The sequence below is a fragment of the Staphylococcus americanisciuri genome (genome assembly GCF_024814435.1).
GTDB lineage: Bacteria > Bacillota > Bacilli > Staphylococcales > Staphylococcaceae > Staphylococcus > Staphylococcus americanisciuri.
Genome location: NZ_JANUXY010000004.1, coordinates 57,672 through 115,342 on the forward strand (window position 1 = coordinate 57,672; position 57,671 = coordinate 115,342).

General features: G+C 36.7%; 54 protein-coding genes (2 of these 54 cut by a window edge). 47 read left to right on the plus strand and 7 right to left on the minus strand.

The features are described from left to right. The 5 genes in view from fmt to pknB are tightly spaced (at most 6 nt apart) and all read left to right on the plus strand, a layout consistent with a single transcriptional unit that may run on beyond the window. Positions 1 to 888, plus strand: partial view of a methionyl-tRNA formyltransferase gene (fmt, locus tag NXS11_RS04805; protein WP_259199430.1) — the 3' portion only. It extends 48 nt beyond the left edge of the window; the window shows 888 of its 936 coding nt (coding positions 49–936); its start codon lies off the left edge, out of view; the stop codon is at positions 886 to 888. After that, complete coding sequence (gene rsmB, locus NXS11_RS04810) at positions 885 to 2,189, plus strand: 16S rRNA (cytosine(967)-C(5))-methyltransferase RsmB (protein WP_259199432.1); 1,305 nt, start codon at positions 885 to 887, stop codon at positions 2,187 to 2,189. The genes fmt and rsmB overlap by 4 nt, the downstream gene beginning before the upstream one ends. Before the next feature lies 1 nt (position 2,190). Then, positions 2,191 to 3,285, plus strand: a complete 1,095-nt coding sequence (gene rlmN, locus NXS11_RS04815) for a dual-specificity RNA methyltransferase RlmN (protein ID WP_259199434.1) — start codon at positions 2,191 to 2,193, stop codon at positions 3,283 to 3,285. A gap of 6 nt (positions 3,286 to 3,291) precedes the next feature. Next, positions 3,292 to 4,035 carry a Stp1/IreP family PP2C-type Ser/Thr phosphatase gene (locus NXS11_RS04820; protein ID WP_259199435.1) on the plus strand — a complete coding sequence of 248 codons (744 nt, stop codon included), beginning with the start codon at positions 3,292 to 3,294 and terminating at the stop codon, positions 4,033 to 4,035. Then, entirely contained in the window at positions 4,032 to 6,080 is a 2,049-nt protein-coding gene (gene pknB, locus NXS11_RS04825) for a Stk1 family PASTA domain-containing Ser/Thr kinase (RefSeq protein ID WP_259199436.1), read from the plus strand. The genes NXS11_RS04820 and pknB overlap by 4 nt, the downstream gene beginning before the upstream one ends. A 96-nt stretch (positions 6,081 to 6,176) precedes the next feature. Here pknB and NXS11_RS04830 read toward each other — a convergent pair whose 3' ends face one another. The 3 genes from NXS11_RS04830 to NXS11_RS04840 form a co-directional block, all read right to left on the minus strand. Next, the gene (locus NXS11_RS04830) at positions 6,177 to 7,091 is read right to left on the minus strand and encodes a trypsin-like serine peptidase (RefSeq protein WP_259199437.1); all 915 of its coding nucleotides are present in this window, start codon (positions 7,089 to 7,091) and stop codon (positions 6,177 to 6,179) included. Between the two features lie 131 nt (positions 7,092 to 7,222). Further along, positions 7,223 to 9,274 (minus strand): Mur ligase family protein, encoded by a 2,052-nt coding sequence (locus NXS11_RS04835; RefSeq protein ID WP_259199438.1) that lies wholly within the window; start codon positions 9,272 to 9,274, stop codon positions 7,223 to 7,225. A 36-nt stretch (positions 9,275 to 9,310) separates the two neighbouring features. Continuing rightward, entirely contained in the window at positions 9,311 to 10,186 is an 876-nt protein-coding gene (locus NXS11_RS04840; RefSeq protein WP_259199439.1) for a trypsin-like serine peptidase, read from the minus strand. 355 nt (positions 10,187 to 10,541) lie between these two features. Between NXS11_RS04840 and rsgA the strand changes: the two genes are divergently transcribed. The 9 genes from rsgA (at position 10,542) to NXS11_RS04885 (ending at position 19,814) form a co-directional block, all read left to right on the plus strand. Continuing rightward, positions 10,542 to 11,417 carry a ribosome small subunit-dependent GTPase A gene (gene rsgA / locus NXS11_RS04845; protein WP_259199440.1) on the plus strand — a complete coding sequence of 292 codons (876 nt, stop codon included), beginning with the start codon at positions 10,542 to 10,544 and terminating at the stop codon, positions 11,415 to 11,417. Further along, positions 11,417 to 12,067, plus strand: coding sequence for a ribulose-phosphate 3-epimerase (rpe, locus tag NXS11_RS04850; RefSeq protein WP_259199441.1), 651 nt, complete (start codon positions 11,417 to 11,419; stop codon positions 12,065 to 12,067). The genes rsgA and rpe overlap by 1 nt, the downstream gene beginning before the upstream one ends. 5 nt (positions 12,068 to 12,072) lie before the next feature. Further along, positions 12,073 to 12,723 (plus strand): thiamine diphosphokinase, encoded by a 651-nt coding sequence (locus NXS11_RS04855; RefSeq protein WP_259199443.1) that lies wholly within the window; start codon positions 12,073 to 12,075, stop codon positions 12,721 to 12,723. A 272-nt stretch (positions 12,724 to 12,995) separates the two neighbouring features. Continuing rightward, positions 12,996 to 13,217, plus strand: coding sequence for a hypothetical protein (locus tag NXS11_RS04860; RefSeq protein WP_259199445.1), 222 nt, complete (start codon positions 12,996 to 12,998; stop codon positions 13,215 to 13,217). 291 nt (positions 13,218 to 13,508) lie between these two features. Next, positions 13,509 to 14,087, plus strand: coding sequence for an MptD family putative ECF transporter S component (locus tag NXS11_RS04865; protein ID WP_259199447.1), 579 nt, complete (start codon positions 13,509 to 13,511; stop codon positions 14,085 to 14,087). After that, a complete protein-coding gene (locus NXS11_RS04870; RefSeq protein ID WP_259199448.1) occupies positions 14,084 to 14,815 on the plus strand; it encodes an energy-coupling factor transporter transmembrane component T in 732 nt (243 codons plus the stop codon). Before NXS11_RS04865 ends, NXS11_RS04870 begins: the two co-directional genes overlap by 4 nt. Next, entirely contained in the window at positions 14,808 to 16,262 is a 1,455-nt protein-coding gene (locus tag NXS11_RS04875) for an ABC transporter ATP-binding protein (RefSeq protein WP_259199451.1), read from the plus strand. Before NXS11_RS04870 ends, NXS11_RS04875 begins: the two co-directional genes overlap by 8 nt. A 29-nt stretch (positions 16,263 to 16,291) precedes the next feature. Next, positions 16,292 to 18,046, plus strand: a complete 1,755-nt coding sequence (locus NXS11_RS04880; RefSeq protein WP_259199453.1) for an ABC transporter ATP-binding protein — start codon at positions 16,292 to 16,294, stop codon at positions 18,044 to 18,046. A 34-nt stretch (positions 18,047 to 18,080) separates the two neighbouring features. Beyond that, on the plus strand, positions 18,081 to 19,814 hold the full coding sequence (locus tag NXS11_RS04885) for an ABC transporter ATP-binding protein (RefSeq protein WP_259199455.1): 1,734 nt from the start codon (positions 18,081 to 18,083) through the stop codon (positions 19,812 to 19,814). A gap of 139 nt (positions 19,815 to 19,953) precedes the next feature. Here the strand turns inward: NXS11_RS04885 and rpmB are convergent, their stop codons facing one another. Beyond that, positions 19,954 to 20,142 carry a 50S ribosomal protein L28 gene (gene rpmB, locus NXS11_RS04890; protein ID WP_014614133.1) on the minus strand — a complete coding sequence of 63 codons (189 nt, stop codon included), beginning with the start codon at positions 20,140 to 20,142 and terminating at the stop codon, positions 19,954 to 19,956. Between the two features lie 385 nt (positions 20,143 to 20,527). Between rpmB and NXS11_RS04895 the strand changes: the two genes are divergently transcribed. The 24 genes from NXS11_RS04895 (at position 20,528) to NXS11_RS05010 (ending at position 44,670) form a co-directional block, all read left to right on the plus strand. Beyond that, positions 20,528 to 20,902 carry an Asp23/Gls24 family envelope stress response protein gene (locus NXS11_RS04895; RefSeq protein ID WP_044360802.1) on the plus strand — a complete coding sequence of 125 codons (375 nt, stop codon included), beginning with the start codon at positions 20,528 to 20,530 and terminating at the stop codon, positions 20,900 to 20,902. Between the two features lie 12 nt (positions 20,903 to 20,914). After that, a complete protein-coding gene (fakA, locus tag NXS11_RS04900; RefSeq protein WP_259199491.1) occupies positions 20,915 to 22,582 on the plus strand; it encodes a fatty acid kinase catalytic subunit FakA in 1,668 nt (555 codons plus the stop codon). 152 nt (positions 22,583 to 22,734) lie between these two features. After that, on the plus strand, positions 22,735 to 23,400 hold the full coding sequence (gene sdaAB / locus NXS11_RS04905) for an L-serine ammonia-lyase, iron-sulfur-dependent subunit beta (RefSeq protein WP_259199492.1): 666 nt from the start codon (positions 22,735 to 22,737) through the stop codon (positions 23,398 to 23,400). Between the two features lie 13 nt (positions 23,401 to 23,413). Continuing rightward, the gene (gene sdaAA / locus NXS11_RS04910) at positions 23,414 to 24,283 is read left to right on the plus strand and encodes an L-serine ammonia-lyase, iron-sulfur-dependent, subunit alpha (protein ID WP_259199493.1); all 870 of its coding nucleotides are present in this window, start codon (positions 23,414 to 23,416) and stop codon (positions 24,281 to 24,283) included. A 2-nt stretch (positions 24,284 to 24,285) separates the two neighbouring features. Continuing rightward, a complete protein-coding gene (recG, locus tag NXS11_RS04915) occupies positions 24,286 to 26,331 on the plus strand; it encodes an ATP-dependent DNA helicase RecG (protein ID WP_259199494.1) in 2,046 nt (681 codons plus the stop codon). Positions 26,332 to 26,484: 153 nt separating this feature from the next. Then, complete coding sequence (gene fapR, locus NXS11_RS04920) at positions 26,485 to 27,045, plus strand: transcription factor FapR (protein WP_259199495.1); 561 nt, start codon at positions 26,485 to 26,487, stop codon at positions 27,043 to 27,045. Position 27,046: 1 nt separating this feature from the next. Then, positions 27,047 to 28,033, plus strand: coding sequence for a phosphate acyltransferase PlsX (gene plsX, locus NXS11_RS04925; protein ID WP_259199496.1), 987 nt, complete (start codon positions 27,047 to 27,049; stop codon positions 28,031 to 28,033). Further along, complete coding sequence (gene fabD, locus NXS11_RS04930) at positions 28,026 to 28,952, plus strand: ACP S-malonyltransferase (RefSeq protein WP_259199497.1); 927 nt, start codon at positions 28,026 to 28,028, stop codon at positions 28,950 to 28,952. The genes plsX and fabD overlap by 8 nt, the downstream gene beginning before the upstream one ends. After that, on the plus strand, positions 28,945 to 29,682 hold the full coding sequence (gene fabG, locus NXS11_RS04935; RefSeq protein ID WP_259199498.1) for a 3-oxoacyl-[acyl-carrier-protein] reductase: 738 nt from the start codon (positions 28,945 to 28,947) through the stop codon (positions 29,680 to 29,682). Before fabD ends, fabG begins: the two co-directional genes overlap by 8 nt. Before the next feature lie 183 nt (positions 29,683 to 29,865). Beyond that, positions 29,866 to 30,099, plus strand: coding sequence for an acyl carrier protein (locus NXS11_RS04940; protein ID WP_044361001.1), 234 nt, complete (start codon positions 29,866 to 29,868; stop codon positions 30,097 to 30,099). 220 nt (positions 30,100 to 30,319) lie between these two features. Continuing rightward, the gene (rnc, locus tag NXS11_RS04945) at positions 30,320 to 30,991 is read left to right on the plus strand and encodes a ribonuclease III (protein ID WP_259199713.1); all 672 of its coding nucleotides are present in this window, start codon (positions 30,320 to 30,322) and stop codon (positions 30,989 to 30,991) included. 3 nt (positions 30,992 to 30,994) lie between these two features. Further along, complete coding sequence (gene smc, locus NXS11_RS04950; protein ID WP_259199503.1) at positions 30,995 to 34,564, plus strand: chromosome segregation protein SMC; 3,570 nt, start codon at positions 30,995 to 30,997, stop codon at positions 34,562 to 34,564. A 1-nt stretch (position 34,565) separates the two neighbouring features. Continuing rightward, positions 34,566 to 35,774 carry a signal recognition particle-docking protein FtsY gene (gene ftsY / locus NXS11_RS04955; protein WP_259199504.1) on the plus strand — a complete coding sequence of 403 codons (1,209 nt, stop codon included), beginning with the start codon at positions 34,566 to 34,568 and terminating at the stop codon, positions 35,772 to 35,774. Then, entirely contained in the window at positions 35,761 to 36,093 is a 333-nt protein-coding gene (locus NXS11_RS04960; RefSeq protein ID WP_259199506.1) for a putative DNA-binding protein, read from the plus strand. Before ftsY ends, NXS11_RS04960 begins: the two co-directional genes overlap by 14 nt. A 13-nt stretch (positions 36,094 to 36,106) precedes the next feature. Further along, complete coding sequence (gene ffh / locus NXS11_RS04965) at positions 36,107 to 37,474, plus strand: signal recognition particle protein (protein WP_259199508.1); 1,368 nt, start codon at positions 36,107 to 36,109, stop codon at positions 37,472 to 37,474. Positions 37,475 to 37,605: 131 nt separating this feature from the next. Further along, complete coding sequence (rpsP, locus tag NXS11_RS04970) at positions 37,606 to 37,881, plus strand: 30S ribosomal protein S16 (RefSeq protein WP_044360994.1); 276 nt, start codon at positions 37,606 to 37,608, stop codon at positions 37,879 to 37,881. Positions 37,882 to 37,978: 97 nt separating this feature from the next. Further along, on the plus strand, positions 37,979 to 38,482 hold the full coding sequence (gene rimM, locus NXS11_RS04975) for a ribosome maturation factor RimM (protein ID WP_259199510.1): 504 nt from the start codon (positions 37,979 to 37,981) through the stop codon (positions 38,480 to 38,482). Then, positions 38,479 to 39,201 carry a tRNA (guanosine(37)-N1)-methyltransferase TrmD gene (gene trmD, locus NXS11_RS04980; RefSeq protein WP_259199511.1) on the plus strand — a complete coding sequence of 241 codons (723 nt, stop codon included), beginning with the start codon at positions 38,479 to 38,481 and terminating at the stop codon, positions 39,199 to 39,201. The genes rimM and trmD overlap by 4 nt, the downstream gene beginning before the upstream one ends. A 117-nt stretch (positions 39,202 to 39,318) precedes the next feature. After that, positions 39,319 to 39,669 carry a 50S ribosomal protein L19 gene (gene rplS / locus NXS11_RS04985; protein ID WP_259199512.1) on the plus strand — a complete coding sequence of 117 codons (351 nt, stop codon included), beginning with the start codon at positions 39,319 to 39,321 and terminating at the stop codon, positions 39,667 to 39,669. A 209-nt stretch (positions 39,670 to 39,878) separates the two neighbouring features. Then, the gene (locus NXS11_RS04990; RefSeq protein WP_259199513.1) at positions 39,879 to 40,637 is read left to right on the plus strand and encodes a spr1630 family ClpXP-sensitive toxin; all 759 of its coding nucleotides are present in this window, start codon (positions 39,879 to 39,881) and stop codon (positions 40,635 to 40,637) included. Positions 40,638 to 40,660: 23 nt separating this feature from the next. Then, positions 40,661 to 41,860 (plus strand): spr1629 family repressor/antitoxin, encoded by a 1,200-nt coding sequence (locus tag NXS11_RS04995; protein ID WP_259199514.1) that lies wholly within the window; start codon positions 40,661 to 40,663, stop codon positions 41,858 to 41,860. A 381-nt stretch (positions 41,861 to 42,241) separates the two neighbouring features. Continuing rightward, entirely contained in the window at positions 42,242 to 42,922 is a 681-nt protein-coding gene (locus NXS11_RS05000) for an ABC transporter ATP-binding protein (RefSeq protein ID WP_259199515.1), read from the plus strand. Beyond that, entirely contained in the window at positions 42,912 to 44,066 is a 1,155-nt protein-coding gene (locus tag NXS11_RS05005; protein ID WP_259199516.1) for an ABC transporter permease, read from the plus strand. Before NXS11_RS05000 ends, NXS11_RS05005 begins: the two co-directional genes overlap by 11 nt. A 187-nt stretch (positions 44,067 to 44,253) precedes the next feature. After that, positions 44,254 to 44,670 (plus strand): hypothetical protein, encoded by a 417-nt coding sequence (locus NXS11_RS05010; protein WP_259199517.1) that lies wholly within the window; start codon positions 44,254 to 44,256, stop codon positions 44,668 to 44,670. Between the two features lie 203 nt (positions 44,671 to 44,873). Here the strand turns inward: NXS11_RS05010 and NXS11_RS05015 are convergent, their stop codons facing one another. The 3 genes from NXS11_RS05015 to NXS11_RS05025 form a co-directional block, all read right to left on the minus strand. After that, entirely contained in the window at positions 44,874 to 47,453 is a 2,580-nt protein-coding gene (locus tag NXS11_RS05015; protein ID WP_259199518.1) for a YfhO family protein, read from the minus strand. A gap of 26 nt (positions 47,454 to 47,479) precedes the next feature. Continuing rightward, positions 47,480 to 47,866 (minus strand): GtrA family protein, encoded by a 387-nt coding sequence (locus NXS11_RS05020; RefSeq protein ID WP_259199519.1) that lies wholly within the window; start codon positions 47,864 to 47,866, stop codon positions 47,480 to 47,482. A 336-nt stretch (positions 47,867 to 48,202) separates the two neighbouring features. After that, positions 48,203 to 49,102: a LysR family transcriptional regulator gene (locus NXS11_RS05025; RefSeq protein ID WP_259199520.1), complete on the minus strand. Its 900-nt coding sequence runs from the start codon at positions 49,100 to 49,102 to the stop codon at positions 48,203 to 48,205. Between the two features lie 124 nt (positions 49,103 to 49,226). Between NXS11_RS05025 and NXS11_RS05030 the strand changes: the two genes are divergently transcribed. The 9 genes from NXS11_RS05030 to topA all read left to right on the plus strand — a co-directional run. Next, on the plus strand, positions 49,227 to 49,826 hold the full coding sequence (locus NXS11_RS05030; protein ID WP_259199522.1) for an NAD(P)H-binding protein: 600 nt from the start codon (positions 49,227 to 49,229) through the stop codon (positions 49,824 to 49,826). Between the two features lie 18 nt (positions 49,827 to 49,844). Further along, on the plus strand, positions 49,845 to 50,213 hold the full coding sequence (locus NXS11_RS05035) for a nuclear transport factor 2 family protein (RefSeq protein ID WP_259199524.1): 369 nt from the start codon (positions 49,845 to 49,847) through the stop codon (positions 50,211 to 50,213). Between the two features lie 306 nt (positions 50,214 to 50,519). Next, positions 50,520 to 51,401, plus strand: a complete 882-nt coding sequence (gene ylqF / locus NXS11_RS05040) for a ribosome biogenesis GTPase YlqF (RefSeq protein ID WP_259199525.1) — start codon at positions 50,520 to 50,522, stop codon at positions 51,399 to 51,401. Then, positions 51,394 to 52,170: a ribonuclease HII gene (gene rnhB, locus NXS11_RS05045; protein WP_373319381.1), complete on the plus strand. Its 777-nt coding sequence runs from the start codon at positions 51,394 to 51,396 to the stop codon at positions 52,168 to 52,170. The genes ylqF and rnhB overlap by 8 nt, the downstream gene beginning before the upstream one ends. Positions 52,171 to 52,392: 222 nt before the next feature. Continuing rightward, a complete protein-coding gene (locus tag NXS11_RS05050) occupies positions 52,393 to 52,662 on the plus strand; it encodes a hypothetical protein (RefSeq protein ID WP_259199530.1) in 270 nt (89 codons plus the stop codon). A 233-nt stretch (positions 52,663 to 52,895) separates the two neighbouring features. Next, complete coding sequence (sucC, locus tag NXS11_RS05055) at positions 52,896 to 54,062, plus strand: ADP-forming succinate--CoA ligase subunit beta (protein WP_259199532.1); 1,167 nt, start codon at positions 52,896 to 52,898, stop codon at positions 54,060 to 54,062. 20 nt (positions 54,063 to 54,082) lie between these two features. Then, positions 54,083 to 54,991 carry a succinate--CoA ligase subunit alpha gene (gene sucD, locus NXS11_RS05060; protein ID WP_259199533.1) on the plus strand — a complete coding sequence of 303 codons (909 nt, stop codon included), beginning with the start codon at positions 54,083 to 54,085 and terminating at the stop codon, positions 54,989 to 54,991. Between the two features lie 249 nt (positions 54,992 to 55,240). After that, the gene (gene dprA / locus NXS11_RS05065; protein ID WP_259199534.1) at positions 55,241 to 56,122 is read left to right on the plus strand and encodes a DNA-processing protein DprA; all 882 of its coding nucleotides are present in this window, start codon (positions 55,241 to 55,243) and stop codon (positions 56,120 to 56,122) included. Between the two features lie 105 nt (positions 56,123 to 56,227). After that, positions 56,228 to 57,671, plus strand: partial view of a type I DNA topoisomerase gene (gene topA / locus NXS11_RS05070; protein ID WP_259199536.1) — the 5' portion only. 626 nt of this gene lie beyond the right edge of the window; only the first 1,444 of its 2,070 coding nucleotides appear in the window; its start codon is at positions 56,228 to 56,230; the stop codon falls past the right edge of the window.

Consider the following 57,671-nt stretch of genomic DNA (forward strand, 5'->3'; position numbering starts at 1 on the left):
TTAGAGATGTTAATTGACACAGAAGAAGTCGTTGCTGTTGTAACACAACCTGACAGACCTGTGGGACGCAAGCGCATATTGACACCTCCTCCGGTTAAAAAGGTGGCATTAGCACATAATATACCCGTCTATCAACCGGAAAAGTTATCAGGCTCAGAGGAACTAGCAACATTGATGACGCTCCCGTGTGACCTCATCGTTACAGCGGCATTTGGTCAATTGTTACCTGATAAATTATTAAATTATCCAACATACGGTGCTGTGAATGTGCATGCATCTTTATTGCCAAAATATCGTGGCGGTGCACCAATTCACCAAGCAATCATTGATGGTGAGGAAGAAACAGGTGTAACAATTATGTATATGGTCAAACAATTAGATGCTGGAGATATTATTTCACAACGGGCGATTCCAATTACGGATAGTGATAACGTTGGTACGATGCATGACAAATTGAGTGATCTTGGCACGACGTTATTGCGTGAGACACTCCCAAGTATTTTAGATGGTTCGAATACCCGTACACCGCAAGATGCCACTCAAGCGACATTTGCGTCTAACATTCAGCGTGAAGATGAATGCATTGATTGGACACAAGATGCACGTTCAATATTCAATCATATTCGTGGATTGGCACCATGGCCTGTAGCGTATACTAAGTTAGATAATAAAGTCATGAAACTTTATAGTGCACAAATCATACCTGATAAACAGGGGACGCCGGGGACGATTATTGAAACAACTAAAAAGCAGATGATTGTGGCAACTGGCTCAAATGATGCGATTGCCTTAACTGAGATTCAACTCGCAGGTAAGAAGCGCATGCCTGTAGCGAATTTCTTAAGTGGTGTACAAGAAACGCTTGTTGGGAAGGAATTACACACATGACATCAGTACGTGAATTAAGCTTTCAGACATTAGAAGCAGTGTTGAAAGACGGTGCATATAGCAATCTTAAAATGAATGAAGTACTACAAGAACATCCATTAAGTGTAGCCGATCGTGGTCTTTACACAGCGCTTGTCTATGGAACGTTAAAACGCAAGTTAACGTTGGATTTCTACTTGAAGCCTTTCATTAAGACGAAAATTAAAGGCTGGGTTCGACGTCTACTATGGATGAGTATGTATCAATATATTTATATGAATAAAATTCCAAAACATGCATTGATTAATGAAGCGGTGAATATTGCCAAAAAAAGAGGCGGTAAGCAAACGGGGAATACGGTGAATGCTATTCTGCGTCAAGTCACGACACACCCATTGCGAGATATTGAAGCGATTAAAAATAAAGAAGAGCGTTTGTCGATATGTTACAGCTTACCAACATGGATTATTCATCATTGGATAACGCATTTCGGTGAAGAAACTACAGAAGCTATGGCGGCACAGATGTTACAGCCAGCAGTTCAAACGGTACGTGTAAATCGAACGAAGATAACAGTTGATGAGGCGATTGTACAGCTGACACAAGAAGGGTACCATGTCGTACAAGATGATGATATCGCACATTGTTTAATGGTAGAAGGACAGGGTGTTATGCAGTCGCAATTGTTTCAAAACGGTCTGATTAGCATACAAGATAAGAGTTCAATGTTTGTTGCTGAGATGATGGATTTGCAAGCAGGTGCACAGGTTCTGGATTGTTGTAGCGCACCAGGTGGTAAGGCTTGTCATATAGCGGAAATATTAAATGGTTCGGGCGAAATACAAGCAACTGATGTACATGAGCATAAGATTGGTCTTATCCAACATAATATTGATAAGTTAGGATTGACTAATATACAAACTTATCGACATGATGCAACAGAACCATATGAAGGTCAATACGATCGCATACTCGTTGATGCACCATGTAGTGGACTCGGTGTACTGCGTCACAAACCGGAAATTCGCTACACAATGACACCTGAGATTGTTGCTGAATTAGTCGATATTCAATTGCAAATCTTGGAGAATGTTGCGCAAAATGTAAAAAGTGGTGGCGAGCTCGTTTATTCTACATGTACAATAGAACAAATGGAAAACGAGAATGTGATATATACATTTTTGAAAAAGCATCCAGAGTTTGAATTTGCTATGATACGCGATCCAAGAAATGGAGAACAAGTGAAAACCTTACAATTATTGCCACAAGATTTTAATGCAGATGGCTTTTTTATAACAAAAATCAGAAGAAAGGATCAGTGAGATGATTACAGCAGAAAAGAAGAAAAAGAACAAATTCTTACCTGATTTTGAGAAACAATCGATTTATTCTATGCGTTTTGATGAGATGAAAGATTGGTTGACAGCGCATGGACAGCAAAGTTTTAGAGCTAAACAAATTTTCGAATGGCTGTATGATAAGCGTGTAAATCTGTTTGATGAAATGACGAACTTATCAAAGGACTTACGTCAATTATTAGCAGATAACTTTACAATGACCACTTTAACAACTGTTGTACGTCAAGAAAGCCGTGATGGCACGATTAAGTTTCTATTTGAATTGCAAGATGGCTATACGATAGAAACGGTACTGATGCGTCATGAATATGGAAACTCTGTTTGCGTGACGACACAAGTAGGTTGCCGTATTGGATGTACGTTCTGTGCGTCTACATTAGGTGGTTTGAAACGTAACTTAGAAGCTGGCGAGATTGTGTCACAAGTGTTGACAGTACAAAAAGCATTAGATGAAACTGATGAACGTGTATCTTCCATCGTCATCATGGGGATTGGTGAACCATTTGAAAACTACGATGAAATGATGGACTTCTTAAAAATTATCAATGATGATAATGGCTTGAATATCGGTGCACGTCACATTACAGTATCAACATCAGGTATTATTCCACGTATTTATGATTTTGCTGATGAAGCACTGCAGATTAATTTTGCGATTAGTCTGCATGCAGCGAATAATGATATTCGCTCACAATTAATGCCTATTAATCGCGCATATGATGTTAACAAGTTGATTGAGGCAATCGAATATTATCAACAAAAAACGAAGCGTCGCATTACATTTGAGTATGGTCTGTTCGGTGGTGTGAACGATCAGTTAGTGCATGCCCGTGAATTGGCAGCATTGATTAAACACTTGAATTGTCATGTGAACTTGATTCCAGTCAATCATGTACCAGAACGTAACTATGTTAAAACACCGAAAGAAGATATATTCAAGTTTGAGAAAGAATTGAAAAGACTTGGTATTAATGCAACCATTCGACGCGAACAAGGCGCAGATATTGATGCTGCTTGTGGTCAGTTAAGAGCGAAGGAACGAGAAGCAGAAACGAGGTAGAGAGCGATGTTAAACGCAGAACTTTATTCTATTACAGGGCATTATAGAGATCAGAACGAAGATGCCGCCGGTGTTTTTTACAATCAAACAGACCAACAACTCCTAGTCATGTGTGATGGTATGGGAGGTCATTTAGCAGGTGAGGTTGCTTCCCAATATGTCTTAGAAGCTTTACAACAACGTTTTGAGCATGAAAATTTAATTGAAGCACATCAAGCAGAGTCTTGGCTCAAAACCACATTACAGGACATTAACAGAGAACTGTATGCATTCGCACAGGACAATGAAGCATATGCAGGAATGGGGACGACATGTGTATGTGCGCTTGTCTTTGAGCATCATATTGTTGTTGCTAATATTGGTGATTCTCGCGCATATTTGATTAACAATCGTGAAGTAGATCAAGTGACGATGGATCATACATTTGTTAACCAGCTTGTTATGTTAGGTCAGATTACTGAAGATGAGGCTTTTCAACACCCCAAACGTCATTTCATCACGAAAGTCATGGGTACGGATAAACATGTCAAGCCGGATATCTATACGAGACGCACGAACTTTTATCAATATTTATTGCTGAATACAGATGGCTTGACGGACTATGTCACGAAGCAAGAGTTGCATGATTTGTTATGCCAACCGCAAGATCTTAAACAAGCAGGCGATGCATTGTTAGCGCGTGCAGAACAGAATGAAGCCAAGGATAATGTCTCGTTTATCCTTGTTGAGATTGCAGGTGATCCGGTATGATTGGGCGCAAGATTGGCGAACGTTATGAGATACAACAAGTTCTAGGCGGCGGAGGAATGTCCAAAGTCTATGGTGCGATGGATACGATTTTGAATCGTAAAGTTGCGATTAAACTGATTCATATTTCACCAAGTGAGAAACAAGCAACTATTGATCGGTTTGAACGTGAAGTACAGAATACAACACAATTGTCACATCCAAATATTGTTAGCGTACTAGACGTAGGGGAAGAAGACGATTGTTTTTATCTAGTCATGGAATATATTGAAGGTCCAACATTATCAGAATATATCAAAACGCATGGCGCACTTGAACCACAGAAAGCAATTGACTTTATTGAACAAGTGTTACAAGGGATTCAGCATGCACATGAACAAGGCATTGTGCATCGTGATATCAAGCCACAAAATATTATGATAGATGGACAAGATACTGTGAAAATAGTAGATTTCGGTATTGCGAAAGCGTTAAGTGAGACAACGATGACGCAAACGAATCATGTGATAGGAACTGTGCAATATCTATCACCTGAACAGGCTAAAGGTGAAAAAACAGGCGAACGGACAGATATTTACTCTATCGGTATCGTTTTGTATGAGATGTTAACTGGAGAGGCGCCGTTCAAAGGTGAAACAGCGGTAAGTATTGCAATTAAGCAAATTCAGGAACCTGTGCCGAACGCAACGGAAGCACATCCGAACATTCCACAAGCACTCAGTAATGTCGTATTGAAAGCGACTGAGAAAGAACAAGGCAATCGCTATAAGACAGTGTCTGAAATGGCATATGATGTAGCAACAACATTAGCACCGAGTCGAGCAAATGAAGCGGTATATGAGAAAGATGAAGCGATGACCAAAACCGTCGCACTAGATAAGACAGCATTGAAGCATCAACAAGAGCCCGCTAGAGCTAATGAAACAGCGAATATACCAAATAATGCGACAGCGGATATCCAACAATCTAAAGCGGCACCACGTACGCAACGAGCAGTTTATGCACAAGGAGTCCCAGCTAAAAAACGTTCACGCAAGAAGAAAGTTGTGATAGGGCTTGTGCTTTTATTCCTTTTTGTTGGACTTTTCTTTTTTGTTACTGCTGCATTGATGGGGAACAAATATAGCCAAGTGCCAGAAATTATTGGGCAAACAGAAGCAAAGGCGACACAATTATTAGCTGAGGAAAATCTAGAGGTAGGTAAGACTATAAGAGCGTATAGTGATAGATATGCTGAAGGACAAGTCATAAGTGTTAGCCCAGAACAAGGCACAAAAGTGAAACAAAAAAGTGCGGTAGATATGGTTATTTCCAAAGGTGAACACATCGAGAAAATGCCAGATTTAGTAGGACGACCTAAAGATGAGGCAGCAAAGATTTTAGCTGATTTTGGTTTTGAGAAAGTGACTTACACAACTGCTTATACACAAAATGAAATTGCGAAAGGGAATATTGAAGCACAGAGTATCGCACCTGGTACTGAAGTGTCTGTGAAAAAAGAAGAAGTTGTTATTACAGAATCACTCGGTAAGCGCAAAGTGTACGTAGATGACTATACGAACAAAGACATACGTACAGTTAAATCAGAACTTGAAGAAAAAGGATTAACAGTAACAGTGACAGAAGAACGTGAAGATGAGAAAGTGAAAAAGAATCATATTATTCAACAGACACCTAAGAAAAAAGAAGTTGAAGAGGGTACTGAAGTGAAGTTTGTGGTATCGACTGGTTCTGATGACCAAGATAAAGAAGATGATAAAGATACATCATCTGATACTTCAAAAGATAAAGAACAGCCGAAATATGATAAAACATACACGCAATCTGTTGTTATTCCATATTCAGGTAAAGATAATAAAGCACAAAAAGTTGAAATTTATGTAAAAGATAAAAATAATAGTGGCACAAAAGCACGAACATTTAATATCAAAGAAACGACATCACAAGTATTAAACTTTACGATTGCAGATGGTGGTACGGCAAGTTATCGAATCTTGGTAGATGGTAAAGAAATTGACAGTAATGAAATTAATTATGATGATTTCTAAAAAATAAAAAGTAAAACTATGTAGAAAACGTACTAAGATTAATAGTGAAATAATCTTAGTACGTTTTTTCAACGTTGTATGGTGTATTTTTTGTCATCATTCCATATTTTTTAAGATTTCTTGTCTGACATGTTTGGTAATCGCAACGCCATATCCCATTTCTTCAGCGTTGTATTCAAAAGAGGAGTTACCTGAGTTATTGAAAGCATTCGGAAAGATACCAATCAATTCATTATGATCATTCATAATCGGGCTACCGGAATTGCCTTTTCTCGTCACTGCGTTAAAGTAAAACTGTGGTTCTACTGTGGTCGCTTCATTCAAGTAATAGCCTTGTGTGACAAACATTTGATGTTCAGGTGTGTTAGCGAGTTTTGGGAAACGCGATGCAAAATACTTCGGTTGTGGATAGCCTACAATTTTGATGCGATCTTTGTAAGACATTGCTTCAATACTTTTTTCGCTAGCTATAGGCATAGGTGTGAGCACATGGCTTAAATCTTCTTTTGTATGTACGACTGCAAGGTCAACACCTTTAATCATATGTACAGATTTAATGGTATATGTGTAGGGTGTTTGCGTTGGTGACTGCATAGGTATGAACCGTAAGAGACGTGGATGCGCAGGACGATAGTTTCGTTTACCCTGATGTGTTTTTGTACTTTCAACTACATGATTATTAGTTAAAAGCGTATGCTTATCAATGGCGACAGCAGTTCCAGATGAATGTTTTGAATGATTGATAAAACGTCCTACAGAGCGATAGGCTTTAGGAATAGGTTGTTTCACAGCATTAATAGAAATAGCATCGTCGTTGATGCGCTGCGCAAGTTCGAAAGCTGTTTTACTTCCTGACTTTTTTTGATAAGCATTATTGGTTACGTATGCATCTCTAGGGTCTTTTGTGTTGTGAACTTGTACATCAGGTTCATGTGGTCGATTGAGAAAATATATCATTGTAACTATCGTGATTAATAAAGCCATAAAGATTAAAAAGATACGTTTTTTCACGGTATATAACTCCTTATTGATAGGTTATAAATTTGCATGAGATAATTTGTTAATATAGTATAATGCATAGATGTTTTATGTCAAAAAGCACCCCGATTAATTTTAAATCAATCGAGGTGCTGTTATTGATTTTAGAATGTAATCAACGACTTCAAATCTTCTGGGTTGTCATAAGATGTAAAGATAATTGTTTGGTTACGACCACGGATATAGCCACTTTTAGAGTCGTCTCCGATAATGAATGTGTTATTGAAACGGAAAAGTTCATATTGGTAATCTTTAAAAATTTTGTATAAGTCATGAACAGAATAACATTGACGTTCACGCATCATAAAACGTCCTGTAAGGTTCACCGCAACTGAAGGATCTAAATCATATTTTTCAATGAATGCACGTATATATTTATTTCTATTCGCAGCTTTTTCAAATAAGCGGTCTGCTAATTCATAGATGACGGATGGATGTGGACTGTCCGAAATATGTTTCAACAGCTCGTAATTCGTCATTTCTCTACCTGTATAAAAAATATTATTATTTGTTCGCCACTCTTTGATAGCACGAGTTGTATTTGGAACATGTTCATTAGCTGCATACGTATAATAGATAAGAGGTCCCAAGCCATCAATGGTCATCGAATGTTCAGCATTGACAGCTGTCTCAATCTTATGTGTTGTATTGTCAACAATGAGATAGCTTCGACCTAGTCGGCGCATTTCATCGAATAAATTTGTATCTTCGTATTGTATATTATTAGAAGCTAAGACATTTGGCAGTTGCTTCGCTAGTTCAGGGAAAGCCGTGCCGCCACTTGATGATTTCAATAAGGTGAGAGAATCTTCATTACATAAAAACTTCAAATCATTTAACATCATGTCTGTGCTGGCATACCAAGTAACATGTTTCTTTCTCACATTACCCATAGCATGACGTAAATCATCATCTAGACAAAGAATATAATCTGCATTAGACGCTGCGAGAACAGGTGCCAATTCTTGATGGATTTCACGTGAGTTTTTACCCAAGTCATTAATCTTACCAAGTGCAATAATTTTATTGCCTTTGAAAAAGCGTGTTTGTGTATCAAAAGCTTGTATGGCATTAATCATTGCAGGTAATGATGCATTGTGTGTGTCGTCAAGTAATGTCAACTGATGATGTGGTGTTTTAACGGTTTTCATCTTCAGCACTTTAGAAAATGGTTGGAAGTCTTTTAAATAGTCAGCGTGAATATCAATATTTAACTGTTTTAAGACAAGTAAAGCTGCAAGGGTATTAGAAACCATACCAGAGCTAATAGTGTTAATTTGATACATATCAAACTTAGGACCATTTAATATACCAAAACGCACAAAGCCTTTTTGATATTGAATAAATTCAGGTGTAAGGTCTGCACTAGATGAAGTGAGAGTTGAATAAGTATAAACGTTTTTAGTATGTGTTGAAGCCTGTTCAACCAAATAATCAGCAAACAGCGTATCACCATTGATTATGGCAATGCCATCCTTAGACAGACCATTAAACACACGGGATTTAATTTTTGCAATTTCTTCCATACTTTTGAATGAAGAAAAGTGAGCAGCACCAATTCCAGTTATTATGGAAATATCTGGGCGTAAGTTAAGCATAGTATCTTCAATATAATTGATAGCATTTAAAGACGTTTCAATAACTGCAAAATCTGGATTTTTAATGAGTTTGAGCATATTAATATAAGTAGCTGCACGTACATTGTTGTTACCTCTATTTTCTAAGACTTCATAGTCTTGCAACAATGAAGAAATCAACATGCGTGTAGAACTTTTGCCCATTGAACCCGTGACTGCGATAATAGGGTTTGTATACTGATTGCGGATATGAATTGCTAAAGTCTTTAATGCTTTTACAGAGTCTTCAACAATGATTTGTGGAATTGGATGATGTAATCCTTTCGCTTCTTCTTCGCTAATAATGAGGCCAATTTCTTCATGAGCAGGATCGATTAATTCATTTCCTTCAGGAGACCCTTTACTTCTCCCTAAAAATCTAGACCATGTGTTTTTATTAGGTGAAAAATAGGCTGTTTGTTTAGATTTTATAAGACCAAAAAACATCTCAAAATCATCAATAACATTGTTTTCGTTTTGTGTGTTAACATCAATCATCTTACCGTTTATAATGTTAGCGATTTCTTTAATAGTTAACATGAATTTTGTAACTCCTTCATAAATTATAGTTGTGATTTACTTTTTATATGCCAGTACTTCTTTTCTTACTTCTTTTGTTAAAGCAACTCCGTAACCCATTTCCTCAACATTATATTTGAAAGATGACGTCCCAGAGTTGTTAAAGCCACTTACGTATATACCAATTAATTCGGAATTGGAGTTCATAATTGCACTTCCAGAGTTACCTTTTCTAGCTATCGCATTGATGTAAAATTGAGGTTCAGATGTTTTGGCTACATTTAGAAAAAATCCATTAGTTTCAAATAATTGTCGATATTTAATTTTAGCCAATTCTGGATACCGTGATTCAAAGTATTTTGTTTTTGGATAACCGACTAAGCTAATAGGATCTTTGAACGTCATATTATCTATACTTTGTTCTGACGCAATTGGCATAGGTTTGATTTTGTCACTCAATTTTTCCTTAGTTTGAACTACAGCTAAATCAACGCCCTTGATCATATGAACAGATGCGACTCTAAAGGTATATGGTGTCTGATTAGGTGTTTGCATAGGATAGAAAAAAAGTTTATCAGGTGAGGCTGGACGATAGTTACGTGCACCTTTATTAGTGATTGTATCTTCAACTAAATGGTTATTTGTAAGTAATGTATAGTCTCCTATTACTACGGCAGTCCCTGCTGAAATAGCATCACCATTTGCAAAACGTCCTATAGCCTGTAAATTTGTAGGTATAGGGTTTTGAACAGGTCCTATTGAAATAGCATCATCATCAATAGTCTGAGCGAGATTAAAAGCTTTTTCACTTCCGTTCGTTCTATCGTAGGCACTATTTGAATTATATGCATCAGCTTGAACAGATGGTGCTATTGGCGGAATGAGAAAAATAAAAATAAGGCAAGACAAAATGTTAATACAAAATTTTTTCATTTAATGCACCCCTTGATTTTAAACAATCAGATTAAATGATTATTCTTATGCTCTGTCGATATGCTTGCGTCAATCACTTTATAAATATAATATACAGAAATAGTTTCAGTAGAGCAACAAACTGTTCGACCAATTAATTTTTATGATTTTAAATAATATCTGATATCTAACTTTACTGTTTTCAAATATATAAGGTTCTAATAATTTGGTTGGTTATGAGCACCATATAGTGTGTCACTATCCACTTGTGAAATAATTATATTTTTAAATAGTGAGCAGTCACCAACTGTATCCGTGAGTAGTAATTTGGTATAATGAACGTAATTTGAAAAAGAGAATTGGATGAGGTGTGAATTTGAAAACAGGACAAATTATTAAGTCTTTAAGCGGTGTCTATCGTGTGGAAGTTGATGGTGAACAATTTGATGCGAAACCACGCGGACTGTTTAGAAAGAAGCAAATAACACCAGTTGTTGGTGATTTTGTAGACATAGATTTTGAAACACACGCGGAGGGATACATTCAGCATGTGCATACGCGTAAAAATGAATTGAAACGACCACCAGTTAGTAATATTGATGTACTTGTAATTGTGATGAGTGCAGTGGAACCCGATTTTTCTACGCAGTTACTGGATCGCTTTCTCGTCATTGCACATTCCTATAATCTATCACCACGCATTGTCATCACCAAGAAAGACTTAACGACTGAAACACAGCGTGCAGAGATTGAACGTTTGTTAGCAATTTATCAACACATTGGTTATGACACGCAGTTTGTTGGTAAGGAAGATGATGTACAGGCAATCTTCAATGAATGGCAACCGGGTATTGCGGTGCTAAGTGGTCAATCAGGTGTCGGCAAGTCAACATTATTGAACAGCTATTGCCCAGAGTTGGCGTTGGAAACGAATAGTATTTCGCAGTCTCTCAATCGTGGGCGCCATACAACACGCCACGTTGAGTTATATCCGCGATCAAATGGTTATATTGCGGACACGCCAGGTTTTAGTGCGTTGGATTTCGATCATATTGATAAGCAAGATTTGGGTGACTATTTTATTGAAATGAGTGAAGCAAGTGAACAATGTAAGTTTCGTGATTGTTCGCATACGAATGAGCCGAAGTGTCACGTCAAATCAATGGTCGAAACGGGTGAGATTGCAGAATTCAGATACCAACACTACGAACAACTATTACAAGAAATTTCTAATCGAAAGGTACGATATTAATGACTAAAATATTTCCTTCTTTATTATCTGCTGATTTTTTAACATTACAAGATGAGATTTTGGCACTTGAAAAAGCAGATGTTGACGGTTTGCATTTTGATGTAATGGACGGACAATTTGTGCCGAATATTTCTATCGGTTTTCCAATTTTAGAAGCGGTCAGACGTGGAACAACATTGCCAATTGATGTTCATTTAATGGTGGCAAATCCCGAAACATATATCGATGCATTCTGTGAAAAAGGAGCCGATAAAGTATCTGTGCACGTTGAAGCAACGCCGCATATTCATCGTGCGCTTCAAAAAATACACGCTCACGGCAAGGAAGCAGGTGTTGTATTAAACCCAGGTACATCGATTGAAGCAATTCGGCCAGTACTTGCAGATGTTGATTTTGTATTAATCATGTCCGTGAACCCAGGCTTTGGTGGTCAAGCGTTTATTCCATCAAGTCTCGATAAAATTCGTGCGCTTAATGCGTTACGCGAAGAACAAGACCTAGCATTTCGCATTGAAGTAGACGGTGGTGTCAATGCAGAAACTGCACAACAAGTCGTTGAGGCAGGCGCAGATTGGCTTGTTGCGGGGTCATACTTTTTCAATCAATCTGACTATACACAAGCAGTTACAACGCTAAAAGGTGAGGCGTAAACACTATGTCAAAGCGCATTCAGTTGTTATGTAGTCATCGTAATTTACCTGATGATATTTTTGAACACTCAAAAGATACTGCGTGGGCGGGTGTTGATCGTGGCACTAAAATACTTTTGGAGCAAGCGATTCGTCCGGTCTTTACGGTAGGTGATTTTGATTCTGTTTCGGATGAAGAGTACAAATGGATTGCCGAACATATTTCGATTGCGCCCGTACCAGCTGAAAAGGCAGATACTGACTTGGCACTGGGTGTTGCACAAGCGGTTGAACGAGGCTATGATGAAATTGCTATTTATGGTGCAACAGGCGGTCGACTGGATCATTTTATGGGGGCGATGCAATTGTTGAAAGCACCTGCCTATCAGAAATATCTTGTACAGTTGGTTGATCAGCAAAATGAGATTACTTTGTTAACAACAGGAGAACACGTGCTTCAAAATGATACACGCTACTATTATATTTCATTTGTGCCAGCTTCTGATGATGTCACATTATCATTACGAGGTTTTAAGTATGATTTGGATAAAGTAACATTGAAAGAGGGAACAACCTTGACCATTTCTAATGAATTTGATACATCAAAAGCGTATGTCAATGTTCATCAAGGTATGGTTTATCAAATGCGTAGTCGTGATAAGAAAGATAATGAATAGATACTTGATAGTCGTTTCAGTTCAGTTGAAATAGTTGTCTAGCGTACAGTCCATGGTGATTGTGCGCTTTTATATTCTAAAATAGGTAGAATAGCTTTGAGTAGGCTCTCTCATCATAATTAAAACAAATAATTTTGATGATATACATAATAATTAAATATATTATGTGATAATAAAATGTTTGTTATTTTGAATTTTTTACATAGATGTCCATTGATAATGATTATCAGTTGATGTATCATAATCCTGTAAGATTATAAAAATGGTAACAAATGATACGAGTAGTGTATGTTTTGTTGAACGAATATTTGATTGACAATCATAATGAATTTGATAAATCTATTATTTTATTTCCATTTGCAGGCGGTGAATTCAATATTTATAAGAATTGGACACCTTCTTTTAAGGAATTTAATGTGTTACGTATTCTTTATCCAGGAAGAGAAAGTGGATTTGGAGAACGATCTTTAAATAAATATAGATATGTTTATTAATGATAATCCAGACGAAGTTATTTTTAAGGCATACTTAAGTGATCTATAAAATGAATGAACTTTCTAATATTGAATCATTTAATCCAGATAAAATATTACAAGACTTATTAAAAGGATAGTCTTGGCAATACCAATGAATATAAAAAATTTTATACAACAAAACGTAATGATTTCGTTTATCATTTGTATTTTAAACAGCACATAATCATTATATTGTGTTGAAGACAGTGAACATGCATCATATGTTGCAAAATTATTAATATAAAATTTTAACAGACGGGGAGTTAGATTATGAATAAATTATCAGTTAAAGATTTAATTACAGTAGGTATTTTTACAGCGATATATTTAGTAGTGTGCTTTGTTACGTTTATGATTGGTTACTTACCATTTTTAATACCGTTTCTAGGGTTCATTTGTCCGATTGTATGCGGTATTCCGTTTATTTTATATGTTATGAAGATTGATAAATTTGGCATGGTGACATTGACTGGAACGATTTTAGGTATTGCTTTTACAGTGATGGGCAGTGGCTTAATTATGATACCGTTTGGCATTATCTTTGGTTTGATTGGTGACTTCATTATGAAATCTGGTGGGTATAAAGAGTGGAGATCAATTGCGTGGGGCTATGCTATTTTCTCATTTTGGATGATGGGATTTGTCGTAAGAATGTTTATTGCAAGAGATCAATACTTTAAAGAAATCGGGCAGTCTTATGGTCAAGATTACGTAAATGTCTTGGAATCTATTACACCATTATGGACATTACCTGTGATGTTTATTTTGACAGTGATTGGTGGTCTTATTGGTGCTTGGTTAGGTAAGAAAATGTTTAGTAAACATTTTAAAAAGGCGGGACTTGTGTGAAGACAGTTGCTGGTTCATTAAGAGATTATAGGAACATTGTGACAAAATTAGACCCTAGAACTAAGATCGCTTTAACGATCACGATAAGTACTATTTTAATATCAAGTGGTAGTTCGCAAAGTATTTTAAGAGTATGTTTAACATTATTTTCACTTGCATTATTATTATCTATTCATAAGATCAGTTTATTTATCAAATGTGCTGTTACTTTTTTGGTGCTGATATGCATTCAATATTGGGTTATTCCTTATACAGAAGGCATGATTAAATTTATTCTGCTCGCTTTTGTTGGAATCTTTATGAATATGTTTCCTGGGTTTATCGTTGGTTATTACACTTTATTCTCTACAAAAGTAAGTGAATTTATAGCAGCTATGGAAAAAATGAAATTACCTAGAAATATTATCATTCCAATATCTGTGATTTTTAGATTTTTCCCGACGATTGCTGAGGAATATCGAAATATTAATTATGCCATGAAAATGAGAGGTATTAACTTTTCAAATCATTTTTTTAAAGTAATTGAATATAGAATGATTCCGCTTATTATATCCGTTGTACAAATTGGGAATGACCTTTCTTTTACAGCGATGACAAGAGGGATTGATTCTCCATTTAAACGGACGAATGTATGCGTAGTGAAATTTAAACTACTTGATATCTTGTTAATTATTATCATGGTGATATTATGGATTATTTATTTTAAGGAGAAGTTGTTTAATGATTAAATTTGATAATGTAACTTTCAACTATGCTTCTTCGGAAAAACCAGCTATTCAAAATGTCTTACTTCATATTAAACAAGGTGAATTAGTCGTGTTCTGTGGTAAATCAGGTAGTGGGAAGTCTACGATTGCTAAATTGATAAATGGCTTAATACCTAAAGTTCAACATGGTGATATAAATGGACGTGTTTACTTGAATGGACGCAATATATCGGAAATCGAGATGTATCAATTATCACAAATGGTTGGTAGTGTATTTCAAAATCCGAAGACACAATTTTATAACGTCGATACGACAAGTGAGCTTACGTTTAATTTGGAAAATCAAGGTATTGATAAAGCGGTCATCATTGAAAAAGTTAAAACAGTTATGAACCAGTTTAAGATTGAGCATTTATTGGATCGTAATATATTTGATTTATCAGGTGGCGAAAAACAAATCATTGCATGTGCGACAGTGCTTATTACTAATCCAGATGTTGTTGTTTTAGATGAGCCATCTTCAAATTTAGATATGTATAGCATTAAGAAATTAAAAGAAATGATTTGTTATTTAAAAGAACGTGGTAAAACGGTCATCCTGATAGAACATCGATTAGATTATATTATGGATGAGGCAGATCGTATCTGTTATATGGAAGACGGCTCATTATATGCTGATTACCCAATAGATACATTTAAATCACTTAATCGCAATGAACTTGAAAGCATGGGGATTCGATATGCACAAGAGGAACGATTACAATATGAGCCACAGTTTGGTAATCATGTCATGGAGATGTATAACTTTACTTATACGTATGACAAATTTAGTAAAGAGAAACAATTAGATGTGAATGAAATAACCGTACCGAAAGATGAAGTCGTCGCGATTATTGGCGATAACGGCAGTGGTAAATCGACCTTTGCTAAATGTTTATGTGGTTTACTGAAAGATTTTAAAGGACATGTGACGTATAACCAAAAGCGACTCAAACAGAAACAATTATTAAAGCAGAGTTATATGGTTTTCCAAGATGTAAACACACAATTATTTACGGAAAGTTTGGAACAAGAATTACAGCTACTAAATGTTCAAATAACTGAAACACAAGTTGATGACATGCTAGGAAATATGAATTTGTTAGATAAAAAGCATGAACATCCATTGTCACTTTCTGGTGGAGAAAAACAAAGGATGGCCATAGCTACAGCAATATTGAGTGGTAAAGAAATTATTATATTTGATGAACCTACTTCAGGGCTGGATTTATACCATATGAAAAAAGTCGTGAAAATGGTTAATGACATCCATGACAAAGGTAAGCAAGTTTTTATCATTACACATGATAAATCATTGGTATTAGAGATTTGTACATATGTCTTACATTTTGGAGAAGGTCGTCTTATTAATCAGTTCGCATTGAATCATCAAGGGATCGATCAATTGAATCGTTATTTCGATGTATAAATCGCATCAATGAGAGGAGTCAATAAAGCATGAACATCGATGAACATTGGATAAAATCATTATTCGTATTTGGACAAGATGCTAAATGGAAGATTGTTTTATCTGTTGTATTGTCTATTATCAGTGTGTTTTCAGGATTAGTGCCTTATTGGGTGGTATATAAAATCATACTATTAATGATTGATGGAAATACAGAGATGTATCAAGTTATTTATTATATAAGTATCGCGGTAGGTGCTTATGTTATACAAGTTATTTGTTTCGGAAGTTCGACGATGTTATCGCATGTGACGGCTTATGATATTTTATCTAATATTAGAAAGCAATTGGCACATAAATTAATGCGTTTACCTTTAGGTGTTGTAGAATCTAAAAAAATTGGTGAACTTAAAAGTATATTTGTCGATAAAGTAGAAACAATTGAATTACCGTTAGCGCATATTATTCCAGAAGTAGTAGGTAATTTATTACTGTCTATTTCTATATTTGTTTATATCGTCATTATCGATTGGCGTATGGCTTGTGCTATGTTGATTACGGTGCCAATCGCATTTTTTGCTTTCAAAAAATTAATGTCTGGATTTAATGAGACTTACGAAGAGCAAATGGCATCGAATAATTACATGAATAGCTCAATTGTTGAATACATTGAAGGTATAGAAGTTATTAAAACATTTAATCAATCTCAAAATTCTTATAAAAAATATAAAGATGCTGTTAATGCATATAAGACACATACTTTAAATTGGTTTAAAAGTACATGGGGCTATATGAACTTAGGAGCGAGTATTCTTCCTTCGACTTTTTTAGGAGTGCTACCATTAGGTATGTATTTAATTTCAATTGATCAGTTAAACTATGCAGAATTTTTTATTTGTTTAGTACTGTCTTTAGGTGTTGTCGCACCTATCAAGAACTTTACGAATTATGTTAATCAATTAAAATCAATCCAATATGCGATTATAGAAGTACGCCAAGTATTGAATTTAGAAGAACTTGAAGTCTCGAAATCATTTAAAGAACCTAAAAATCATCAAATATCATTTAATGATGTTGGCTTCTCTTATTTCAATGATAAAGATAACTTAGTATTTAATCATTTGTCGTTTGATATTCCAGAGAAAACTTTTACAGCAATTGTTGGTGCATCTGGTAGTGGTAAGTCTACGATTGCGAAATTACTATCAAGATTCTGGGATGTAACGTCCGGTGAAATTGATATTGGTGGTGTAAATATTAAAGATATTGAACCTAAAAAATTGAACGAATTAGTTGGTTTTGTAGGTCAAGATAACTTCTTATTAAATCTTACGTTTAAAGAAAACATTAAATTAGGTAATCCGGAAGCATCGAATGAAGCGGTTGAAGAAGCGGCTAAATTAGCGCAATGTCATGAATTTATTACGAAATTGCCAGAGGGCTATGATACGAATGTAGGTTCAGTTGGTGATAAATTATCGGGTGGTGAAAAACAACGTGTCACAATAGCGAGAATGATCTTGAAAGATGCACCGATTATTGTATTAGATGAAGCGACAGCTTATGTCGATCCAGATAATGAACAAAAAATTCAATCTGCATTAAATGTTTTAACTCAAAATAAGACGCTCATTGTTATTGCCCATCGATTATCTACCATTAAACAAGCAGATCAAATTATTGTGTTAGGTCATCAACAAATTCTTGAAAAAGGTGACCATTCAAGATTATTGGATATGAATGGTCACTATAAACAAATGTGGGATATGCACATCGGTGCGAAAGATTGGGGGGTCTCTTCTTAATTTGTAATACATTCAAATATAAAGGAGGATTAACATGTTTCAGATTACATTTAAGATTTTAAAGTGGGCGACACCTTATAGATCAAGAATGATTTTAGGATTTGTAATGTCATTTATTAATTCTATTTTTATAGCCTTACCAATCTTTTTAGCAACCCAAGTGTTTACCCGTGTGCTATCTCAGAAACAAATTGAAATGTATGAAATTATGAGTGTGTTAGGCATCATGATTTTATTAGTTTTAGCAAGATTTGTGACAGCTTATTTAAAGAATAGACTTCAAGAAAGTATCGCTTATGAGATGAGTGCGAAAGAACGTTTGAATATTGGTGATAAACTTAAGAACGTAAGACTAGGGTATTTTGAAGACCATCAAACAAATGAACTCGCAACGGTCGTTACAACTGATTTAACGTTCTTAGAAAATTATGCCATGAAGATGATCGATATTGTTGTAAACGGCTATATATTAATTACCGTATTAATTTTGTCACTTTTAGTTGTGTCTTGGGAAGTATCACTATTAGCACTCGTAGGCGTAGTTCTATCCTTACTTTGCATTCATTTATTAGAAAAGAAAAGCCATCAAAACGCGCCACATTATCATCATGCCCAAAATCAACTTGTTGAGAAAGTGCTTGAAGTTGTTCGAGGTATTCAAGTTATTAAATCATTCTCAAAAGAAAATACAAGTCTTCAAAGTTTTAACAAAGCAGTAGATGAAAGTAAACGCATGAACTCAAAAATTGAATTACAATACATACCGTTTAATTTATTACATTTGTTGAGCTTAAAGATTGTCTCTATCATCATAGTATTAATCGCATGCTTGTTATATATGAATCAAAGCATTGATTTACCAACACTTATTATGATTTCAATCTTTTCATTTGTGATATTTGAAAGTGTGGAAAATGTAAACAGTGCAGCACATGTGTTAGAAATGATTGATATGACGTTAAATGATATTGAAGAAATTAAGAAAGCACCTATATTAGATGAAACGGGAAGAGATATTGAAATCGATAACTTTGATATTGAATTTGATCATGTCAGCTTCTCTTATAGGGAGCACAGAGTGATTAATGATGTGAGCTTTAAAGTAAGATCGCATACATCTACAGCAATCATAGGGCCTTCAGGAAGCGGTAAGTCTACCCTATGTAATTTATTGTTAAGATTTTACGATGTAGACGAAGGTACGATTCGAATAGGTGGCGTCGATATCCGAGATATGACACTTAGTACGTTGATGTCGCATATTAGTGCGGTATTTCAAAAGGTCTACTTATTTAATGATACAATCGAAAATAATATTTTATACGGTAAGCCAGATGCAACTAAGGAAGAAGTTATCACAGCTGCAAAACAAGCATGTTGTCATGACTTTATCATGTCACTACAGGATGGCTATCAAACAATGGTTAATGAAAAAGGGAGTAATTTATCTGGTGGAGAAAAACAACGTATATCTATTGCAAGGGCGATATTAAAAGACGCGCCAATCATCATTCTAGATGAAGCAACTGCAAGTATTGATCCAGAGAACGAACATCTCATACAAAGTGCGATTGATGAATTAAGTAAAGGCAAAACAGTCATCACAATCGCGCATAAAATTGGAACAATTAAAAATGCCAATAAAATCATCGTATTAAACGAAGGTGAAATCATTCAAAAAGGCGATCACGAAACACTCGTGAATCAATCAGGTACTTATCAGAACTTCATTCACATCAAGACACAATCAGAAGGTTGGAGATTGTAGATTATGAGTAAACAAATTGGGATTTCAGGTGGAAATGGGGCACTAGGTACTTATCATTCTCTTTCCACCACAAAAGCCGAACAGCAAAAAAAAACGAGACTTCCACATATAGTCTCGTTTCAATCTTCATAATATAAAATTATACGCGTGTTACTTTACCTGATTTTAAAGCACGTGTAGAAACCCAAACTTTTTTAGGTTTGCCATCAACAAGGATTCTCACTTTTTGTAAGTTCGCATTCCAACGACGTTTCGTTGAGTTTAATGCGTGTGAGCGTCTGTTACCAGTTGAGGCTTTACGTCCTGTTACGAAACATTCTTTACCCATCATCGTACCTCCTTTAAGAAATACAAATACACTTTGCTACTACATACTACGGTAATATACCATATTCAATACGACTGTGCAATAAAAAGATATTTGTTACATCATAAATCGCTTTGTGTAATGACAAGTTTCTGTTATAATTTATTGTTGTGATTACGTATGAGATAGTAAAAAGCGGTTAAATGCCACTTTTGACTGTTTTATTTATCATTGTAGTAGCATACCGTTTTTGTGAATAGTAGAATAGAATTAAATGGATTGATGCCATACGCATGTTCAAATATATATGTAATATGAACTGAATTTTATAAGTAAGATAAAATAATAAAATTTTAGAAATGAACAATACAAGAAGCTGAATAAATTGAATAGGAGGCGATATGTTATGGCTTTAGAAATTACAAACGACTATGGTAGTATTGATATTTCAAATGAAGTGATTGCGTCTGTAGTAGGTGGCAAAGCAGTCGAATGTTATGGGATTGTCGGCATGGCTTCACGTCAACAAGTACGCGATGGAATTGCTGAGATTTTAGGTCATGAAAATTATGCCAAAGGGATTGTGGTAAGAGAGAATGACGGTATTTTAGACGTGGATATGTATATTATTGTGAGCTATGGTGTGAAGATTTCAGAAGTTGCTCAGAACGTACAATCAACAGTCAAGTATACGCTAGAACACACACTTAAGCTTAAGGTAAACTCAGTTAATATATTCGTACAAGGCGTACGTTTTAACAATGATGGGAACGACAAATAGGAGGACATTCGCATGGTTACGAAGATCAACGGTAATCTATTTGCCGATATGATTATACAAGGAGCTCAAAATTTATCAAACAATGCTGATTTGGTTGATTCATTGAACGTATACCCTGTACCAGATGGCGATACAGGAACGAATATGAATCTATCAATGACGTCGGGGAAAGAAGAAGTACAAAATAATCCAACACCACATATTGGTGACTTAGGGAAGTCATTTTCAAAAGGACTGCTCATGGGTGCACGTGGTAATTCGGGGGTTATTTTGTCTCAAATTTTTAGAGGTTTTTCAAAAGCACTTGAAGATGTTAATGAAATCGATGCTAAACAATTTGCACAAAGCTTCGATGCAGGTGTGAAAACAGCCTACAAAGCAGTTATGAAGCCGGTTGAAGGAACCATCTTAACAGTTGCAAAAGAAGCAGGTCAAGCAGCTATAGATACAGCTGAGAAAACGAATGATTGCTTAGAAGTGATGACGGCTGTTTATGAAGCAGCACAGAAATCTTTAGAAAATACACCGAACCTTTTACCTGTCTTGAAAGAAGTAGGAGTTGTCGACAGCGGTGGTAAAGGTTTAACACTTGTTTATGAGGGATTCCTCAAAGCGATGAAAGGCGAAACGATTGAACCACAAACGCCAAAAGTAGACAAAGAAGAATTTTTTAACGATGACCATGATTTCCATGGCGTTATTAATACAGAAGATATTGTTTACGGTTATTGTACAGAAATGATGGTACGCTTCCAATCGGGTAAAGCACCGTTTGACGAAGCGACTTTCAGAGAAGATATGAGCAAGTTTGGTGATTCACTACTCGTTATTAGTGACGATGAAATTGTGAAGGTTCATGTACACACTGAAACACCAGGTGAAGTCTTTACTTTTGGTCAAAAATACGGTGAGTTGATAAAAGTTAAAGCTGAAAATATGCGCGAACAACATCGTGAAGTGTTGCGTAAAGAAGCGGCGAATGCTGACAAACAGACAAGTTCAGAAGCGGATGTAGCGAAAAAAGTGGAAACGGCGATTGTTACGATTTCTATGGGTGACGGTATTACAGAGCTCTTTAAATCGATGGGGGCAACACATATTATTAGTGGTGGACAAACAATGAATCCATCTACAGAAGATATTGTGAATGTTATTCAAGAAAGCGGCTGCAAACGCGCAATTATCTTGCCGAACAACAAAAACATTCAAATGGCGAGTCAGCAAGCAGCTGAGATTGTTGATGTTGAAGCGGTTGTTGTACCGACACGCACAGTGCCACAAGGTATTGCAGCGATGTTCAGTTATGATGCTACAGCGTCTATAGAGGATAATGCGACTGCCATGACGGCTGCACTTGCTGATGTGAAGTCAGGTTCTATTACATATGCAGTGCGCGATACGAAAATCGATGGTATTAACATCGAAAAGGGCGCATACATGGGCTTAGTAGAAGATAAGATTGTTGTGAGTGACCGAGAAGTAGAAGCAACGTTACGTCAAACATTAGAAGCGATGATTGATGAAGAAAGTGAAATTTTAACGGTGATTACAGGAGAAGAAGCAACAGATGAGCAGACAGCATTTATTGAGTCATTTGTAGAAGAACACTTTGAAGATGTTGAGATTGAAGTTCAAAATGGTGAACAACCTATCTATCCATACTTGTTTGCGGTAGAATAGTTAGCATGTTTATATAAAGTGGGACATGGTCTTTTAGCGGGATTGTTGTCCCGCTTTTTCTATATGTAAAATAATAGATAGTAGGAGTTCATTTAAAAATTTAGAATTGTTATAATAACATTACATTTTTAGAAAATTACAGGGGGGAGATTATGAAATTTAAAAGTGTGTTCGATATTATTGGACCGACAATGGTGGGACCATCGTCGTCACATACAGCAGGGGCTGTGCGAATTGGCTTAGTTGCCAGATCATTGTTTGGAGGGGCGCCGACGCAAGCTGATATTTATCTGTTTGGCTCTTTTATGGAAACCTACAAAGGACATGGGACAGATGTGGCATTGGTAGGCGGTTTGTTGGGGTATGATACAGACGATAGCCGAATTGAATCGAGTCTTACAACAGCGAAAGCGTTAGGTATGCGTGTGAATTTTATTGAAATGTCTGAAGAACGTCCGCATCCTAATACAGCGATTATTGATATGACAGATGGTGAAACTACAATTTCTGTTGAAGGTGTATCAATTGGTGGGGGGAAAATAGAAATTGTCGCAATCAATGGTTTCCCAATCAATATTAGTGGGAACTATCCAACGTTACTCGTATTTCACAAAGATACATTTGGAACAATTGGTAAGGTTGCCAATATTTTAGGAGCGCATAGTATCAATGTTGGGAGTATGCATGTTTCACGTAAAGAAAAGGGAGATCAAGCCTTGATGACGTGTGAATTGGATGAAACAGTCACTGATGGCGTAATTGAAGAGATTCGTCAAATACCGGGGATTATAACGGTATCACTAATGGGAGAAGACTAATCGGAGGGATAGGATGTTTAAAAGTATTAAAGCGCTCATTGCAAAGTGTGAAGCGGAAAATAAGCCAATCTATGAAGTGATGCTCGAACAAGAGATGTCTGTCACTGGTATGACACAAGAAGAGGTCTATATGCATATGGATCGCAATCTAACAACAATGGAAAATGCGGTGGAAGAAGGATTGAATGGCGTTACATCTAAAACAGGATTGACTGGTGGCGATGCAGTACTAATGAAACAGTATATCGCAAGTGGTAATGCTTTAGCGGGTAACTTAGTGCTAGATGCGATTAGTAAAGCTGTCGCAACCAATGAAGTGAATGCTGCGATGGGGAAAATATGTGCGACACCTACTGCGGGATCAGCAGGCGTTGTTCCTGGTGTGTTGTTTGCATTGAAGGATAAATTACAGCTAGATCGTAAGGGGATGCTGAACTTTCTGCTCACTGCGGGTGCTTTTGGTTTTGTAGTTGCCAATAATGCCTCTATATCTGGTGCGGCTGGAGGGTGTCAAGCGGAAGTCGGATCTGCGAGTGCGATGGCGGCAGCGGCTATTGTTGAAGCAGCTGGAGGGACGCCACAACAGTCGGCAGAAGGTTTTGCAATTTGTATGAAAAATATGTTAGGACTTGTATGTGATCCGGTTGCTGGATTAGTGGAAGTACCGTGTGTGAAGCGTAACGCAGCGGGTGCATCAAATGCCATTGTGTCTGCAGATATGGCGCTGGCAGGAATTAGCTCTCGTATCCCAACCGATGAGGTGATTGATGCGATGCACCGCATAGGACAAACAATGCCTGTAGAATTGCGTGAAACAGGACGTGGTGGTTTGGCAGGTACACCAACCGGAGAACGGTTAAAACAACAAATATTTGGTGATTAATTATGACAAAAATAGCGATAATTGAAAATCCTTATGCGCTTAAAGATATTAAAGGACTTGGACCTAAGCGTTTAACGATACTCAATGAAATGAATATTCATACGGTTGAAGATTTGATTCTCTATTTACCTGCACGATATGAAGACAATTCGCTTGTTGATCTGACACAAGCAGATGATGAATCCATCGTGACGGTGCAGGGGGAAATCTATTCTACCCCAACCGTCGCTTTTCTAGGGCGCAATCGTTCAAAGTTAACGGTTCATATGATGGTGAATGACATTGCAGTAAAAGTTGTGTTTTTCAATCAGCACTATTTGAAGAACAAGATACAGTTACACGATACTGTTGTTGTAAAGGGCAGATGGTCGCGACGTAAACAAGAAATCAATGGACAAAAGATGTTTACGGATATGAAACAACTTGCTGATGCACAGTTCACACCTATATATCGTGTGAAAGAAGGTATCAAGCAAAAAACATTGCGAGATATGATTCGAACGACGCTAAAAGATGTGACAATTCATGAATGGTTACCAGAAGACTTGCGCCATAAATATAAGCTAGAATCACTACATGATACTTTACACACATTGCATGAAGCATCGGATCAAGCAATGATTTTGAAAGCGCGTCGGACCTTCGCATTTACGGAGTTTTTTATCTTTGAGTTACGCATGCAATGGTTAAATCGATTAGAGAAAACTTCAGACCAAGCAGTTGCCGTCAATTATGATATAGAAGCAGTTAAAGCATTTATTGCTGACTTACCATTTGAATTAACGGAAGGTCAAAAACAAAGCATAAACGAGATTTTCCGAGATTTAAAGGCGCCACTGCGTATGCATCGCTTGTTACAGGGCGATGTTGGTTCAGGTAAAACAGTTGTCGCAGCTATCTGTATGTATGCTTTAAAAACAGCGGGCTACCAATCAGCATTAATGGTTCCGACCGAGATTTTAGCCGAGCAACATTCGGAAAGTTTAGCGACATTATTCGGTGAGCGTATGCGTGTCGCTTTATTAACAGGATCAGTCAAAGGAAAAAAGCGAGATTTGTTGCTTGAACAGCTTGCACAAGGCGAAATAGATTGTTTAATTGGTACACATGCTTTGATTCAAGATGATGTAGTGTTCCACGATGTTGGGCTTGTAATTACGGATGAACAGCATCGCTTCGGTGTCGAACAGCGCCAAAAGTTGCGTGAAAAAGGAGCATTGAGTAATGTGTTATTCATGACAGCCACGCCGATACCAAGAACTTTGGCTATTTCGGTTTTTGGTGAAATGGATGTGTCGTCAATCAAAAGCATGCCAAAGGGTCGTAAGCCAATCATTACACATTGGGTGAAACATGAAGGCTATGACCAAGTATTGGCACAAATGGAACAAGAACTTGCCAAAGGGCGTCAAGCATACGTTATTTCGCCATTGATTGACAGCTCTGAACATCTTGAAGACGTTCAAAACGTCATTGCACTGTACGAAAATTTACAGATGCAGCTACCCAATCGTCGCATCGGTATTTTGCACGGTAAAATGCGTTCAGATGAGAAAGATGATGTCATGCAGCGTTTTAGTGCGCATGAGTTAGATGTACTTGTGTCTACAACAGTTGTCGAAGTCGGTGTGAATGTGCCTAATGCGACGTTTATGATGATATATGATGCCGATCGTTTCGGTCTTTCTACGTTACATCAATTGAGGGGGCGTGTGGGAAGAAGTGATCATCAAAGTTATTGTGTACTGATTGCCTCTCCAAAAACAGAAACAGGCATTGAACGTATGACGATTATGACACAGACAACAGATGGTTTTGAGTTGAGCGAACGCGATTTAGAGATGCGAGGACCTGGAGATTTCTTTGGTGTGAAACAAAGCGGACTGCCCGATTTCTTAGTGGGCAACCTTGTAGAAGACTATCGCATGTTAGAAGTGGCTCGAGATGAAGCTGCAGAGATGATCCAATCTGAACGCTTCTTTACCAGTGAATTCGTACGGCTTAGAGAATTTATCGAACGTAACGTGTTACATCAAAGTTTTGACTGATGTTTAATTAAACACCCTGAAAAATGATGTGTTTTTGATGGAATATGTCATGAATTCACAAAAGCATTTGGTGTTAGTTGGAAGATAGATGAGAACATGTTAAAATGTATTAGAACCAATTAAGACTTGGTACTAAATAGTGGTGGCGATAAAGTGAAAAGAAATAAAAATGAAAGACGTAAGTTAATAGAAGAAACAATTCAACAAAATCCCTTTATAACCGACCAAGCACTGAGTGAAATGTATGATGTGAGTATACAAACAATTCGTCTCGATCGCAGTCAACTACATATTCCTGAATTGCGAGAACGGGTTAAACGTGTCGCAACGGAGCAATATCCACATATTAGCTCATTGGAGAATCAAGATATCATCGGTGATATTATTGCATTAGTACCTAACAGTTCAGCCAAGTCTTTGTTAACGATATCATCCAAAGATGTCTTTTCACGCAATAATATTGCACGTGGACATATCGTTTTTGCACAAGCCAATTCACTTTGTGTGGCGATGATTAAGCATGGTTTTGTACTCACGAAAGAAAGTCATATTCATTTTGTAAAGCCTGTCCATTTAGGGGATAGTGTCATGGCTCAAGCAAAAGTAGCACATCACGATAATAAATATTATGAAATGACTGTGAGCTCATACGTAGGAGAAGAAAAGGTTTTTGAAGGACTATTCAAAATGTACTATATAAGTGAGGATGAATAACATGGTAAAAATAGCTGTTGATATGATGGGTGGCGACGATGCACCGCAAATCGTCTTAGAAGCGGTTGAACAAGCAGTCAATGACTTTGAAGATTTAGAAGTCATCTTGTTTGGCGATAAATCGCAGTATACGTTGGATCATCCACGTATTACATTCCGTCCAACTTCAGAAATAATTACGATGGAAGATGAACCAGTGCGTGCGATAAAGCGTAAAAAGGACAGTTCTATGGTACGCATGGCAGAAGCAGTAAAAAATGGTGAAGCACAAGGATGTGTCTCTGCAGGAAATACGGGTGCATTAATGTCGGCAGGCTTATTCGTTGTCGGACGGTTGCCTGGTGTTGCGAGACCTGCATTGGTTGTAACATTGCCAACTGTCAGCGGTAAAGGTGTTGTATTTTTAGATGTGGGTGCTAATGCAGATGCGAAAGCCGAACATCTATATCAAAATGCGATTCTAGGTCATGTCTATGCAACGAAACTGCGTGGTATCGATCAACCTAAAGTAGCGTTATTAAATATTGGTACGGAAACACAAAAAGGAAATAGTTTGACAAAAGCAGCGTTTAAGCAGATGGAAGCATCGCAGCAGTTCAACTTTGTTGGTAATATTGAAGCGAAATCGATTATGGAAGATGAGGCAGATGTTATTGTAACGGATGGTTTTACAGGCAATATGATTTTAAAAAATTTAGAAGGTGTCGCAAAATCATTCGGCAAGATTATCAAACATGACTTGTTATCAAGTATGAAGAATAAGTTAGCAGCTTTAATGATGAAAAAGGATATTAAAGGCATTGCCAAACAACTTGATTACTCTGAATATGGTGGCTCGGTACTCCTTGGGTTAGATGGCGTTGTTGTAAAAGCACACGGTAGTTCAAGTGCTAAGGCATTCTATTCAGCAATCCGTCAAGCAAAAATTGCGTGTGAAACACAAATCGTAGAAAATATGCGCGAAATGGTTGGTGAACAAGGTGAGTAAGGTAGCATTAATGTTTCCAGGTCAAGGTGCGCAAAAAGTAGGGATGGCGCAGGATCTATATTTACATGATGATACAGCAAAAGCGTTGCTTGATGTAGCACAAGCGAGTCTTGATTTTGACTTGTTAGAAACAATGTTTGAAGACCCACAAGGGATACTATCACAAACTGAAAATACACAACCTGCATTATTAGCGCATAGCATGGCATTATATACAGCAATGGGTCAACCAACTGCAGACTATGTCATTGGGCATAGTTTGGGTGAATATTCAAGTTTGGTTGCGAACGGTGTATTAAAGTTTGAAGATGCTGTGAAGATTGTAAGACGTCGTGGTGAATTAATGGCACAGGCGTTTCCAAGTGGTGTTGGCAGTATGGCGGCAGTATTAGGTCTATCGCTTGAGGAAGTGCGTGCCATTTGTGCTGAAATCTCTACGGAAGATGCAATCGTTGAGCCGGCTAACATCAATTGCCCAGGTCAAATTGTAGTTTCTGGTCATGCATCCGCTGTTGATCAACTCGTTCAAAACGGCAAATCACTCGGTGCGAAACGTGTGTTACCACTCCAAGTATCTGGGCCATTTCATGCTTCTATCATGCAAGTTATCGAACATGATTTTGCAACGTATATTGATCAATTTGAATGGCATGATGCACATACACCTGTTGTCCAAAACTATCATGCACAAGGTGAAACAGATGCAGATAATATTAAACAACATATGATTAAACAATTATATTCACCAGTACAATTTATTGACTCTATCGAATGGTTAATCAATCAAGGTGTAACCCATTTTGTAGAGATTGGTCCTAACAAAGTATTATCAGGACTTGTGAAAAAGATTAATAGAGATGTTAAAATAACTTCGATACAAACACTCGAAGACATAAAGGAATGGATGACAAATGACTAAAGTAGCATTAGTAACAGGTGCTTCAAGAGGTATTGGACGCAGTATTGCCTTGCAGTTAGCAGATGAAGGGTATCATGTTGTAGTAAACTACGCAGGGAACAAAGAAAAAGCCGAGGCCGTTGTAGCGGAAATACAGAGTAAAGGCAGAGAAAGTATCGCCATCCAAGCAAATGTCGCGAATGGTGATGAAGTCAAAGCGATGATTAAAGAAGTGGTAAAAACATTCGGTTCACTTGATGTACTTGTTAATAACGCAGGAATTACACGCGATAATTTGTTAATGCGTATGAAAGAGCATGAATGGGACGATGTGGTTGATACGAACTTAAAAGGTGTTTTCAACTGTATTCAAAAAGCAACACCACAAATGTTGAAGCAACGTCATGGTCGTATTATTAACTTAACAAGCGTAGTCGGGGCAGTAGGGAACCCTGGTCAGATTAACTATGTAGCGACAAAAGCTGGTGTCATCGGAATGACTAAGACGGCGGCACGCGAATTGGCTTCTCGTAATATTACAGTGAACGCAGTAGCTCCAGGTTTTATTGTGTCTGATATGACAGATGCATTAAGCGATGAGTTGAAAGAAACGATGAAAGGACAAATTCCACTCGGTCGTTTCGGTCAAGATACAGATATCGCGCATACAGTTGCATTTTTAGCATCAGAAAATGCAAGCTATATCACTGGACAAACAATTCATGTTAACGGTGGTATGCACATGGAATAATGCTACCATATGGCATGAACCATGCTATAATAAGAAGGAAGTTCCTTGCGCAGTAGCAAAAGATGAAGTGGGTTGTAATTCTGTCTAGAACATGGCAAAATATAACCGTCGGGTATGATATGAATAAGTATCACTACAGTCGACCAAGGGCAATCCTTGAATTTTTAAAGGAGGTGACAGACTGTGGAAAACTTCGATAAAGTAAAAGACATCATTGTTGACCGTTTAGGCGTAGACGCTGATAAGGTTACTGAAGGTGCATCATTCAAAGATGATTTAGGTGCTGATTCACTTGATATTGCTGAATTAGTAATGGAATTAGAAGACGAATTTGGTACTGAAATTCCGGATGAAGAAGCGGAAAAAATCAATACAGTAGGCGACGCTGTTAATTTCATTAATACACTTGAAAAATAATTATTTTCAACTGAGCCGATTCGTATCGGCTCAGTTTTTTTAGGAATGCGTATGAATGTTTAATTGCGTTCGTCTGTGCATGTTGTCCAAGGTCTTGTCGTATAGATAATAAAAGAGAGAAAAAAGTATTTTATACAGCAGGTAAAGGGAGGCGTTGTATGTGGTTAAAGCAAACAAAGACACATTAGTAAAGGAATTTAGGAAAAAATTTGAGTATAAGATGAACGAATTAGGTTTACCTTATGACAATATCGCTATTTATCAACAAGCATTTTCACATTCAAGTTTTATTAATGATTTTAATATGAATCGATTAATGTATAATGAACGATTAGAATTTTTAGGCGACGCGGTATTAGAATTGACGGTATCACGCTTTTTATATGATCAATATCCACAACTGCCAGAGGGGGATTTGACTAAAATGCGTGCAACAATTGTGTGTGAACCCTCACTTGTAATATTTGCGACGAATATTAATATGAACCCGCTTATTTTGTTAGGCAATGGTGAAGAAAAGACAGGCGGACGTACGCGACCAGCACTGGTGGCAGATGCCTTTGAAGCGTTTGTTGGTGCTTTATATTTAGATCAGGGGTTAGAGGTTGTACGTCATTTTGCAGAACAAGTGATATTTCCGTATGTTGAAGGCGATACATTGATGGGGGTTGTTGATTTTAAAACGAAACTTCAAGAATATATTCATCAATTGCATCTAGGTCGTTTGACATATCGAGTGGTAAAAGAAGAGGGGCCTGCTCATAACAAAGAATTCACATCAGAAGTTTTGTTGAATGACGAACCTATTTCTATCGGTCAAGGTCGTACAAAGAAAGAATCAGAACAAAAGGCAGCGGAACAAGCCTATGTAAAAATGACAAGTAAGGAGTAAGGTATGGTGTATTTAAAGTCTATTGATGCATATGGTTTCAAGTCTTTTGCTGAGCCTACGCAAATTCAATTTGATCAGGGTGTTACTGCTATCGTGGGGCCTAATGGTAGTGGTAAAAGTAATATCACAGACGCTATTAAATGGGTGTTAGGTGAACAATCTGCACGCTCTTTACGTGGCAGTAAGATGGAGGATATTATTTTCTCTGGAGCTAAACACCGTAATGCACAGAATTATGCGGAAGTACAATTGAGATTAGACAATCAACAACGATTGCTCAACATTAATGCAGATGAAGTTGTAGTGACACGTCGATTGTATCGTAGTGGCGAGAGCGCATACTATCTGAACAATGAGCAACAACGTTTAAGAGACATTACAGAACTTTTTCTTGATTCGGGATTGGGCAAAGAAGCCTTTAGCATTATCTCTCAAGGGCGTGTTGATGAAGTGCTCAATGCGAAACCGATTGACCGCCGCCAAATTATAGAAGAGTCTGCAGGTGTCTTGAAGTATAAAAAACGTAAAGTAGCATCGCTGGATAAGTTGTCACAAACAGAAGATAACTTAACACGTGTTGAAGATATTCTAAGTGATTTAGAGGCGCGTATAGAACCGCTAAAAGAAGAAGCAGCTATTGCCAAAGAATATCAAACGCTATCTGAAATTTTGCAGGAAAGTGATATATGTGTCACTGTACATGATATTACTTCTTATAAGGCGCAAATTGCGGAACATGATGAAACGTTAAATGGTTTGAAAAGTGAGCAAGAACGTGCTCAAAGTAAAAAGACCCATATCACGCGTACGATTAAAGCAACGAAAGGCGATCGTTTCGAGATAGATGGGCAGTTAGAACAACTTAATGCGGCACTGATTGAAGCAACCGAACAAGTTGAAAAGGTGACAGGGCAATATCATCTGATTGAAGAACGCCAAAAAAACCAATCGCAATCAAATGCGCGGATTGAAGAAGAACAAGCGAGTTTAATTGCTCAAAAATCTCAAGTGGAAGAAGAACTAGCAACTATTCAAAAACAGTATGCAGCATTAAAAAAACAGAAAAAAACGCTGACTCAAGAAGTACATACATTGGAGCAGTCGTTACACCAAGTACAGTCAGCTACTGATGAAGATGTTGAACGTTTGAAAGATCAGTATTATGAATTAATGACGGAACAGTCAGAGATAAATAATGAAATACGCTTCCTTACTCGGACGTTGGCAGAACATCAAAAGAAACAAACACGCCTTGACTCACGCATGTCCGAAGCGTATGCCAAATTAACAGAGGCACAGCAACAACTGACGGATATCGAACAAGCACAAAATGATAAACAAGCGCAATTAACAAGTGTGACACAGCGAAGTAAACAAACAGAACAAGCACTCACTGAAGTGAAACAACTGCACACAGATTCTGAGGAAAAACTTCATCAAGCATACCGTTATAATGATAAATTGAAGTCACGCATTGAGAGTATGAAGTTGCGTGAAGACGATCTCAGCTATTTTTATCAAGGTGTTAAAGCTGTATTAAAGGCAACAGATACTTTAAAAGGAATTCATGGTGCAGTGGCACAAAAAATTGATGTTCCTTCAAAATATACAACTGCAATTGAGACAGCATTGGGCGCAAGCATGCAGCACGTTATTACAGCAGATGAAGCGTCTGCACGGCAAGCCATTCAATATTTAAAAACGAAACGCTTAGGGCGTGCGACATTTTTACCATTATCGGTTATCCAAGCTAAACAGACAGATGCGTATCTCGTTCAAAAGGCACAGCAACATTCAGGTTTTATTGCTGTTGCGAATGAAGTGGTAACGACTGATGCAACTTACCAGAAAATTGTTGATCATCTTCTCGGACGTATTTTGATAGTGGATGAGCTCAAGCATGCGAATGAAGTAGCACAAAGTATCAATTATAAAGTGCGTATTGTGACTTTAGACGGTGATGTCGTAAACCCTGGTGGTTCTATGACAGGTGGTGGTAATGCACAGCGCCAATCTTTGTTACGCCAAAAAGATGAAGTACAGCAACTTGAAGCACAGTTAGCAGATTATCAAGAGAAAACACAAGCACTGGAGCGTTTTTGTATTACTAAGAAAGAAGAACAAGCCTCGCTCAGTGACGAATATGTTAAGTTGCAACAACAATATAATCATTTGAAACATGCCTTACACGATTTAAATCTTGAACATGATCGCTATGAAGAAGTGATTCAACGTTTGAAAACAGATCATGAAGCTTTTGAATTTGAGAAAAACGACGGATATCAACGTGTTAAAGGGGAAGAGACGTTAGCTGCACAGGAACAACGCAAAGCAGCTATTGCGACACAACTTACATCTTTAGATCAGCAGATTAAGCAATTGACTACAGAAACCAAACAAGGTAAGGCGCAACTTGCAGAAAGTCAACAACAGTTGCACCAAAAGCAATCTGATTTAGCGGTTGTGAATGAGCGGATTCGTACGCAACGCCAATCTGAAACGCGCTTGAAGCAAACTTTGACACAGATTGCAGATCAACAGCGTAAGTTAAAAGCGCAATTGGACATCATTAATTCAGATGAAGTCAATGATGCGTCAACATTGACGAAGCTTCAAACTGAGATTGAGCGTGCGCAACAACAAAAAGAAGCGCTGTTAGCTGAGCAAGATCAGTTGCGCACACAACGTCAAGCGGTTGAGCAATTGCTCGAAACGAATGAACATGCGCTTGAAGAGACGCATCAGTATATCCTAACGCTTGAAAATCAATATCAAGAAATCAAAGGTGCTCAATCACGTTTGGATGTGTTGATTGATCATGGATTGGATCATCTATCGTCTCGTTATCATATGACTTTTGAGCATGCGTCAACAGAATATCCGCTTGGTGATAACGATATTGAAGCATTACGTCAAAAGGTCAAGTTAACACAGATGTCTATTGATGAGCTCGGACCAGTGAATATGAATGCGGTCACACAGTACGAAGAGGTTAATACGCGTTATACGTTCTTGAACGAGCAACGTGAGGACTTGCGTGAGGCAAAAACTACTTTGGAGCAACTGATTGATGAGATGGACGAAGAAGTGGTAACACGCTTCAGTAAGACGTTTCATGCGATTCAAGGTCATTTTTCAGAAGTGTTTCAAACGCTCTTTGGTGGTGGACAAGCAGAACTCATTTTGACGGAGGACGATTATTTGACAGCAGGTGTGGACATCAAGGTTCAGCCACCAGGGAAGAAGTTGCAACATTTATCACTGTTGAGTGGTGGCGAACGTGCGCTGAGTGCGATTGCATTATTATTTGCGATATTAAAAGTACGCTCGGCACCATTTGTGATTCTGGATGAAGTAGAAGCGGCACTGGACGAAGCGAATGTAATACGCTATGCTTCGTATTTAAAGTCGCTATCTAAAACGACTCAATTTATTGTCATTACGCATCGAAAAGGTACAATGGAAATGTGTGATAGATTATACGGTGTCACAATGCAAGAAATGGGTGTCTCGAAATTAGTGAGTGTTAATTTGAATACCATTGATGAAGTGATGAAGGAGGAGCAGCAATAAAATGAGCTTTTTTAAACGTTTGAAAGATAAGTTTGCAAAATCTGAAGAAGTTACGCATAAAGAGGAAAAGGTTGAAACGCAATCAGAACCTGTTATAGAAGATGGTGGGCAGTCAGAAACCACAGAGCCAAAGCCAATGAAAGAAAGTGAACCGGATTGGACGAAGCAAGACTTTGATGATGATTTGATATCCATTGAAGAATTTGAGGAACTTGAATCTCAAAAAATTGGTGCGAAGTTCCGTGATGGTCTCGAAAAATCACGTGAAAACTTCCAAAACCAACTCAACAATTTATTAGCACATTATCGCAAAGTGGATGAGGATTTCTTCGAGGCGTTAGAAGAAATGTTGATTCAAGCCGATGTTGGTTTTAACACCGTGATGGAGCTTGTAGATGAATTGCGTATGGAAGCAAAACGTCGCAACATTACGGAAACAGTTGATCTTCGTGAAGCAATCGTTGAGAAAATCGTTGAAATCTATCATCAAGAAGACGATAAATCTGAAGAAATGGCGATTGAAGAGGATCGTTTAAACGTTATTTTAATGGTGGGTGTCAACGGTGTTGGTAAAACAACGACAATCGGTAAGCTAGCACACCGTTATAAAGCACAAGGCAAAAAAGTGATGCTAGCAGCTGGCGACACATTCCGTGCAGGTGCGATTGAACAACTTGAAGTATGGGGCGAGCGTGTTGGCGTGGAAGTCATTCGCCAAGCTGAAGGTGCCGACCCAGCAGCCGTAATGTACGATGCGATGAATGCAGCGAAAAATAAAGGTGTCGATATTTTAATTTGTGATACAGCTGGTCGCTTACAAAACAAACAAAATTTAATGAATGAACTCGAAAAAGTGAAACGTGTCATCGGTCGTGCTATCCCAGAAGCGCCACATGAAGTATTACTTTGCTTAGATGCGACAACGGGACAAAATGCTTTAGCACAAGCCAAAGCATTTAAAGAAGTGACAGATGTAACAGGTATTGTTTTAACGAAACTTGATGGTACAGCTAAAGGTGGTATTGTATTAGCTATTCGAAATGAATTGCATATCCCTGTTAAATACGTTGGACTCGGGGAGCAATTGGATGACTTACAACCATTTAATGCAGAAAGTTACGTTTACGGTTTATTTGCTGACATGATTGAAGAGAATGTTGCTGAAGAAGATGAACAAGCAAACGAGGCGGTATCCGATGACAGAGAATGATCTTATTAAAACATTACGCATGAATTACTTGTATGATTTTTATCAATCATTATTAACAGAGAAACAACGTAATTATTTGCGTTTATACTACCTTGAAGATTATGCGCTGAGTGAAATAGCTGATACATTTGATGTGAGTCGTCAAGCCGTGTATGATAACATAAGAAGAACGGGAGAGCTTGTAGAAGATTATGAGCACAAGCTTGGCTTATACCGTCGTTTCACACGTCGCCAAGAACTTTATTGTGCGATGCGTGAACATATAAATGAACCAGAAATACTCGAACGATATATACAAGAACTGGAAGAATTAGAATAAGGAGGGTCACTTTATGGCGTTTGAAGGATTATCCGATCGTTTACAAGCGACAATGCAAAAAATCAAAGGTAAGGGTAAAGTGACTGAAGCTGACATCAAAACAATGATGCGTGAGGTTCGTTTGGCACTATTAGAAGCCGACGTAAACTTCAAAGTCGTGAAAAATTTTGTGAAGACAGTTTCAGAACGTGCACTCGGTTCAGATGTGATGAAGTCATTAACACCTGGACAACAAGTTATCAAGATTGTACAGGAAGAACTGACAACACTAATGGGTGGCGATAACAGCCAAATTACAATGGCGAAAAAGCCGCCAACTGTTGTGATGATGGTCGGTTTGCAAGGGGCAGGTAAAACAACAACAGCAGGTAAGTTAGCATTATTAATGCGCAAGAAATACAACAAAAAGCCATTGCTTGTTGCTGCAGACATCTATCGCCCAGCTGCGATTAAACAATTACAAACAGTTGGTAAACAGATCGACATTCCTGTCTATACGGAAGGCGACCAAGTTAAACCCCAACAGATTGTTGAAAATGCTTTGAAACATGCCAAAGAAGAACATTTAGACTTTGTCATTATTGATACGGCTGGCCGTTTGCATATTGATGAAGCGTTAATGGGTGAATTACAAGAAGTAAAAGAAATTGCGAAGCCCGACGAAATTATGCTCGTTGTCGATGCAATGACAGGTCAAGATGCAGTGAACGTTGCAGAATCATTCGATCAACAATTAGACGTTACAGGTGTGACGTTGACGAAGTTAGATGGTGACACACGTGGTGGTGCGGCGCTATCAATCCGTGCCGTCACACAGAAACCAATCAAATTCGTCGGTATGAGTGAGAAGATGGATGGTTTGGAACTGTTCCATCCAGAACGTATGGCATCACGTATTCTAGGTATGGGTGATGTCTTGAGCTTAATTGAAAAAGCACAACAAGATGTGGATGAAGAAAAAGCGAAAGATCTTGAGAAGAAAATGCGCACATCTTCATTTACATTGGATGACTTTTTAGAACAACTTGATCAAGTGAAAAACTTAGGGCCATTGGATGACATTATGCGAATGATTCCGGGTATGAACAAAGTGAAAGGCTTAGATCAGTTAAATATGAGCGACAAACAAATCGACCATATTAAAGCAATTATTCAATCTATGACATTAGAAGAACGCGAAAATCCTGAAAAGCTAAACGTTTCAAGGAAAAGACGTATTGCGAATGGTTCGGGACGTTCATTACAAGAGGTCAATCGTTTATTAAAACAATTCAATGATATGAAGAAAATGATGAAACAATTTACAGGTGGCGGCAAAGGCAAAAAAGGTCGTCAAGGTCAACTACAAAACATGTTAAAAGGTATGAACTTGCCATTCTAATGCTGTAGTGTGCAGGTTTTTTGAAGAAAAAATAAAAGGTAAAGTATTTTCTCTTTACAAAGTATCTGTGACCTGTTATTATTGTTTCTTGTAGATAATAAAACTTATGACTTTGAAGGAGAGAATTATAAATGGCAGTAAAAATTCGTTTAACACGTTTAGGTTCAAAAAGAAATCCATTCTACCGTATCGTGGTAGCTGATGCACGTTCACCACGTGATGGTCGTATCATCGAGCAAATCGGTACTTACAACCCATCAGCAGTGAATGCACCAGAAGTAAAAATCGACGAAGCGTTAGCTTTAAAATGGTTAAAAGACGGTGCGAAACCAACTGATACAGTTCACAACATCTTATCACGTGAAGGTATCTTAAAAACATTTGATGAACAAAAACGTTCAAAATAATACAAACACACTTTAACAGTGGGACAAATCAAAAGCAGGTTTTGTCTCACTGTTTTTGTTAGAGTGCAGTAGATTTTTAAGCAAGGAGGTATTTGTTGTGAAGATTGAAGTCGGTAAAATTGTGAATACACATGGAATCAAAGGCGAAGTCAAGGTCAAATCAAACTCAGATTTTACAGATGTTCGCTTTCAACCAGGAGAAGTGCTTCAAGCGGAACTGAATGGCAAAGTGACAGATTTGACGGTAAGAAGCTATCGTATGCATAAAGGCTTGCATATGTTGACGTTTGAAGATATCTACAATATTAATGACATTGAACATTTGAAAGGTGCAACGTTAACACAAGAGCGCGATCATGAAGAGATTACGTTAGATGAACATGAATTCTACTATTCAGATATTATCGGTTGTACGGTGTTTAATGGTGATGAAGCAATTGGTCGTGTCACTGAAATATTTGAAACAGGTGCCAATGATGTATGGGTTGTCAAAGGCGAGCGAGAACATTTAATTCCATACATTGCAGACGTGGTACAAAGTGTCGATGTTGAAGCACGCAAAATTGTTATTACACCAATGGAAGGGTTGTTAAATGAATGAGAATTGACTATTTAACATTATTTCCAGAGATGTTTGAAGGTGTATTAAACCAATCTATTTTGAAGCGGGCACATGATAAAGGACAATTAACAACACGCACAATCAACTTTAGAGATTACGCAAATAATAAACATAATCAAGTAGATGACTATCCATTTGGTGGTGGTCAAGGTATGGTGTTGAAACCAGAACCAATTTTTAATGCGATGCGTGATATCGAGATGACACCAGAGACGCGTGTGATTTTAATGACACCACAAGGGAAGCCGTTTAATCAACAGGTAGCGGAGTCGTTGGCAGAAGCGGAACACCTTGTCTTTATTTGCGGTCACTATGAAGGCTATGATGAACGCATTCGTGAGCATTTTGTAACAGATGAAATATCAGTTGGTGATTATGTATTAACAGGCGGCGAATTGCCAGCGATGGTGATGACAGATGCAGTTGTGCGTCTATTGCCTGACGTACTTGGAAATCAAGTGTCACATGAAGATGACTCATTTTCGAGTGGTTTACTTGAATATCCACAATATACACGTCCACGTACATTTGAAGGGCTTGATGTTCCAGATGTCTTATTATCTGGTAATCATGCGCATATTGAAGCATGGCGCCATGAGCAAGCACTATATCGCACATACCAAAAGCGCCCTGATTTATTAGAGACTTATCCGCTTACTGAAGCAGATAAAAAAATAATTGAACGTTTCAAAAGATAATTGAAATGTTGTTCAATGTATGCTAGTATATTCTAAGTGTGAAAGCACAAATAACACTATGATCCGCTGCTATTTATTTGTCGAGGCAAGAACATAGTTTGAAGGAGAGAATAAATAATGACAAACCACAAATTAATCGAAGCAGTAACACAATCACAATTACGTGATGATATCCCATCATTCCGTCCTGGTGACACTTTACGTGTACACGTACGTATCGTCGAAGGTACTCGCGAACGTATCCAAGTATTTGAAGGTGTTGTAATCAAACGTCGTGGTGGCGGTATTTCAGAAACTTTCACAGTTCGTAAAATTTCTTCAGGTGTTGGTGTTGAACGTACATTCCCATTACACACACCAAAAATCGAGAAAATCGAAGTGAAACGTCGTGGTAAAGTACGTCGTGCGAAACTTTACTACCTACGTAGCTTACGTGGTAAAGCAGCACGTATCCAAGAAATTCGTTAATCCAGTCGTACCATTTACGTACGATACTGACATAAAAACAGGCTTAGCATGTGAAGTTCATATGTTAAGCCTGTTTTTCTATATATGAAAACTAGGAATCATTATATATACACTTAACTATACTTAAAAAAAAGCCCAGAAAATACTTTCTTTTTTAAGGAAAATAAGTATAATTAACTTAATATAAAATATAAAGGGATGGGGATACAATGAGTCATTTTTCATTACCAAAAGAGTTGAATCAGTTAATTGTAAATGGCATTTTGGATGGTTACAAAAAGTATCTTGATGTAAGACGTGATGCACAGAAAAAGTATCTTGTAAGTAGAGGTTTTACATGGACAAAGGCAAATATTATTGATACCTTCGTCGCCAAGGCGTGTTCTAAATATGAAGGTATTGATTTTACAATTGATAAAGCGGGATATACATGGGAATATCTGCAGTTTACATTGAAAGACACACAAGAAAAAGTCCTTTTTATTGTGAAAAATAGTTGGGGTGTAGAGAGAACGTTTAATGGTAAAAAGGATAAGAGCAAAAAAGAAAATTATTTATATGATTATGCAGGTATCAATAATCCAATTGTGGATAAAAAAATGCTTAAATTTTCACCATCTCAAAAGAGCGTACAATTAGAATTTGATTTAACAGAAAAAGAAGAAATCGGGAAAAGCATTGCTGAAAATAGACTAAAAGACTATAATCGTTTTTATGTAGTAGTTTATGAATTTGATGCGCAATCTAAAATGATTAGTAAAATTGCATTAACTTTGCCAAACCAATATGAAATGCGATTAATTGAAGTTGATGATTTGACATCACTTATAAAGAATAGTCATTCAGTTATTTCATCGTATGACTTAAAAGTAGTACAAAATGATAGACTTCCTCAAGGTACACATGCAGACGATAATCAATCTTTTGGTTATGGAATTGCTGTTGACAATCAAGAAGGTTCTCAATAAGAATCTAGTAAAAGAAAGTTGTGATGAAATTGATTTTTTATGGAGAGAAGCTCAGCAATATACGTAAACTTAACGGGCTCTCCCGAAAAGAGCTGGCAGAACAGTTGGATATTACTGAACAAGCAATATGGCAGTATGAAAATGATTCAATGTTGCCTCGAATTGATGTATTAAATAAATTGGGTCAGTTATTTAATGTTGATACAAAATACTTTTTCACTCAAGAGTATCTGATTCATAAGGTGTCTGAAGAAAAAATTGCATATCGCGCTGAAGACAGAGAATCAAGAAAGAAAACAAAGTTAGAAATAACGTTTGTGAACTTTCTTGATTACTACATCAATTTTTTTGAACAAAACTTGTTAATTCCACAGATGCCAATTATGGATATTAGAGAAAAAACTTTGAAGATGCTTCAGGAAACAAATGAAGATAGAAATGAGTGTATCAAAAAAATTGCTGAATTCGTGAGAACAGAATTAGGATTAGAAAATAATAAAGATTTGATGTATACGTTAGAAAAAAGTGGTATCTATATTGTTGAAAAAAAGCTAGGGACACAAATTGATGCATATAGCACTGTAACGCAAGATGGGCGTTTATACATTGTTCTAGGTACCGTGAAGAAATCCGCGGTTAGAAGAAATTTTGATCTTGCGCATGAGTTGGGTCATCTATTATTGCATGATGATGTGGATATGGATATTTTAAGTTCTGCAGATTTAAAAACAATAGAAACAGAAGCGCATTTATTCGCTTCAGCTTTTCTATTACCAGAAATGCAGTTTGTAAAAGATTTTCAAAGTTTAACACGTAAGTCAAATCCTGATTACTATATAGAATTAAAGAGAAAATATTTAGTATCCATTGCCGCTATGGAAATGAGAGCCTATGCGTTAGGCTTACTAACATATCAAGAAAATAGATACTTCTGGGGACAATTAAATAAAAAACAATATAAATCTTTTGAACCACTAGATGATGAGATACCACCAGTAAGACCCGGGAAAGTACGAGCACTCTTAAAGTTTGTATTGGATAAAGAAGTTATGGAGATAGAGGAAATATGCAAAGAAGTTCATATTCGTCCGGATTTTCTATCTTATTTATTCAATTTAGAAACAGACTTTTTTAAACCATATCTGACGACACAAAAAGATTATTTTGGCCATACAGAGGTTATTCCTATTGGTGATTTTCGTGATAAAACTTCAACGAGATAAATTAAAACAGGCTTAGCATGTGAAATTCATATGTTAAGCCTGTTTTTCTATATATTAAGGGCAACGACTATTCTACATTAAGTAGTGTCGTTTCCTTAAAATATATTTTTAAATTTTGCGTCGTCATCAATAATAAATAATAACAATTATAAAAATATTTTAAATGTGATTTCACTTTGTAACATTATAACAAGAGAAAATCAAAATCTGCTATCAGATATTAAATAAATATAAATCATATAATAAAAAACATCAGATCATACATTTACACAAATGGTGTTGAAAATATGTTGACAAATTCTTGAATTGAAATACAATATTTTATGTAAGCGCATACAATTTATGGAGTAATAAACTATAAATAATTTGGCAGGGATTAATATGATTGAATTAGAAAACATTTGTAAAACATATGGAGAAGGTAATACAGAAATTCAAGTATTAAAGGGCATTACGCTCACTGTGTCTGAAGGAGAATTTATCTCAATCATGGGAACATCTGGTTGTGGTAAATCTACGCTGATTAATATTATAGGGTTGTTAGATAGTGACTTCAAAGGCAAGTATCAGCTAAAAGGTGAATCAATTTTAAAGCTAGATGAACAAACGTTGGCGTCGTATCGCAATGAGTATATCGGTTTCATCTTTCAAAATTTCAACTTGATTGATGAATACACAGTACGTGAAAATATTTTATTACCGTTTCTTTATTCAGATCAATCTCATGATGAATCTTATATTAATAATCTTGTTAAGGAGTTAGGTTTAGAAGATAAAATGGATGATTATCCATGCAATCTTTCTGGTGGACAAAAACAACGTGTAGCAATCATCAGAGCAATGGCACATAAACCTCAATTTTTAATTGCTGATGAGCCAACAGGTTCTTTAGATGAAACAAGTAGAAATGAAATTTTAAGAATATTAAAAAATCTGAATCAAGATGGTACGACAATTATTGTTGTGACACACGATATATTTGTCGCACGTTTTAGTGACAAATTATATGAAATGCGAAATGGTTACTTAACGTTAAAGGGAGATTATAGCGATGAAATATAAAAAACTCACGATGGATGCATTTAAATTATTGTTGAGAAACAAGCGTCAGAGTATCTTAACATCGTTAGCAATAGCTATTGCGACATTTGTTGTGTTAATTGTATTATCAAGTTCTTTTTATACGACATCTTCACTGAATGATGATTTACAAGTGGATGAAGCCGTGATGACATTGACATATACTCCTGAAAATATGTTAGATGTTGCTGGATTTACAAACTCAGACAAAGAACTGGTTGAAAGGGAATTAGGACAACATGTCACCTTAAAGTCCAGTTCATACGGTTTATACACAGCTGTTTATTATAAAAATGCTAAACAGAACTTGAGTTTTCGAACAATTCAGGATTTAAAAGACAACAATATTGAATTACCGTCGTTATTAAAAGGGAAGCATCTCGAAAAAGTATCAAATGGTATTGCGATAAGTGATAAAGCCTTATCATCATTAACACGTCAAACTGATGTTGAAAAATATCTTGGTTCTGAACTTATCATTTTGGGAAAAACATACAAAATTTGTTCGATTTATTATGGCTCTGAAGTTAACGAAATGTTGCCGTCACTTATTGTTTCTGATAAAACAAAAAACAGGTTATTAAATGGTAAAAGTTATTATGATGAGATGATATTGCCGACGAATCATTTAAAAGATGTAAATAAAGCATTAGCTGTTTTAGATGCTAAGGGGACATATCGAGAGAATGGTAGCTATGGTTTTAATGATAAAAAGCGACTATATAATGAAACGGAAGATCAAGCAACAACCATACTAAATTTTATTGCTGTCCTTTCCAGTATTTCAATATTTGTTGCCGGATTTGGTGTAATGAATGCCATGTTATCATCAGTAAGTGAACGTAGTAAAGAAATTGCGATTAGAAGAGCACTAGGCGCCAAAAAAGCAGATATTCACTTTGCGTACATGATGGAAGGGACTATTTTGTCAACAATTGGTGGTATGATTGGTAGCTTCTCTGCAATTTGTTTAGTTGTATTAATGAATATGACAGGTCTAGTCGCTAAATTATCTGTAGGCCAAGTATTGATTACACTAGGTGCAACGATAATATTTGGTATTGTGTTCAGTATCATTCCAGCGATGGTTGCAGCAAATAAAAATGTAGTGGATGGTTTGAGATGATAGAAAACATTAAATTAAATAAATTGGAAATACTCATTATGATATTAGCTACAGCATTTTTGTCACTATTGTTTTTCACTGGGCACACTACTTTATTACATGAAATATAAAATAGGTAAAATTTTCTTACATGTGATAGTACATGCATTATGGAATAATATTTTAAGTTATATGTAAAGGAGACCTTATGAAACTTACTAAGCTAGAACTCATTATGATTTTAATATTAGCCATTGAATTTACAGTATGTCTTATTATAATGGAGCATTTAACAATATTTCAGTATATGATTTTTGTGCAAATTATTCCATCGTTTATATCGGCTATCGTTATTGGTAATGTGGCAGCACGTAGCAAATATAAGTGGTTAATCATTCCGTTGTTTTCCATTGTTTTTGTGATAGTTATATTTTTAATATTGCAAATCACTCCTATATCTACAATAGAAAACAATACTGTCCAATCTAAAACATCAGTTATTTTATTTAACAGAAATATGAAATTTAGTACATATTTTGGTTTGTTTTTCCAAGAGTTTATATTGAGTACATTTATTGTATTGATAATCGGTGTATTTAGGAAAATTAAGGGAGGCAAATTTTAACAAATCTACATCTTTTATGGTGGGATGGCATGATGCGTCATTCTGCCTTTTTTAGTCGCTAAATGAAGATAGCTATTTCAGTTCAATTGGAACTATAAATAAAACTAGGTACTTATCATTATCTTTCCGCCACAAAAGCTGAACATCCTAAAAAGGCAACGACTATTCTACATTAAGTAGTGCCGTTGCCTTAAAATATATTTTTAAATTTTGCGTCGTAACCACCAGCGATAAACAAAGGCGCTGATAAGTCCAAAGACTGTCATTACAAGATAGATACGCCAATATGGCAATGCATAATGAACAATAGCTGTTTGTTCACCTTTGTTAATAGGGATTGCTGTTTGAATACCATTAGCTTTTAAAACAGGTCTTTCTTTACCATCTACTTCAGCTTTTAAACCATCACGATATGGAATTGGTAGCACAAGATATGATTTTTTTGTTGGTTTCATATCAATGCGGAAAGATTGTCTTGTTTTTGTGACTTTAACAGGTGTCACTTCTTGCGCTGCTTTCTTAAGCGTTGAATAATCTTCGCCGTAAATATGCTTGATACTCACACGATAGATACCTTTTTTCAGTTTCAATTGCATGGGTTCATTGGCAGGTACGCGCACTGTAACTGGTGTGACAAAGCGTTTGTATTTGTATGTGAGACCTGTGCGACGCTGATGGAAGTCATCTACTTTCAAATAGTGTCGCTGATTAGGTGATAATAACTCAACGTCCATTTCTAAATAATAATCTTTATAATGTTCATTGCGAGGCATTGAAATATCCAAGCCACCCAAATTTTTTGTGACTTTCAATTTATTACCAGTTTGTTTGGCATTGCGAGGTGTAATCGTTGCAGTTTTAAGTAAATCTGGATTTGTTTTAAAGGCTGTATTGCCTTTTTTACCATCGATGACCACACCTTGCAACATCGCATGTTCACGGTCTAATGGTGATTTCAAATCAGATGGCGTATATACCTTAGACGTAAGATGTGCAGCAGGGTAGTGAATCGTATTGCGACTATGCGACCAAGTTCTGTCGCTCTCTTTAATCTGTTTTTCACGAATCATACCATATGGAATAGACGGGTCATCGCCTTTTTTGATACGATCTGAAACGCCCCATAACGCATACATATTGGCACGATTTCCGAGTAAACGATACGTACTATTACTATCAAATTCCATATTAATCTGCATAAGGTTATCATAGTAATCTAAGATACTGCCGTCAAAAATACTTGAATACAGTGCAACGCCATTGAAGTGATAAATCATATTAGAATTGATTGCATACGTACTCATGTAGTCAATGCGTTCTAATGGTGATTGACGTTCAGTAATTTCATCAATGACCTGTTGTAGAATATGACTATGATATTTTGGAGCATGCAGTGTGGACATATCCGTTTCATGCTTTAACATGTTGTTTGTATGATAATTTAATAGCAAAACGAACTGTTGAATGATAAACAAACCAACAATAAGATGTATCATTTTTTTTGAAAGATTTTTTTGATGATAGATATAAAATGCAGCGATTGCTAAAATCAGTCCACTAACAACCATCCACCACATACGTCCTGAAGATAGGATAACTGTTGCTATAGCTAATGGAATGAGTGGTAACAGCGATATTAAATAGTCACGCCATGTCAGTTCAGTTAGATGTTTCAACCACAGTGCCATCAGCACACTTGTTGATAAGACTAACAAATAGCCCCAACGCCTTTGTGGATATGAAAACCCGTTAAATAAGCTATCGAAATATGGTGTAAGTGCACCGACTAATAAAATCCATGTGAAAACCGCAAATAATCGATAATAATAGTGACGGTAGAGTTTAAAAGAAAAAAGCGCCACTAAAGCAATAAATGTAATGGTGAAATAAAAACCATTTGAAAAGATATGATATTTAGGCGTGAAATCTATGAATGGTGCGATTTCATAATCACTCAGTTTACGATCATTATTTAAAAATGAGCGCACACCTGTTAGAAAACCAAATGAAGCAAGACAGAAACTGCTAAGTACTGCAGGAATAAGTAACCACAGTTTTTTCCAGCGAGTCACAATGTCATCTGGATGTGTGAATATCATACGATAAATTAAATAACCACCTAATGTGAGTGTTTCATAGTAACTAAAATAAAAGTTAGAAAATAATGTCAGTGCAATAGCAATAATAAATAAACCTATTTTACGTGTTTTAAAGAAACGTTCCATACCCCAAATGGAAAGTGGTAGGAACAGCAAAATGTCTCCAAAAAATGACCACGTAAAGTTGAAGTAATAAAATATTGTTGATGTACTATACAACATCGCACCTAAAAATCGATACGGGTTTTTGAGATCAAACATTTTGAACATGCCATATGTCACTAAGAATGTAAGGACACATTTAAAATAGGCAACGATCATTTGGTTTGCTGGCCAGAAGTTAATAGTGGATGGATCAATATGACCGAATGTTTCAAATAGTTTAATACATAAGAAGTTAGCATACATAATAGGGGAAGTTGTGTAGTAATAAGATAGGTCTGTCAAGTAATCCCCGCCTAACCCTAGTGCAATGTCGTAATAGGATGATAGGTTAGACATGCGATCGTATAGGAACATTTGGAACGGCATCATTTGTTTGAAACCGTCCCCTGCTCCACTGTAAATCACACCGTGTGCAAAATAGCGATAAAAAACTGGCACATATACAATGGCAGCTACTAATAGCGCTACACACAGTAACTTAAACCATTTAAGGTAGGGATATTGCTTTTTCAATTTCATTCACTCTTTCTTCATTCGATTGAAACTTATACATTTTTTGTCAAAATATATTTAGAAAGCACATAAGTAATTGGTATTGTAACAACGAGCCCAACAAAAGGTGCAATGGATTCGTTGAAATGCAGAAAATCAACAAATAGATAAATAAGCAATGTCTGAACACCCATATTCACCACTTGTGTTAATGGAAACGCCAAAAACTTTTTAAGTGTTGGTTTTACTTTATAGACGAAGTAACAATTCAAATAATATGAGATGATAAACGCCACAACAAAGCCAACTAGATGACTGATTAAATATTGAATATGAAATAAGTGTAATAAGATTAAATATACGATGTAGTAGTTAACGGTATTCAAACCACCAACAATAATAAAGCGGATAATTTCATAAAGACGATCAGATCGCATCATCAGAGTCCTACTTTCTTTTAATATTAAATATAGGGTTGTTAAAAAAATCATAGTGACAACCTGCTACTGATAAAATATAACACAAATCATGCAAAAAAGCGTCGAAAATTAATATTAATAAGGAATGAATGTTGGTGTAAACGTTTTTATAAAATAGTCATTGAGTTGGATAAAGAATTGGATAAACTACTTTGGCAGAGGGTTTATTAAAGGTTTCATAACGAATTTACAATTAATGTTTTATCTCTTTGATGTAATGAAGAGGAATTTGAAAAAGTGAATATTACTTTATAAGTAAAACTGAAGTGAACTGCACAGGTAATTGTGTATGTTACTTCAGTTTTTTGGTTCAGAAGGATTGTTCTTATTTTGATAATAGTCCTTTAATATATCAATAAAAGTTATAATATGTGCTTTTTGATTATTTTGGTGTCGACAAAGAACACAGGGGATTTGCACGGTTGGTTTGAAAGGTATCCACTTGAATTCGTGGTTATAATCATTCAGTAACCCTGGGACAAGGCATATACCACGGTGTGCAGCAATATTTGTCAATGTCGTCTCATGATTAGCACTCGTTATGCTTTTGAGTTGCAATTGTGTGATAAGTTGTTGCTGAAGTTGTCTGAGCTCTTTTGGACTACCACCTCCAACTAGCAATGTCCGGTCTTTTAGGTGTTTGCTAGTAACTGCTGTTAATTGTGACAATACATCATGATGATTGACAACGAGATAAATATGGCTGTCGTATAAATGAATTTGTTGCGTGTCTTTTTGTGGTGTAATAGATGATTGAATAGCATAAAATAAATCATATTTTCCTTGTAAAAATTGTTGATATTGATTTGGTTGAGAATCAATAGTAACTTCTACGAAAATATTTGGATAAAGCTTGTTAAAAGTTTCAATTGCTTCAGGCAGGTAATGAATAGCTGTACGAAAGGGCACACAAATTCTTACAACATCATCATAAGTTCTATTGAGGTTTCGACAATCTTCAATAATTGCTTTTAATTCTTGTTGTAGTAGCGTAATACGTTCACAAAATGTTTGTCCGGCTAAAGTTAATACAACACCTTTGGCTGACCGTTCGAAAATAGTAAATCCAACTTCTGTTTCTAAACGTTTTATTTGATACGAGAGCGCAGGTTGTGTAATAAAAAAGTTTTCAGCAGCACGATTAAAGTTTTTAGTTTTTGCTAATTCTAGTGTGTATTCAATCTGTTTTGAATTCATTATAAACGCTCCAATAAAATATTTTTATTGCTGATAGAAAATATCAATTAGATTTTTTTATATAACCATCATACAATAAATATATAGATTTAGGAAATAACATTATTTGGAAGGAGTAAGTATAATGAAAATATTGATTATTGGTGCAACAGGCTCATTGGGACAAAAAGTAAGAAAAACAATACTTGAACAAACAGACTGGCAACTCACGTTATTTTCAAGAAGTGCAAATCGTTTGAAGGATATACATTCTAGAGAAACCGTCATTAATGGTGACGTATTGAATAAAGAAGGTTTAAAAAAGGCGATAAGTGGTCAAGATGCTGTTTTTGTTGCACTATCGGGACAACTTGAAAGAATGGCTCAAACAATTGTAGAAGTGATGAATGCATCAAATGTAAACCGCATTATTTTTATAACATCAATGGGTATATATAATGAAATTCCTGATCACTTAGGAAGTAGCGGTAATTTGCAGACGAACCCATATCTTCAATCTTATCGTCAAGCAGCGGATGTCATTGAAGCAAGTAATCTAGCATATACAATTATTCGACCGGGTTGGTTTGATAATGGTAGTAATCAATATACGATTTCTCGTAAAGGTCAACTGTTTGAAGGACATGATGTTTCTCGTCAAGCTATTGCGAACTTTGTACTTGAATTACTTGAACAACCTGATTTGTATGTGAAAGAAAGCGTTGGTATTCATCGACCAGAATAAATGGCTCAAGGTGATAAAATGAAAAAAGACAAACAAGTCCTTAAAGAAATATATGATGAATTTTATAGATGTATGACGCAAAAAGATACGAAGAGGTTAGCTCAAATATTATCCCAAGACTTCTATTTAGTCCATATGACAGGTTATACACAAGTAAAGCACGAATGGTTAACAGCTATTGACAATGAACAAATGCGTTATTATTCAGCACGTGAGGAAGGTCTGAATATTTCGGTGGATGGACAAAGTGCCACGGTAGATTCTAGAAACTTAGTAGATGCGCGTATCTATGGTATTCGTCACACTTGGTCACTACGGTTAGAGTTACATTTAGAAAACAGAAATGAACAATGGCTGATTATTGATACAATAGCATCCACATATTAAAAAATATTAGCTGACAAAACTATGATTGCAAGAATGCGTAGTTAAGTCAGCTTTTTTATTTAATCTATGAACAAAGGACGGCTATCCGCCAATAAATGCCATGTTATCTTATCTTAATTTTGATTGCTGATTATGATAGAAACACAACAATTCAAAGCATAAAATCGTGTTATAATGAGGCTGGGATATTAATAGAAAATCCTATTTAAAGTGAGAAAATGTGATGTAGAGGGTAGTGACTGACTGCGGTGATAACGCATCATTTCAGGCTGTTTTCACTCCTGCTCCCAGAAAGGAAAGAAAAATATGGCAACGATACAATGGTTCCCTGGACATATGGCAAAAGCCAGACGAGAAGTAACTGAACAACTGAAAAAAGTCGATGTTGTATTTGAACTTGTGGATGCGCGTATTCCATACAGTTCACGTAACCCGATGATTGATGAAGTGATACAACAAAAACCACGAGTTGTAATTTTTAATAAAAAAGATATGGCGAATGATCAAGAAATGGCAAAGTGGTTTGCTTATTTTAAAGAAAAAGGTGCACTTCCTGTTGCGGTTGATGCAAAACACGGCAAAGGTTTGAAAGGTGTTGAAGTGGCTGCGATTGAAGTAACGAAAGAAAAGTTCGAACGTGAAAAAGCGAAAGGTCTGAAACCACGTGCAATTCGTGCAATGATTGTGGGGATTCCAAATGTTGGAAAGTCAACGCTAATTAATAAGCTTGCCAATCGTTCAATTGCACAAACTGGTAACAAGCCAGGAGTTACAAAGCAACAACAATGGATTAAAGTTGGGGAATCATTGCAGTTGCTTGATACACCTGGGATTTTATGGCCGAAGTTTGAGGATCAACAAGTGGGTATCAAGTTGAGTTTAACGGGTGCGATTAAAGATAGCATTGTGCATTTAGATGAAGTTGCAATTTACGCTTTAACTTTCCTTATTAAACATGATTATGATAATTTAATACGACACTACAAAATCGATGTACCACAAGATGCGGAAAACCTAAAATGGTTTGATGCGATTGGACGTAAACGTGGCTTGTTACAACGTGGGAATGAAGTGGATTATGAAGCGGTCATCGAACTAATTATTAACGATATTCGCAATGCAAAAATTGGTTCATATTGTTTTGATTTATACGACGCAATGCAGGATGAACATAATGACGATGCCTAAGAAGACGATACAACAGATAAAGGAACTACTTGCTGAAGTCAAGACGCTTCAAGCGCTTGATCAACATCCTGATCGATTAGATACACGTAAAGGCGTACAAACCGCGTTTCGTTCACGCCGCAAACAACTCGAGAAACAGGCACAGTTGTTGAAACAATATGTTGAGATGTCACGTTATGAGCAAGAGATTCTCGATGAACAACCTGATGCTTTAATTTGTGGTATTGATGAAGTTGGACGTGGTCCATTAGCGGGTCCAGTTGTAGCAAGTGCAGTTATCCTTGAGCCCAATCATCAACATATTGGGATAAACGATTCAAAGCAATTGAATGTTGCAAAACGTGAAGCGCTCAATCAATCACTCAAAGATAATGTTCGTGCATGGGCAATTGGTATTGCATCTGTTGAAGAAATTGATGCCTACAATATTTATGAAGCAACCAAATTGGCAATGTATCGTGCGATTGAAAATTTGTCCGTACAACCAACACACTATCTAATTGATGCGATGACACTTGAAAAAATTACGGCACCACAACAAAATATTATCAAAGGCGATGCCAATAGTGTCTCAATTGCAGCTGCGAGTATAATTGCCAAAGTATATCGTGATGATTTAATGGCACAATATGCAGGACAATATCCGGGTTATGATTTTGAACATAATGCTGGCTATGGTACAGCAAAACATTTAGCTGGTTTGGCACAACAAGGTGTATGTCCTATTCATCGTCTGTCATTCGAACCGATTAAGTCACAATATAAATAAGTGTGATATCTATTTAGAAACAGTGAAAGTCGAGAATAGTTAAAAGCGCTTGAGGTTGTCAATTGCGTTGAATGATAAAAAGTTCAGCAAGGGCAAAAGCTACATTATCACAACAATTGCAAGCATATTACTAGATAATGTGACATATTAAATTGTTTTCAAATTATCTATTTTATGTTTAACTAATAGTGTACATTCCAAACAGAAGGGATATCTTAAATTATGGATGAAACATTACAAAAGCTGTATTCTGTCTTAGTACACTTTGAAGAAAAAGAAACTGAGATAACAGAAGATGAAGCTACTCTAGCTAAAATCAAACAAGAAATTGAACAGAACTTAAATGTATCAGTTGAAGAATTATCACAACTAGATCTTATCCGTGTGTTAAAAGATCATAACTTTGTGGTAGAGTCAGCAGAAGATGATCAAAAGATTGTCAGTGTACCAATGGATGACGACACACAAGTTACTTTCCAAACTGATAAATAATACATGATGAAAAAAGCAATGTCTTTGTTATTGTTATCGATAGCAAAGGCGTTGTTTTTTTACTTAAGGACATGAGTGAATAGTATATTTAACTTTTTGTAGCTTCCAAATTTCTATAAATGTATTTAAAATGCAATTCAATCATATGAAAGTAGTATCTATCAGTTTACAATAGCGCTTACATTTTTTATAATTGTAGTTGAACTTAACCTTAAGAAACAGGAGGATGGAGTATGAATATCCATGAGTATCAAGGAAAAGCAATCTTTCGCTCAATGGGCGTAGCAGTACCAGAGGGGCGTGTTGCTTTCTCGGCTGAAGAAGCTGTTGAAAAGGCAAAAGAATTAGACACAGATGTTTATGTTGTTAAAGCACAAATCCATGCAGGGGGACGCGGTAAAGCTGGCGGTGTAAAAATTGCGAAGTCTTTATCAGAAGTTGAAGCGTACGCAAATGAATTGTTAGGCAAAGTATTAGTTACACACCAAACGGGTCCTGAAGGTAAAGAAGTGAAGCGTCTTTACATTGAAGAAGGTGCGGACATCAAGAAAGAGTACTACATTGGTTTTGTTATTGATCGTGCAACTGACCGTGTGACATTGATGGCGTCAGAAGAAGGGGGCACTGAGATCGAGGAAGTAGCGGCAACAAGCCCTGAAAAAATCTTCAAAGAAACAATCGATCCAGTAGTGGGTCTTGCGCCATATCAAGCACGCCGTATTGCGTTTAACATTAACATTCCAAAAGAATCTGTTAACAAAGCAGTTAAATTCTTAATGGCATTATATAATGTATTTATGGAGAAAGACTGTTCTATTGTTGAGATTAACCCACTTGTATTAACTGGTGAAGGTGATGTCTTAGCTTTAGACTCAAAAATCAACTTTGACGACAATGCATTATTCCGTCATAAAGACATCCAAGAATTACGCGATTTAGACGAAGAAGATCCAAAAGAAATCGAAGCCTCAAAATATGACCTTTCTTATATCGCTTTAGATGGTAACATTGGTTGTATGGTTAACGGTGCGGGTCTTGCGATGGCAACAATGGATACAATCAACCACTTTAATGGTACACCAGCGAACTTCCTCGATGTAGGAGGCGGTGCAACAAAAGAAAAAGTAACTGAAGCTTTCAAGATTATCTTAGGTGACGACAACGTAAAAGGTATTTTCGTTAATATCTTTGGTGGTATTATGCGTTGTGATGTCATTGCTGAAGGTATCGTAGCGGCAGTGAAAGAAGTGGACTTAACATTACCGTTAGTTGTACGTTTGGAAGGTACGAACGTTGCGCAAGGTAAACAAATCTTAGAAGAGTCAGGTTTAGCGATTGAGCCAGCTAGCACAATGGCTGAAGGTGCACAAAAAATTGTTAAACTGGTAAACGAAGCGTAGGAAAGGATGGGACAACTAAAATGAGTGTATTTGTAGATAAAAATACGAAAGTTATCGTACAAGGTATTACGGGATCAACTGCCCTTTTCCATACAAAACAAATGTTAGAATATGGTACGCAAATCGTAGCGGGTGTAACACCTGGTAAAGGTGGTCAAGTCGTTGAAGGGATTCCTGTATTCAATACAGTGGAAGAAGCGAAAAATGAGACTGGTGCGACGGTATCTGTTATTTACGTGCCAGCGCCATTTGCGGCAGATGCGATTTTAGAATGTGCGGATGCTGAGCTTGATTTAGCAATTTGTATCACTGAGCATATTCCAGTTGTAGATATGGTCAAAGTGAAGCGATACTTAGAAGGCAAAAAGACACGTTTAATCGGACCAAACTGTCCAGGTGTCATCACTTCAGATGAAACTAAAATTGGTATTATGCCAGGTTACATCCATAAAAAAGGTCATGTAGGTGTAGTATCACGTTCTGGTACTTTAACGTATGAAGCGGTACATCAATTAACTGAAGAAGGCATTGGTCAATCAACAGCCGTTGGTATCGGTGGTGACCCAGTTAATGGTACGAACTTTATCGATGTATTAGAAGCATTTAATAATGATGAAGATACAAAAGCAGTTGTTATGATTGGTGAAATCGGTGGTACAGCTGAAGAAGAAGCTGCTGAATGGATTAAAGCGAACATGACAAAGCCAGTTGTTGGTTTTATCGGTGGTCAAACGGCTCCTCCTGGAAAACGTATGGGTCACGCAGGTGCCATCATCTCAGGTGGTAAAGGTACAGCGGCTGAAAAAATCAAAAATTTAAACAGCTGTGGCATTAAAACAGCAGCAACGCCTTCTGAAATTGGTGCAACTTTAATTGAAGCTGCCAAAGAAGCAGGCATTTATGAAGAACTTTTGACAGTTGGAAAATAATTGAACAATAAAAAGACATTGGTTAAGACACGGACTCGTTCTGTGTTAAGACTAAAGTCTCAGGTAGATCGAGGGAGTGGAATCACATTTTTTAAAAAGATTTCATTCTCTCTCTAGTAATGTTGAGTAGGCTTGAAACTTTGCTTTTAAGTCTGCTCAGTTATTGCTGTCTACGGTTATTTTTTTCTTCTATATCATTTCTTACCTCTAATTATTCCTTTTACTTTTTATGTAATGGAGGTCGTTATTATGGTACACACTTTAACGACACGTCAATTCCTCTTACTCCTACGCTATAGTGGATTTACAACACGCCAGATTTACAATTATTGTCCCAATATGATGACATACAATGGTACAAAACAGGCATTATCAGAGCGATTATCATATGACTTGTCACAGTTTAATGATGTACGATTGCAAGCAAAGTTGCAAAGATTCAACAATTTGGACTTGAATGCTATTGAACAACAGCTGTCTATGCAGCAAATTGAAGCAATCAGCATTGATTCCCCAGACTACCCTCCGTTGCTTAAGCATATTTATGATCCTCCTACCATTCTCTTTTGTCGTGGTAACTTACAGCTTTTACAACACACGCATACATTAGGTATCGTCGGTTCTCGTCAACATACACATTATACGAATAAAGCCTTAAAGATGCTTTTCCCATATTTTGCCAAAGCACGCCTGACCATTATTTCAGGACTAGCTAATGGTGCAGATACTATTGCGCATCAGTATGCCATTCAATTTGGTTGTGCGACCATTGCTGTATTAGGGTTTGGTCATCTACATCATTATCCCAAACAAACACGAGTATTACGTCGACATATTGATAGTCATTTTCTTAGTATTAGTGAATATCCACCACATACACGGCCTGCAAAGTTTCGTTTTCCTGAACGCAATCGCTTGATTAGTGGTTTATCTCGAGGTGTTTTGATTACAGAAGCAAAAGAGCGCAGCGGTGCTCTCATCACGGTAGATCAAGCGCTCGATCAAAACCGCAATGTCTATGTTTTGCCAGGTGATATGTTTAATAGCTATACAAAAGGGAACATGCTGAGAGTTCAAGAAGGGGCAGAAGTTGTATTATCAGAAACAGATATTTTGAAAGATTATTGTTAATAATTTATGAATTCCCCTATGAAATAATGATAAAAGATTGACAAACATAAATTTTAGCGTTTATCATTTAAATTTGTAATCAGAATTTGCAAGGGGGGATCTGCATTGGCAGAGAATCTTGTCATTGTTGAATCGCCTGCAAAAGCTAAAACGATTGAAAAATATTTAGGAAAAAAATATAAAGTCATTGCCTCAATGGGCCACGTGAGAGATTTACCACGTAGTCAAATGGGTGTAGATGTAGAAGATAATTATGAACCTAAATATATTACAATTCGAGGTAAAGGCCCTGTCGTCAAAGAATTAAAAAGACATGCAAAAAAAGCAAAAAAAGTTTTTCTTGCAAGTGACCCTGACCGTGAAGGTGAAGCAATTGCATGGCATTTGGCAAACATACTAGAGCTAGAAGATAAAACAGATAATAGAGTAGTATTCAACGAAATTACAAAAGATGCAGTAAAGGCAAGCTTTAAAAATCCACGCGGTATCGAAATGGAATTGGTCGATGCGCAACAAGCACGTCGTATTTTAGATAGATTAGTTGGTTATAACATTTCGCCAGTATTATGGAAAAAAGTAAAAAAAGGGTTGTCAGCGGGGCGTGTGCAATCCGTTGCTTTGCGATTAGTTATTGACCGAGAAAATGAAATAAGAAACTTTAAACCAGAAGAATATTGGACAATTGAAGGTGCATTTCGCTATCAAAAATCTAAATTCACGGCAAAGTTTCTTCATTATAAGGGCAAGCCGTTTAAATTAACGAATAAAGATGATGTGAAGATAATTACGGATGCGTTAGATGGCGATCGTTTCGAAGTGACTAAGGTTAATAAGAAAGAACGCACACGTAAACCAGCAAATCCATTCACAACGTCAACGCTACAACAAGAAGCTGCACGTAAGCTGAACTTCAAGGCGCGCAAAACGATGATGATTGCGCAACAGTTATACGAAGGGATTGACTTAAAGCGTGGCGGTACGGTTGGTTTGATTACGTATATGAGAACGGACTCTACACGTATTTCAAAAGACGCACAAGCGGAAGCAAAAGGGTATATTGAAAGTAATTACGGTAAAGAATATATTTCAAAAACAGTGAATAAAGGTAAACAAGGCGATCAAGATGCGCATGAAGCCATTCGTCCAACAAGTACTTTGCGAACACCAGATGATGTGAAAGCATATTTAACACGCGATCAATTCAGACTGTACAAATTGATTTGGGAGCGTTTTGTGGCGAGTCAAATGGCACCAGCTATTCTTGATACAGTTGCGGTGGACTTAGAACAAGGTGATATTAAGTTCCGTGCAAATGGTCAAACAATCAAGTTCAAAGGTTTTATGACATTGTATGTTGAAGCGAACGATGATGCGACTAAAGAAAAAGAGAATCGTTTACCAAAGCTTGAAGAAGGTAACGAAGTCATCGCGACGAACATCGATCCAGCACAACACTTTACACAGCCACCACCTCGCTATACTGAGGCACGCTTGGTTAAAACTTTAGAAGAGTTGAAAATTGGGCGACCTTCAACTTACGCACCAACGA

Excerpts from the sequence above, each read along its gene's own strand:
- rsmB (WP_259199432.1), top strand. The coding sequence starts at position 885 with ATGACATCAGTACGTGAATTAAGCTTTCAGACATTAGAAGCAGTGTTG.
- rlmN (WP_259199434.1), top strand. The coding sequence starts at position 2,191 with ATGATTACAGCAGAAAAGAAGAAAAAGAACAAATTCTTACCTGATTTT.
- NXS11_RS04820 (WP_259199435.1), top strand. The coding sequence starts at position 3,292 with ATGTTAAACGCAGAACTTTATTCTATTACAGGGCATTATAGAGATCAG.
- pknB (WP_259199436.1), top strand. The coding sequence starts at position 4,032 with ATGATTGGGCGCAAGATTGGCGAACGTTATGAGATACAACAAGTTCTA.
- NXS11_RS04835 (WP_259199438.1), bottom strand. The coding sequence starts at position 9,274 with ATGTTAACTATTAAAGAAATCGCTAACATTATAAACGGTAAGATGATT.
- NXS11_RS04840 (WP_259199439.1), bottom strand. The coding sequence starts at position 10,186 with ATGAAAAAATTTTGTATTAACATTTTGTCTTGCCTTATTTTTATTTTT.
- rpe (WP_259199441.1), top strand. The coding sequence starts at position 11,417 with ATGACTAAAATATTTCCTTCTTTATTATCTGCTGATTTTTTAACATTA.
- NXS11_RS04855 (WP_259199443.1), top strand. The coding sequence starts at position 12,073 with ATGTCAAAGCGCATTCAGTTGTTATGTAGTCATCGTAATTTACCTGAT.
- NXS11_RS04860 (WP_259199445.1), top strand. The coding sequence starts at position 12,996 with ATGATACGAGTAGTGTATGTTTTGTTGAACGAATATTTGATTGACAAT.
- NXS11_RS04865 (WP_259199447.1), top strand. The coding sequence starts at position 13,509 with ATGAATAAATTATCAGTTAAAGATTTAATTACAGTAGGTATTTTTACA.
- NXS11_RS04875 (WP_259199451.1), top strand. The coding sequence starts at position 14,808 with ATGATTAAATTTGATAATGTAACTTTCAACTATGCTTCTTCGGAAAAA.
- NXS11_RS04880 (WP_259199453.1), top strand. The coding sequence starts at position 16,292 with ATGAACATCGATGAACATTGGATAAAATCATTATTCGTATTTGGACAA.
- NXS11_RS04885 (WP_259199455.1), top strand. The coding sequence starts at position 18,081 with ATGTTTCAGATTACATTTAAGATTTTAAAGTGGGCGACACCTTATAGA.
- rpmB (WP_014614133.1), bottom strand. The coding sequence starts at position 20,142 with ATGGGTAAAGAATGTTTCGTAACAGGACGTAAAGCCTCAACTGGTAAC.
- NXS11_RS04895 (WP_044360802.1), top strand. The coding sequence starts at position 20,528 with ATGGCTTTAGAAATTACAAACGACTATGGTAGTATTGATATTTCAAAT.
- fakA (WP_259199491.1), top strand. The coding sequence starts at position 20,915 with ATGGTTACGAAGATCAACGGTAATCTATTTGCCGATATGATTATACAA.
- sdaAB (WP_259199492.1), top strand. The coding sequence starts at position 22,735 with ATGAAATTTAAAAGTGTGTTCGATATTATTGGACCGACAATGGTGGGA.
- sdaAA (WP_259199493.1), top strand. The coding sequence starts at position 23,414 with ATGTTTAAAAGTATTAAAGCGCTCATTGCAAAGTGTGAAGCGGAAAAT.
- recG (WP_259199494.1), top strand. The coding sequence starts at position 24,286 with ATGACAAAAATAGCGATAATTGAAAATCCTTATGCGCTTAAAGATATT.
- plsX (WP_259199496.1), top strand. The coding sequence starts at position 27,047 with ATGGTAAAAATAGCTGTTGATATGATGGGTGGCGACGATGCACCGCAA.
- fabG (WP_259199498.1), top strand. The coding sequence starts at position 28,945 with ATGACTAAAGTAGCATTAGTAACAGGTGCTTCAAGAGGTATTGGACGC.
- rnc (WP_259199713.1), top strand. The coding sequence starts at position 30,320 with ATGAACGAATTAGGTTTACCTTATGACAATATCGCTATTTATCAACAA.
- smc (WP_259199503.1), top strand. The coding sequence starts at position 30,995 with ATGGTGTATTTAAAGTCTATTGATGCATATGGTTTCAAGTCTTTTGCT.
- ftsY (WP_259199504.1), top strand. The coding sequence starts at position 34,566 with ATGAGCTTTTTTAAACGTTTGAAAGATAAGTTTGCAAAATCTGAAGAA.
- NXS11_RS04960 (WP_259199506.1), top strand. The coding sequence starts at position 35,761 with ATGACAGAGAATGATCTTATTAAAACATTACGCATGAATTACTTGTAT.
- ffh (WP_259199508.1), top strand. The coding sequence starts at position 36,107 with ATGGCGTTTGAAGGATTATCCGATCGTTTACAAGCGACAATGCAAAAA.
- rpsP (WP_044360994.1), top strand. The coding sequence starts at position 37,606 with ATGGCAGTAAAAATTCGTTTAACACGTTTAGGTTCAAAAAGAAATCCA.
- trmD (WP_259199511.1), top strand. The coding sequence starts at position 38,479 with ATGAGAATTGACTATTTAACATTATTTCCAGAGATGTTTGAAGGTGTA.
- rplS (WP_259199512.1), top strand. The coding sequence starts at position 39,319 with ATGACAAACCACAAATTAATCGAAGCAGTAACACAATCACAATTACGT.
- NXS11_RS04990 (WP_259199513.1), top strand. The coding sequence starts at position 39,879 with ATGAGTCATTTTTCATTACCAAAAGAGTTGAATCAGTTAATTGTAAAT.
- NXS11_RS04995 (WP_259199514.1), top strand. The coding sequence starts at position 40,661 with ATGAAATTGATTTTTTATGGAGAGAAGCTCAGCAATATACGTAAACTT.
- NXS11_RS05000 (WP_259199515.1), top strand. The coding sequence starts at position 42,242 with ATGATTGAATTAGAAAACATTTGTAAAACATATGGAGAAGGTAATACA.
- NXS11_RS05005 (WP_259199516.1), top strand. The coding sequence starts at position 42,912 with ATGAAATATAAAAAACTCACGATGGATGCATTTAAATTATTGTTGAGA.
- NXS11_RS05010 (WP_259199517.1), top strand. The coding sequence starts at position 44,254 with ATGAAACTTACTAAGCTAGAACTCATTATGATTTTAATATTAGCCATT.
- NXS11_RS05015 (WP_259199518.1), bottom strand. The coding sequence starts at position 47,453 with ATGAAATTGAAAAAGCAATATCCCTACCTTAAATGGTTTAAGTTACTG.
- NXS11_RS05020 (WP_259199519.1), bottom strand. The coding sequence starts at position 47,866 with ATGATGCGATCTGATCGTCTTTATGAAATTATCCGCTTTATTATTGTT.
- NXS11_RS05025 (WP_259199520.1), bottom strand. The coding sequence starts at position 49,102 with ATGAATTCAAAACAGATTGAATACACACTAGAATTAGCAAAAACTAAA.
- NXS11_RS05030 (WP_259199522.1), top strand. The coding sequence starts at position 49,227 with ATGAAAATATTGATTATTGGTGCAACAGGCTCATTGGGACAAAAAGTA.
- NXS11_RS05035 (WP_259199524.1), top strand. The coding sequence starts at position 49,845 with ATGAAAAAAGACAAACAAGTCCTTAAAGAAATATATGATGAATTTTAT.
- ylqF (WP_259199525.1), top strand. The coding sequence starts at position 50,520 with ATGGCAACGATACAATGGTTCCCTGGACATATGGCAAAAGCCAGACGA.
- rnhB (WP_373319381.1), top strand. The coding sequence starts at position 51,394 with ATGCCTAAGAAGACGATACAACAGATAAAGGAACTACTTGCTGAAGTC.
- NXS11_RS05050 (WP_259199530.1), top strand. The coding sequence starts at position 52,393 with ATGGATGAAACATTACAAAAGCTGTATTCTGTCTTAGTACACTTTGAA.
- sucC (WP_259199532.1), top strand. The coding sequence starts at position 52,896 with ATGAATATCCATGAGTATCAAGGAAAAGCAATCTTTCGCTCAATGGGC.
- sucD (WP_259199533.1), top strand. The coding sequence starts at position 54,083 with ATGAGTGTATTTGTAGATAAAAATACGAAAGTTATCGTACAAGGTATT.
- dprA (WP_259199534.1), top strand. The coding sequence starts at position 55,241 with ATGGTACACACTTTAACGACACGTCAATTCCTCTTACTCCTACGCTAT.